We start from the raw sequence: 57137 nt of genomic DNA, 5'->3' as shown, positions 1-57137 counted from the left end.
TGGATGACATCACCACCGGCTCGCCCCAGCGCATCGACGTCGCAGCGACTACGGCTCGGGGCAGGCGTCCGCGACCGCGTGCGGCGAAACGCTCAACGTCGTCGCGCGCATAAAGATGCCGGTTCGTCCCCTGCGCGGGCGTGCTGCGAATCAGACCCCGGCTCACATAGGTGTAGAGCGTCGCGGTCTTGACGCCCAGCGTCGCCAGCGCCTCCTCGCGCGTCAGGAAATCCTTCTTCGATGTCATGGTCGATTTTCAGAATCAATCTTGTTCGCCCTGTGGCGATTTCCTAGTATCAGTGCCGGGATCGACAAATCGATGGATCGAGTATAGCCGCGCACTTCGCCCGCTGTGTCTCTGCGCAAACGAAGCGTTTCGGCGAGAACAAAATGGAGACAACCATGAACGCCGTGGCAAGCAAACTTTCCGGGGCGGCCAACAAGGCCACCACGACCGCCGAAGGAAAACCCGTCACCTGGCACGTCGACGACGCGCCCTGGATTCCCCTGACCGGCCTGTTCATCAACCGGTCTGGCTACAAGACGGTGACCGATGCTGCTTACACCGGTAACGCGTACAGCATCGAGTTGACGTCCGTCGGCGCGGGCGGGTCGTCGCCCATGCACGTCGAACCGCACGCGCATCTGTTTTACGTACTCTCAGGTCACGGTGAGGTGACCGTCGGGGAGGAGGTGACGGAAGTCCGCGCCGGTTCCGTTAGCCCGATTTCAGCGGGGATACCGCACTCGTTCCGCAATCTCGGCGACGACGCACTCGAAATGCTGGTCGTCTACCATCCGCCGCGCGTACGCAAACCCGTTACGGGTGAACAGCAGGATGCCGAACCGGCGGGCGAGAGCGCATCTGTCGAACCTATTGCCACGCATGAGGCACAGACCGAGCCGCCAACGGACTACGACGTCGAGCTACGACGCTCGGGCCGCACGCTTGCAGTGAAATCGTCGGAATCACTGTTGCAGACGCTGCTCGATGCGGGCGTCGATGTCTCATACGGATGCATGCAAGGCATGTGCGGCGAGTGCAAGACACGTGTGCTCGAAGGCGAACCCGATCACCGGGACTCCGTGCTCACGCCCGAAGAGCAGGCGAGCGGCGAAGTGATGACGATCTGTGTGTCGGGGTGCAAATCGGGAAAGCTGGTGCTTGACCTGTAGCCGCTGCTGTCACCGTTAGTCGGCGGCGTCGAGCAGGCGTGCCAGCGTCAGCACGCCTTTCGCGATGTTCTCCGTCGAGATGGCGGAAAAGCCCATCACGAAGCCGTTCGGTGCCCGGCGCTCCAACGCGTAGAACGATAGCGGCCGCAATTCGATACCGGCGTTTTTGGCGATGCGCGCGAAGCTCGTGCTGTTGATTTCGCTGGTCAGCAGCGCGGGCACGTCGAGACCGGTGGTGATGGACGGCAGTCGCATCAGACCGTCCAGACGCTTCGTCACCGCGGAACTCAGCGCATCGGCACGCTCGCCGTAAAGCCCGCGCATGCGCCGGATATGCCGCCCGAGATGTCCCTCGTCGATGAACCGGTGGAGGATGGTTTGCTGAAAGACGGAGGCATATCGATGCGTCAGCGAGAGACTCGCCGCGAACGGCTTGATCAGACACGCAGGCATCACGGCGTAGGCGATGCGGATGCCCGGTGCGAGCAGCTTGCTGAACGTGCCGCAGTAGATCACACGGTCGGCGTCGTCGAGGCTCTTCATCGCGGCTAGCGGGCGGCCCGAGAAACGGAACTCGCTGTCGTAGTCGTCCTCGACGATGAAGGCGTTGGCCGCCTTGGCCCATTCAAGAAGGCGCAGACGCCGATCCAGCGACAAGACAGAGCCGAGCGGCGCCTGATGCCCCGCCGTGACGTAGGCCATCTTCGCATTCGGCGCGAGCTGAATGCCTTTTGCGACATCGACACCCTCCGCATCGACCGGCAGAGAGATCAACGACGCTTGTGCCGCCTGGAACGCGCGGTGTGCGCCGGGGTACCCGGGGTCTTCCATCCAGACGGCATCGCCCGGATCGAGTAGCAGGCGAGCGGCGAGGTCGAGGATCTGTTGAACGCTGTTGAAGATCAGGATGTCATCGCCGGTGCAGTTCACGCCGCGTGCTGTGCGCAGGTGCTCCGCGATGACGTTGCGTAACGGCAGATAGCCGCGTGCCGAGCCGTCGCCCAGCATCGCGCCGCGCAGTTGTCGGATGGCGCTGCCGGAAATACGCGACCAGACGTTGAACGGAAACGCCTGCAAGTCCGCCTGACTCGCCTGAAAGGCAATGGGCGCGTTCGGACGTCCGTCCACATCGAACGGAGTACGGATCAGGAGCTGTCCGCGCGCCGACAACGTCACCGTCTGCCGAGGCTTGTCTCGTGTGGGCGCAGCGGTCGCCTTCTTATTTGCGGTCGCCATTCCCGGTTGCGCACCCATGTCGGCGACATAGGTGCCGCGTCCGACGGCGCTGGCGATGTACCCCTCCGCCTGCAACTGATCGAAAGCGTTCGTCACAGTGCCTCGCGACAGCTTGTAGCGCGTGGCCAGATCCCGCGATGCAGGCAACCGCTGGCCGGGCGCGAGCCTGCCGCTCAGAATGGCCTGCCGGATTTCTGCGTACAGCCATTGTTGTAGTGGCATGCCCGCAGGGCAGGGCTTCAGCACGAGGTCGATGTCTTGGGCGCGGCGCATGAGGAGCTAAGCGGTAAATGGACCAGTCAGATTGACGAAAATGGATCTCAAAAAAAACCAATTGTAGTTGTAGTCTCGATGCTTGCAACACGGAGCGACGTCGCCGATGGCAATCGGTGGCCAAGGTCGTTCCGGTCTGTCACCCAGTAGCACCGCCTGAGCGGAGATCGATGTAATGCAGAAACGAATCGTGGTGATCGGTGCAGGATTTGCCGGTATGTGGAGCGCGCTTGCCGCCGCCAGATTGCTGGACCAGCACGATGTGTCGTGCGATGAGATCGAGGTCGTGATGATCGCGCCGGAGCCGATGCTCGTCGTTCGTCCACGACTTTACGAAGACGTCCCCGGGAAAATGGCGGTGCCGCTGCTCGGCTTGCTCGACGCCACGGGCATCCGGTTCGTCGCAGGCACCGTCGACCGGATCGATACCGTGGCGCGCGAAGTCGGCATCGTCAGCCCCTCCGGCGAATCGCGCGTCACGCTGAGCTACGACGGTCTGGTGCTCGCGTCCGGCAGCCGACTGGTCCGCCCGGACATTCCCGGGTTGCTGGAGCACACCTTCAGCATTGATCAGATCGAGGAAGCCGTCGAGCTGGACGAGCATCTGCACGGCCTGGTGCAGCAGCAAAAAAGCGATACCCGCAACACGGTTGTCGTCGCAGGCGGTGGTTTTACCGGGATCGAAATTGCCGCCGAGCTGCCGTCGCGTCTGCGCAGAATTCTCGGTGCGGACGCGAACGTGCGCGTCATCGTCGTGGAGAAGGCAGCCGACATCGGCCCGGATCTCGGCCCCGGCCCGCGTCCGGTGATCGAGACCGCTTTGTCCGAACTCGGCGTCGAATGCCGTCTCGGCGTATCGGCGGCGCGCTTCGATGCACAGGGCGTTGTGCTGTCCAATGGCGAGCGCATCGATGCGCAGACCGTCGTGTGGACGGCGGGCGTGCGCGCCAGCAATCTGACGCAGCAGCTTCTCGCAGAACGCGACCGCCTCGGCCGTCTGCTGGTCGAGGACGACTTGCGGGTGCCAACGCTCGCAAATGTCTTCGCCACGGGCGATACGGCGTGTGCGGCCACCGACGACGAGGGCCACACCACGATGATGTCGTGCCAGCACGCGTTGGAGATGGGGCGATTTGCGGGCAACAACGTTGCCGCATCGCTATTGGGGCAACCGACGCTGCCCTATCGCCAGACGCGTTACGGCACCGGCCTCGATCTGGGGCCGTGGGGGGCGGTTCACACGGCGGGCTGGGACCGGCAAATCATCATGCAAGGGGCTGAGTCCAAAGCCCGAAAGCAATGGATCAACAGCATCTACATCTATCCGCCGCTCGCCGATCGGACCGCTGCGTTCGAAGCGGCCGATCCGTTGGGCAAGCGAGGAGGGAAGTAACGTGGCCATGTCCGAACATCCCTTTCGGGATAACACCGTGCTTGCACACGATGCGCAGACGCTTGACGGTGCGGCCCAGCCGACGACGCTGAGCATCGCCCCGCTCGTCTTTGTCGCGCCGCTGGCCGCCATCTGTTATCCATTTCTGCTGATGCTGTTTCACGCGGTGGTCGGTGCGCCCGGCGCGACGTTGGGGGCGGTCGACACCGCGGGGGCCACGTTCGTGTTGCTGCTCTCGTTCGCTGCGCCGGTACTTGGGATTGCAGTCGCGTGCCGCAAAGCGCTCCCGACGGCACTTCGTCGGCTGGCGTATTTCAGCGTCGTCGCACCGACACTGTATGTTTTCCTCGGCGTTGTCCAAACGCTTCTGGGGAGTCCCATTCCGGATCCGTGGGTGTGGTGCTTAATTTGGCTCGCTGCGATACTGATTGCGATGCGTGCCTCACGAACCGAACCGCGTCCACAAGCCGCCCCGAGTCTCGGCAAATGGCGAGTGGCGCACGGCGTGAGTGCCATGATTCTTTGTCTGTACGTATTCTTCCATCTTGGCAATCATCTGACGGGGCTCGTCGGTCCCAGCGCGCACGCAGCCGTCATGGATGTAGGTCAAACCGTCTATCGCGCCAGCGTCGTCGAACCGGTGCTCGTCGCAGCATTCCTGTTCCAGATCGTTAGCGGCCTCTATCTGACCTGGCGTTGGAGTGCGGCACGACAGGATTTCTTCCGCACGTTTCAGATCGCATCGGGTGCCTATCTGTCGCTGTTCATCCTCGGACACATGAACTCGGTGTTCATCTACGCCCGTTGGTATCTCGGTATTCCAACCGACTGGAATTTCGCGACAGGCGCACCCACGGGGCTGATTCACGACGCTTGGAACATTCGCCTGTTGCCGCACTATGCGCTCGGTGTGTTCTTCGTTCTGGGGCACTTGGTGGCGGGGCTGCGGGTCGTGCTGAACGCGCATGGTGCCGACCGGCGAGTCGTGACTCGCCTGTGGATGATTGGCGTGGTCGCAAGCGGACTAATCGCGGCGGCCATTCTCGCGGGTATGTCGGGCGTGCGCATTTGAGACGGCGCACGCCGACGAATTACGCTTCGGACGAGGGTACGACCGCAATCGCAATCTTTCCCCGCAGGCCGTTGTTGCGACGCTCAAGCAGAGCGTGAGCCACCGGAATGTCGGCAAGCGAGTAGACCGCACCGACATGTGGCCGCAGTTGGCCGCGCTCGACCAGCGCGCTCAGTTCGTCGAGCTTGCCTCGGTTCTGCCGTGTAAAGACGAAGTGATAGCTGGCGTTTTTGCCCCACGCCTGCACGAGGTTCTGCGGCTGCGCAATGTCCACGATCGTGACGACGCGGCCGAGTTGTGCGAGCACGTCGGGGCTGCGTGACAATGTGTCGCCGCCGATGGTGTCGAAAACGACATCGACACCGTAGCCGTTCGTCTCGCGCAGGATGACGTCGACGTAGTCCTCCTTCTCGTAATCGATCACAACGTCGGCCCCCATTTCCCGGACGAACGGTGCGTTTGCCTCACGTGCGGTCGTGAACACACGAGCGCCCATGGCTTTGGCGAGCTGAATCGCCACGTGTCCGACACCGCCCGCACCGCCGTGAACGAGAACGCTCTCGCCAACACGCAGTCCCGCACGTTCGACCAGCGCTTCCCACGCCGTACCGCCAACCAGAGGCAGGCTGGCCGCTTCGAGATGGGACAGGGAAGGGGGCTTCTTGCCGACAATGCGCTCGTTAGCGACGTGGTACTCGGCATAGCTGCCGGGACCGTCGAAGATCTGCGGGGTGTACCAGACCTCCTCGCCGACAGAGAAACCTGTGACGCCCGGCCCGACAGCCTCCACAACGCCGGAAACGTCATGCCCGGTAATCGCTGGCAAAGGAACGAGGTCCGGATAGTCCCCGCGTCGCACCTGATAATCCAGCGGATTGATGGATGTGGCATGGACCCTGACGAACACCTGTCCGGCGTGAGGGGCGGGCGTCGGCACTTCTTCGAACGCGAAAGATTCCGGACCGCCAAACGACTTCAGTACGACTGCTTTCATTGATAGCTCCTGATTCGATAAACCGGGATATCGGGATTTATCGATATTTGCGGATAAAAAAAACGGACGTCGATTACAGTTCCTTCCCGATCATGCGGGCAAGGGCACTGATGGTGGCTTCATTGCGCTTGTAGTAGGTCCACTGACCAATGCGTCGTACTTCGACGAGGCCAGCGCGTTGCAGCGTTGCCAGGTAGTCCGACACGGTCGACTGCGACAGGCCGACGCCTTCCTGAATGCTACTGACGCAAACACCCACCGTGTGAACGTCGCCTTCGTCCTGAGGCGGAAAGTTCTTCACGGGATCCTTGAGTCCTTTCAGGATCTCAAGGCGAGTGCGGTTCGAGAGCGCTTTGAAGATTTCGAGCAAATCCATGGGCGGGATTGTATCGAGATTTTCCGATATGTCAATGCGAGCTGCCGGGGCCGTCGGCGAATGCATCGTCGGCGGCTAGAATCCTGTGGGCCGGACATCGCTTTGGACCACCAACTTCGGGGAGTGACGCATGAAAGCACACCAGGCAGTGAGCCTCATAGAAGGCCTTTTCGACGTTCACGAGCAAACCAAGAGCGCCCACGTCAAAAATACAGCGGCAGATATGGTGATGACCTTGCGCGGGGCGCTGCCGGACATCATGGACGACGCGGACGAGGCTGCGGGTTTGCTCGCGTATTTCGCGAGAACCTCCATAGACAAGCAATTGCTAAAGGAAAAACTCGAACGGCAGATGAACGAGATCCCACGGCCAAGCAAGGCCACGTTCAAGATCTGAGGGGGCGGGGGTGAGCAACATCAACGTCGTCGACCAAAAAAAGCATGCAGTGCATGGCGAATTCGGCCATCGGGCTAGGGCGAGGCTGTTCGCGTGCGTGCATCGCAATGCCTTGCATGCCGTCGTTGCAGCAAGTCTGTCGCTAGGTGGAGCCTTGAAGGCGAACTGGTGCCTTACGATCCGGCTCGCGGTTATGCATGGATGACGCTGTCGCGTAACTCGCGCGAGAAGTACGGCGCAGATTACGAGGTGAAACAGGTACTGTCGGACGATGAGCGAGCGCGCGCGGAATACGCTGTCACGCATTGGCGCCGAGGTGAGGACATCAAGCTCCCGTTAGCCAACCCAATGCCGATGCCGCGTTGATCGCATTCGTCGGCCGGAGTATCGTGATCGACTGCACAAAACACCGGCGCCGATCCCCCTTCGGACGCCGTCAGGATCAGGAGACACGCAGTGCGCAAGACAAAAATTGCCGGACTAGGACTTTGCCTTATGACGATGCTTGGTACACAGGCCATGGCGCAAACCTCAACGGATACGGTCGCCGTAGCGCCTCAGCGAGACGCCTTCTTTTGGCTAGGCGAGATCAACAAGGCGTCGTTGGTCATCAACACCCATCAAGGGTTGCTGGACGCGAAGCTGGCGCCGCACATCGCTCAGGGACTCGACACGGTGCTGCGCGCGGGCGATCAGCCAGGTGGCGCGCGCCCGGATCTGGTGATCACGTTCGAGCCGTTGCTGATCAAGGCGGCGGGCGTCGAAGCGACATTGCTGCATGCCGGACGCTCCAGTCAGGACATGCTCGCGACCGTGCGCGCTGCGATGTATCGCGATCGGTTGCTCGTCCTCGCCGCGCAATTACGCACGACGACGGCGACGCTTCGTCGACTCGCGCAACAGTACGAATCGACCGTCGTGCCTAACTACACGAATGGCGTCGCAGCGCAGCCGAATAGCTACGGGCATTATTTGCTGGGTCATGTGGCCGGATTGCAGCGGGACGCTCAACGTCTGCATGAGCTGTATGCACGGGTGGATCTGTCGCCGATGGGAACCACCGTGCTCAACGGCACCAGTTGGCCGCTCGATCGCGACAAGATGGCGCACGCGCTCGGCTTCGCCGACAAGGTCGACAACGCGTACGATGCGGCCCAAATCGCGGCGACGGACCTGCCGGTGGAGATTGGCGCACTGGCGACGAGCATTGCGCTGCATACGTCCGCGTTTGTGCAGGATGTGATGGTGCAGTATGCGCAGCCGCGTCCGTGGATCTTGCTTCGCGAAGGCGGTGGCAACACTTACGTCTCAAGCGCCATGCCGCAAAAGCGTAACCCCGGGCTGCTCAACGACACCCGCACGGCGGCATCGATGGTCGTAACGCTCGGCGTCGGGCGTGCGATCACCGCGCACAACATCCCGCCCGGGATGAGCGACGCAAAGCACATCGACGAAAACATGGCGGTGCTCGACAAGACGACGGCGCTGCTCAAGCGCTGGGATCGTGTGCTCAACGCACTGGTGATCGATCCGCAGCGCGCGCTCGATGAACTCGACAGCGACTGGACAGCATCGCAGGAAGTCGCCGACGTGCTGATGCGCGACTACGGACTGCCGTTCCGCGTGGGGCATCACTTTGCGTCGGAGATCGTCGATTACGCCAAGGCGCATGACCTGCGTCCGAGCCAGTTCCCGTATGCCGAAGCCCAGCGTATCTTCAAGCAGACGCTCACGGAGATGAAAGTTAGCGGAGGAGATCTGCCGATGAGCGAGGCGCAATTCCGCGCGACGCTCGATCCGGTCGCCATCGTCAAACATCGTGCAACGTCCGGCGGCCCGCAACCGGCCGAGATGAAGCGCATGCTGGCGCGCACCGATAGCGAACTGAGCGCCGACGGTAAGTGGATCGATACGCATCGTCAGACGATCGACCGGTCGCTCGCGTCGCTGGACGGGGATTTTCGGAAGTATCTGACGGCGAATTGAGGCACCGGGGGCGGATACCGCTATCACCAGCGAACCGTCTGCCCCCGGTAATCCCGATATTCCAGTCCCGGTCGTCCGCGCTTCGCCAGCAGCACGTCCACAACGCCGGGGACGCTTTCGTCAATCGACAGGCGTCCCTCAGGGCCACCCAGGTCGGTACGCACCCAGCCCGGTGCGATCAGCAGCATGGCGCGCTGAGTGGCCGTTGCCTGACGTGCCGCAAAGCTGCGCATAAACTGGTTCAGTGCAGCCTTAGTGCCGCGATAGAGTTCGCGCTGACCGGATTCGTTATCCGCGATGCTCCCTTGCCCCGACGACATGATGCCGATGAGGCCATCCGTGGGCACGAGATCACATAGGCTTTCTACCACCCGCATCGGACTGAGCGCATTGGTGATCATCAGGTCCACGAAGTCCTCGGTCGAGACTTCACCGATGGTTTGCGTCGGATCCGGGTTCGTCGTTCCCGCATTAACGAAGAGAATGTCGAATTTCCGGTGACCGAGCCGCTCGTGCAACGCCGCGATCTGCTCTGGACGCGTGATATCCAGCGTCTCGATATCGACTTGTTCCGGGTGTGCGGCGGCCAGATCGTGGAGTGGCGTGTCCTGGCTGCCAGCCCGTACGGTCCCTACAACGTGCCATCCGCGCTTTACGAATTCGGCGGCCATCGCATGCCCGAGGCCGCGCGATGCGCCAACGAGCAGAATGGTGGGTACAGGGTCGATGGATGTTTGCATGGTGTTTCCCTTTGACTGGTTGACCTGTTCAATTCTCCAGCCCACCGCCGGGTTGCACAAGACGCCTCGCCTGCAATCATGGCTTGCGTCTGACGCCATGCATCGTGGCTTTTGGATTATCCTGAGCGAATGTCACGAATCGACCTCAATCTTCTGACGGCGCTGGATGCCCTGCTGAGCGAACGTAGCGTTACCAAAGCTGCTGAGCGCATGAAAATCAGCGTGTCCGCCATGAGCCGGACGCTCACACGTCTGCGCGCGACGACCGGCGACCGTCTGCTGTTGCAGGCAGGCCGAACGCTCGTGCTGACGCCGTACGCGGAGCGTTTGAGTCAACGCATCCCGGCGCTGGCGAGAGAAGCCGAAGCGGTTCTGAGTCGGGCCGAATATCGATTTGATCCGGCGACGCTAGAGCAGCGCTTCACTTTGCGAGCGGGAGAAGGGTTCATCGACTTGCTTGGTGCGGCGTTGGTGGAACGGATTCATCGCGCGGCACCGGGCGTGCAATTGCGCTTCGCGCCTAAGTCGGACTGGAATGCCCAGCCGCTACGGGAAGGGTTGATCGATCTGGAGATTGGCGCCGTCAAAGTGTCGGCACCGGAGGTGCGCGCGCGTCGGCTCTTCCGCGACCGATATGTCGGCGTGTGCCGCAAAGGGCATCCGTTGCTGGGCAAGAAGCAGATCACCATCGAGCGATGGCTGGCGTATGGCCATGTGATGGTTTCGCGCACCGGCGATGCAGAAAATCCAGTCGACGCCGCATTGGAACTGGGCGAGCGGGGGAGGGCGCTGCCTATCGTCGTAGCGTCGTACACGAGTGCGATGCAACTGGTGCGCCAGTCGGACCTGCTCGCCGTCGTTCCCCAATCCTGTCTGGGCAATTCCCATTTGCCAAACTATGCGGCAGAACAGGGCCTGCAATCATTTGTCCTGCCAGTCGAGACACCGGAATTCAACGTCTCGGCCATCTGGCACCCACGCCTCGATCATGACCCCGCGCAGTGCTGGCTTCGCGCACAAGTCATGGCGGTGTGCGCTGCGCTTTATCCGGAGTGAGGCCGGGAAAGAAGGGGGAAATCGAGATTCTGGGCCGGTTCAAGTACTAAGGTCATGCGATCTGATATCTTTTCCGGATTCCAAATTATCTAAATGGCCCCGGACAATCTGTGACCGACTTTGATGAATCCATCCCCCCGTCGCGACGCCTCTTTCGTCGTCGCTTCAGCGCGTCGCGAATTGCCGAGATTGCATTTGGTTGGCTAGCCAAAAGCACGATGATTGTGGTGGCGATTGCCGTAGTCGTGCTGTCAGTGTGGTCCGGTGAATCCGGAATAACGGACTTGCCATCGACACGACGTCAGTGGCGGAACCTGGCACTCATCATTGTCTTGTTGATTGCCGGTGTCGTTATCTATTACCACTTCTTCCCAGCGTCGCCTGCATCACGGTAGTTCGCCGAACTAGACCAGCGTCGCATTGCCACCGTCATTCCACCGCTTCGCTACAAGAATCGCGATAACCGAAACCGTGCCGATGACCGACACCGCAGCGATAAAGATTCCGGGCGCGGCGTGGTCGCGCGTGAGGCCGGTCAGCAATGAAGTCACCAGCGGCGTGAATCCGCCAAGCAGCGCAGCAGCAGCGTTGTAGGCAATGGCGAGTCCACTGAACCGCAGATTCGTCGGAAACAGGTCGGCGGCGAGTGAGCCAAACGTCCCGGCAATCAGCGACACGATCAGTGCCGCCACGCCAAACAGCAGATAGGGACTGACGGCACCGTTCGCTACCGTCCCATAAAACGGATAGCCGCCCGCCGAAATCATCACGGCCCCGATCAGGTAGAGCGTCGGTTTGCCGAGGAAATCGCTGAGATACCCCACGATCACGATGAAGATCGACAAGATGGCGATGGAGAACATCACAAGTTTGCTTGCCACGTCAGCCGAATACATCGCGACTTGCGTCAGATACGGGACCATCGCGACGCTCAGCAGCGCAATGAGTGCCTGATTCAGCCCGACGATACCAATGGTAGCGATGACCTGAAACCAGTGACGCTGCAAGACCTCGACTGCCGGAAGCTTCGTGCGCTTGTGCTGTCTGATCGACAGGAAGAGTGCCGTCTCCTTGAGCCCGCTACGCATCAGCGCACCCGCAGCCCCAAGTCCACCGCCCACGAGGAATGCCGCCCGCCAACCGTAAGCCAGCATCTCCGCATCCGTCAGCCACGCATGCAACCCGATGCTGACAATCGCAGCCAGCAGGCTCCCCGAGTTCACACAAGCAAACATGACGCCGCATGCCAAGCCGCTTCTCTTTGGAGCCGACTCAACGACATAGGCAATCCCGCCGGGCAACTCGCCGCCAATACACGCGCCCTGTAGAAAGCGTAACGACACGAACGCGATGCTCGCCGTCACGCCAATCGACTGATAGGACGGCATGAGTGCCATGCCTGCCGTGGTCACGGTCATCAGCACGAGCGAGAACTGGAACGCCAGCCGACGTCCCAACTTGTCTCCAATGTGACCCAGAATGACCCCACCAAGCGGGCGCGCAAGATAGCCCACGGCAAAGGCGGCAAACGTGGCAATCATCGACGTCGCACCATTGCCCGTCGGGAAAAAGGCTTTCGCCACATAGGGCGCAAAAATCCCGTACACGATGAAGTCGTAGAACTCTAGTCCTCCGCCGACGCTGGCCAGGAGAATCGTTCGCCAGTCGACCCGCTTTTCGGATACATCGTCCGTGCCGTGCGGCAACGCTTGATTGTGTAACACCATGTCGCTTGCTTTCATTTGACGCTTCCTGTCTGCCGTGTCGTATGCGCTTCGATGCGCTTATCGTTGTCAGCCATCAAATCCTGCCTGGCGGTTATGCGAACCCGGCCGCTTTCGATGCACTTAGCACGGCCTGCAATCGGCGTTCCCGACGCGCCGTGGTGGACGCCTTCAGTCGCTCGACAACGGCGGCAGGGGCTGTCTCGGGGACGCCCGCCTGAAACGGCGGCTCCGGGTCGTATTCGATGAGAAGCTGAATGCCCTGTGCAACCTCAACGCCCGCCAGTTCACCGACGACTTTGAGCGCCATGTCGATCCCGGCAGTCACGCCGCCAGAGGTAAAGAAACGACCGTCGATCGTCATTCGATCCCGGCTCGGAATCACACCGAAGTACGTCAGGAATTCGACGGCTTGCCAATGACAGCTGGCGCGACGGCCGGTGAGGCATCCGGCAGCGGCGAGGAGCAGGGAGCCGGTACAGATGCCGAACACGTAACTACTGTGGGCGGCTTGCGTCCGCACGAACGTGACAATGGCCGGGTCAAGCATGGCATCGTCCACGCCGGGGCCGCCGGGCACGACAAGCAGGTCGTACTGGGGCGCGCTCTCGAAGTCGACAGTCGGCGTGAAAGCAAACCCTTTGCCGCAAAGCACCGGCGACATCGTCGGGGCGACGAGATCCACCGTCCAGCCGGGCACGGCGCTCAGGACTTCCAAAGGCCCCGTCATATCGAGCTGGGTCATGCCCGCAAACATCACCACACCCACACGGAGTTGCGCATTCGTCATAACATCGGTCTCTCGTCGAAAGTGAACGATCCGATTCTAGGTAGCGAGGAATGGAAAAAAACTCAAAAACCCCGCCTTTTCCGTCACCGCCGCCGCGCAACGTCGTTTTTCTTGTCTATGACGGGTATCAGCCCCTCGATCTGGTCGGACCGATGCAGGTCTTCGCGCTGGCGAACCGGGACGTTCTCCATCCGCCGTATGTGCTGACGACGATCACGGCGAGACCCGGCCGGGTGCATGCCAGTGCAGGGCCGGACATTCTGGTGGAGGAAGGGCTGGGGCGTCTCGCGCAAGCGGATACGGTCATCGTTCCGGGCGGTCCCGGCGTCGACAAAGCCTGCACCGACATCGCCATCACCGACGCGATTTCCCTCGCGCAACCCACCGTCCGGCGGCTCTGCTCCGTTTGCACTGGTGCCTTTCTGCTAGCGGCCGCTGGCGTGCTGGATGGTCGCCGCGCAACGACCCACTGGGGGCGCTGTGATGCACTTCAAGCCGCCTATCCAAACATCGACGTTCAAACAACGCCGATCTTCGTCAACGACGGCAACGTCTGGACGTCGGCTGGGGTCACGGCGGGCATCGATCTTGCCCTCGCGCTTGTCGAAAGCGACTGCGGCTACGGCGTTGCCGCTTCGATTGCAAAGAAGTTGGTGGTTTATCTGAGACGGCCGGGAGGGCAAGCGCAGTTCAGTGAAACACTGCTGATGCAGGAAAGCGCGGGTGCACAGGAATTCTCGGCGCTGATGAACAAAGTGTCCGTTAGCCCGAATAAGCGGTGGAGTGTGGAAGAATTGGCTGCGGAAATGGGCCAGACGCCGCAAACGTTTCAGCGACGCTTTAAGCTGGCCATGGGATGTTCACCGTACGCTGCCGTACAGGACGTACGGCTTTCGCGAGCCAGGCTGATGCTCGAGACGACAACCAGCGGCATTTCACTGATCGCTGACCGATGTGGATTCACATCGGAAGAGCAAATGCGCCGGGCCTTCCAGCGGAAATTCGGATTGCCGCCTGCGGCGTTTCGAAGCCATTTTGGGATTGAGGGGTGAGTCATGCGACTTTCATTACACTTCGTGCTTGCGACGACTTTGACGACAATTGTCACAAGCAGTTTTGCCGTTCTCCCACCCAAATATCTTGGGATCAAGGATTTCGACAAATGCCTTACGGATAGGCAAATCGACACATACCGGGCGTTGTGCATACCTGCCAGGAAGCCCAAAGACTGTCCGAAATCGAGCTGGAAGCAATTGCGCTCGTTGAGCGGCCAGGATCGCATCCCCCGATGTTCGGAAAAGTGATGACTAAATTTTTGAATAGGAAAGCACCATGGCAAAGAAGAGCGATGGCGAAGTACAAGCTGAAATCAACGCGTTGACGGAGTTGCTGTCGCAACTTCCACAACGCGCACAGCAGGCGGTCGAAGCGGCCATCGACGTTCTGCGGGACGATCTGTCGAACGACGCGATCCACGAGAAGTTCGAGGAGGGCACCGAGGAGTTTGAGGACGCATTGACGGCATGCATGTGGCGCAACGGCGTCGCGGGTAGCGACGCGCTTTCAGCGTGGTATCGCGAACTAATGTGACGGGACACACGACACTCAGCTAAATTCGCGATTAGGGCAATCTGCCCAGTGTCGCTCACGGATACAGGCATGGCGATATAGGAACTTGGGGCAACCGTATTGCCCATTGGTGCAATTTGGGGCAACTGGCTTTTCATGTGGATGGCATCTGGTTAGATTGCTAGCGACTAGCGTCCGCTCGTCACGCGTTGACCTTCCATTTCACGGGGTATCCAAATGCGCCAATTCGCTATGCGTCGCGCCGCCTTCGCATCGGTCGCGTTGTTCACATCATTGCTCGCCCACGCACAGACGCCTGACTCTCACTATCAGACACTGGCAACCTCGGCCTTTAAAAAGGATTACCCCACGGCGGGCACATCGCAGGCGATGCGCAATGAATTGATCTTTCAGCGCGCTACACAGGTCTATCTGTGGGCATTGCCCGCAGTGAACATGTGGGCGATGAAGGAAGGCTCGGAGAAAACCTTCGGCGCGGGCTACAACGTATTACCTGTGTGGAAGGAGCGGATCAAGGCGACGACGCAAGTCACCACGCCCAATTCGGATGTGGTCTATGCGATGGGATATCTCGATTTGCACAAGGATGGCCCACTGGTCGTGGAAGTCCCTGCAGGCGTGCAAGGCATCTTCGACGACTTCTTCCAGCGTCCGCTCATCGGGCCGAAGAATGGCGATCGCACCTGGATTGGCGACGTCGGCTTCGCCGGTCCTGACAAGGGAAAAGGGGGCACCTACGTGCTGCTGCCGCCAGACTTCAAGGGCGAACCCAAAGGCATCCCGAAAGGCGCTTTCGTCTATCGCTCCCGGACGAATAACGTCTTCCTGTTCTGGCGTGCCTTCTTCAGCGACCCGAAAGATCTTTCCAAGCCGAATGCGCAGATCGAGGCGACTCGCATCTATCCCGTCGGGCAGAAATCTGCCGCAAAGCCGATGCAGTTTCCGAACGCCAATGAGAAGCCAGCCAATCTGCTCTTCCCAAGAGACGTGACCTACTTCGAAATGCTGTCACGCATGGTGGAGAGCGAAGCGGTCGACCCGAGCGATCTCGACATGCGAGGCTTCCTGCATACGATTGGCATCGAGAAGGGCAAGCCCTTTAACCCGTCGAAGGACGATAGGGCACTCCTCGATCAGGCAGCCCAGACCGGATTCAAGATGAGCAAGATCGTCATGGTGGATCTCGCGCAAAAAGAACCGGGCAGTCAATACTATCCAGACAGGCAATGGATCAACGTGTTCGCTGGCGAGAATACGTCGTTCCAGGCCGGTGGCACATTTACGAATCTCGAGCAACGCACAGGGTTCTTCACCGCAGCCTATTCCGCGAGTCCGGGTATGGTGGTGAATCTTGTTGATGCCGGGGCCAAGTATCCGGTCACGTTCCGCGACAAGGACGGCAACTTCCTTGACGGCGGCAACAACTACTCGCTGCATCTGCCGCCCAACATTCCGGCGAAGAACTTCTGGTCGGCGACGGTGTACGACGCCACCACGGCATCGGGCCTGGCCAACGGTCAGCCTTTCCCGTCGTTGAATCAGATGGACAAGCCTGTGCAGAATGCGGACGGGTCTCTCGACCTCTATTTCGGTCCGTCGGCCCCTGCCGGGAAGGAGAAGAACTGGCTTCAGACAGTTCCGGGCAAGGGCTATTTCGTCATCTTCCGACTCTACTCACCGCAGCAGGCCTTTTTCGATCAGACCTGGAAACCTAACGACATCGTGAAAACCCGGTGACGGAAAGGCAACGCGGCATTCACGCTGGACGCAGCGCGATCCGGACGTGAATGCCGCAATCAAGAAGCGCCCGCCACCCCAGCTTACGCAATGGGCGCGGGCGCGTCGCCCTTAGATATCCAGCCGCGTGATCTTGGTCCCGGAAAGCGAGAGATCGCCCATCAGGCCGCTATTGGTCATCACGAACACTTCAACCGGATGCGTGGTCGTCGTCGTGTCGACCTGACCGTTCGCCCCGAGTTTGACGACTGCCACTGAAGCATCCGCACCCACCGACCAGCCGCTGGCGTTGCGGAATTTGTCGAACGCCTCCTGCGTCATGAACAGATAGACCATCGACTTGGACTGCATTCCGAGTTGTGCGCCCACCGAGGCAGACGAAATGCTGTAATAGCCCGACGAGGTTGTCCCGACACGCAGGACACCGTCGCCATGCTGCCCGCCCACGATCACCCCAGCCTGAATGACCGAAGGGAATACCAGCACGCCACGCGCTTTACCCACGAGCTCGCGCGAACCGGGCACGGTGGAGAACAGTCGCGAGAGCGTGCCTTCGGCGGCCGCGTCGATGGACTGCTTACGTGACGCATTGGCTTCGGGCGTGGCCGGCGCGCTGCCGGTCGTCGAGCATCCCGACAAAGCCACGACCAGGGCGGCCGCAACGACGGAAGCGCCTACGAAGTGACGACGTGTTTGCATGACTGTCTCCGCAAAGTGGAATAAATCGTTCACCGCCAGGTGGACATACGACGCCCGTCTTCCATGTCGGTATATGCCACCGCAGGCGTCTGCGTTGCAGTGTCAGTTCTGTGACACGACATCGCCATTGGTATTTCGGGCAGCCTCGATTGCCCCGAAGGGCAGTTCGGCGACGGGAATTGCCCGTCAGACCTCGGTACCGTTCGTCTTGCCCGAGTCCGACGCAGGTTTTGCGGGGGACGGTGTCCAGCCGTCCGGCGGGATAATCACCGGCGCTTCCGGCTGCTCCTCGAAATGGGGCGACATGATCTGCACGCCGAATTCATTGAAGACGTCGACGATCTGGCTATGCAGCTCACTCAGCATCAAGAGACGTTGTGCCGGATTGACGGGCGCGACATGCAGGTCGTATTCGATGTAAAAGTCCGACAGCGAACGCTGCAACACGAACGGCTGCGGCGACTGCGCAATGCTGTGGCTCCGCGCCGCCGCCAGACACAGCATGGCGTGTACCTGTCGCCACGGCGTGTCGTATCCGATCGTCACAGAGGTGACCACCAGCGCGGGCGCTTTTCCGTCGCGACTCGAAAAGTTATGCACGATGGCCCCCACGACGACGGCGTTGGGGATCGTGACCTCTTCCTGTCTGACATTCGTCAATTTCACCGACAAGGTGTCCACGCTTACCACGACGCCTGCCGTGTCGCCGATCTGCACCATATCGCCCGCCTGAAATGCCCGGCTGTACGTGACGACAATGCCACTCATCAGTTGATTGACGATGCCCGCCGACCCCAGCGACACCATCAGACCGAGCAACACGCTCAGCCCCTTGAACACATCGCTCTGCGCGCCCGGAAAATACGGGTACGCGAAGGTCAGTGCCAAAGCCCACACGACGATGGCCACAATGCGGCGCGAGGCGTCCGCTGTGTCGGGATGTAAGCCCGGCACGTTGAGATGACGTTGCTGGATCGCTGCAAAAACGTTGTTGATGAGATTGTGCAGGGCACGCGTCAGCAGGAATATCACGGCAATCGCGATGAGCCCCGGAATCGCGTTGACGATACCCAGTGCAAAGGTATTAAGCAGGTTCCAGAGGAAATCGCTCAGACGCTCGCCCATGGGTTCTGAAACCGGAAAGCGTTCCAGCACATAGATGAGATAGACGTAAATGAGCGCAGCTACGAAGAACAGGAAAAGCAACTGAACGATTTGCCGCACCAGATGGAACGCAGAACCCGTCCAGTCGAACGTCTTGGAAGTGCGACGAAGCAAATGCGCCTCGACGGCGTACTGAAGGCGCGTTTGCAGACGGCTTTGCAGTCGTCCCGCCGTCCACACCAGTATCGTCAGCACGACCGTCGCGAGCAGCGACATTAGTATGCCGCGAATAATGTTGGGCCAATGCAGTTGCGCCTGCCGGGCTGCCAGCGCGGCGTCCAGCCGCGTCTGGGTCTCGCTTGCGATGACGTCGAACGGTCGGTTGTCTGCCTCGTCGACGTCGCCCTCTAGCAAGGCGAAGAGAATGCGGTCACCGCGACGGAAGACCACGCCGCGATTCGGTCCCAGCGAACCCTGAACCGCCTGCGTCGGTAAGCGCAGAATGCTCTCCGGCAGCGCATCCAGCGCGGCATAGGAGCGCTCGGCGCGCTGCTGCGGTGTGGCCCCGGTGAGCGATGCGCGAAACGTCGTGATCGGGCGATCCATGTAGCGAAGGTCGGCGGCGGGTGCGTCGGGTGCCGCAGCGGGGTGTGAGGTCTGTGCGAACGCGGTCGGCACGACAGAGAGCAGCGTCAGACACACGATGAGCGACACCCATAGGCCTGCGAGCTGGATGGCCGTTTTGCAGGGTGACCGGGGCATCACATCGTTTCGCTCGTTGCCCGCGGAATTTGCGTGTGTAGCCGCACAGATCGTCATGGACGCTCCTGATATGAATTGCCACAGCAGACCTGAGGCGATTCTCCCGCGAAGCGTGATGCCCCGGGGGGCAAATTGGTTGCCCGAAACCCCGATGGCGCGGGCGCGCGTTCGGCGAAAGACTACGAGCCTGTCCACGTGTGCCTGCAAGCGCGGCAAGGAGACACTCATGGAGAACGTCGTTCGTCCCGCGGCCCCGAGCCCCTCCGAATCTTCGGATCTGCCAGAGGTGGATTTGTCGTTGGTGCGAGGCGATCTGGGGTTTCATCTCCAGCGCAGGATCTTCCTCATCCCTGCCGCAGGCATGGGGATCGTGCGACGCGCGCTGATCTTCGCCGCTGTGACCTGGCTACCGCTGGCGCTATGGGCAGTCCTGACGGGTCGGGCCTTTAACAGCACCGGCGACGACACACTCGTGGCGCATTTCGGTATCCATGTGCGCTGTCTGATCACCATTCCGCTGATGGTCATTGCCGAAGGCGTGGCCCAGAATCTGATGCCACCGCTCCTGAAATACTTCGTCGACTCCGGTCTCATCACCGACGAGACGCTCCCCGACTTTCGACGGCAGCTCACACGTATGTCGCTGCTTCGCGACCGCGCGTTGCCGTGGGTGATCATGGTTGGCGCAACGCTCGCATGGTCGACGACCCGCGCCCTGTGGGGCGACGTGGAAGATGTGGTCTGGATGAACCACGGCACGCACATCGCCGATATCAGTTTCGGCGGCTGGTGGTTCGTGCTCGTCATCCGGCCGCTCTTCGTTGTGATGCTGCTCGCCTGGCTCTGGCGCGCGTGCCTGCTGTTCATTCTGCTCTTTCGGATTGGCAAGCTACCGCTCGCGCTGGTGCCTTCGCACCCTGACCGAGTGGGCGGTTTGAGCTTCGTGGAGCGCATGGCCTTCATCTTCAGCCCGGTGGCGTTTGCCGTTTCGGCCGTCATCGCCGCATCGTTCGCGCACGAGGTGGTCTACCACGGCGCGAGCGCCATGCAGATGAAGACGCTGCTGATCGCCACTGCCGCGTTGATCTCGGTCGTGTTCCTCTTGCCATTGTTGCCGCTCGCCATGCCTTTGGGCAGGCTCAAGCGACGCGCGATCTTCGAATACGGGAGTCTTGTCGCGCATCATGATCGCCTTGTCCACGAGCGCTGGATTCTGCATCGCGACATCGGCAAACCGGAGATTCTCGACGCCCCCGAGCTGGGCCCCGTCGCGGACATTCACACCATCTACGACGCCGTGGCGCACATGCGGTCTGTGCCATTGAGCAAAATGTCCATCGTGGCGATCGTGGTGCCCGCCGCGGTGCCGATGCTTTACGTCGCAGCCTTGCAACTCCCCCTCACCGCCGTACTCGGCAAGGTCGCCAAAGCGCTGATCTGACGCTTAGGGCAGGGCGATGGCCGCTCAAAAGCTCATGGCGAAGCCGAACGAGACGCCTTGCACGTTGTGGCCGAAGACATAGCGAGCCATCAAACGCGTGCGTGTGACGACCACCGGATACTTACTGCTGTCGAGTTCCAGCCCCACACCCAGCGACGTCAGATTGTTGAAGCCCAGCACCCCGGCACTGTCCCCGAAGTATTGGGAATAGGCCGCCTCAAGTACGTAGCGCACCGGCCGGTCGAGCGCGCGCAGGCCGGTTGGTGCGCGCCAACGCGACCAGAGGCTGAATTGCTGGGCGTTGGCGCTGCCTTGCACGCCAGCGGACGAGCTGCCGAAACTGCGCAGATGGATGTTCGTCAGACGCAGTTCGACGTCGATTTCGTAGGTCTCGCGATAGTGCTCGAAGTCGAGCATCAGCGAACCGCCGAGGCCATAAGCGTTCAGCGCGCCATTCTTGAGGAATTGCGTATCGAGATCGGTCGCGCGATTCAGCAGCGTTTCGCCGACTCGGAGATCGCTGGCGACGCGTCCCAGACTGCCGTTCAGAATCGGCCGAAGCACCAGTTCGTCGGCCAGACGAATGTCCCATCCCACACCGATCGTCGTGCTGAGCGTGTCCCAGCGGACCGGCAGTGCGCGCGATTCCGAACCGTCCGAAGCGACGAACGTCGGGTCGTACCGGCTATAGGCGAGGGTGCCTTCGAGGTAAAGCGGGAACGAGCGACTGAGCGTGAAGCCACCGCCCAGCTGCGTCTGCCAGAAGCCGGGATTACCGGTCGATCCGTTGTTGATCGACAGCGAACTCGTCGTGACGTCGGGCACCGTCGTGTAGCTCATGATGGCCAGCACGCTGTTCGCATGACTGCGGACATCGGTGCCGACACGCAGCGGTGCCGATTGGGCGAACGCGGCCGGGGCGACCATCGTCAGGCAGGACAGGCTCGCGAGCGAGGTGAGCCACGTGGCGAGCGGCCGACGAAACCTGCGTCGTGCCGCATGCCCGCCACTGCGCCTGCTCGTGTGTGGTATTGCCGTCATGCTCCACTCGCGTCGTTGATGTTGCGGCGCAATCGCCATCGTGCGTCATTGTCGCGGCTGCCCTGCCAGCAGACCATCCGTGCCGAGGGCAACCACGTTGCCCCGACGGGCAAATGGCTTGCCCCCATTCCCGATAGCCCGGTGCGGCGATTACGAAAAGAATGGGAGCGCGTTGGTCATGGTGCGCAAGGGAACATGAATTCACCCGACACTTCACATCCTCCATCACAGAAAGCCGGTCGCTGGTTCGGTGCGCTCGGCCTGACGGTCCTTGCAGCGATCATTGCCGTGGCCATCGTGATCGGCGTGCGCGCGACGCTGCTCTATGAGGGCCGTTTAGCGGTTCGGGACGACGCGCGCGATGCGAACCTGCGCGTGGCGATGCTCGCTGCACGCACGGTGGGCGATGACGTCGCTGCCTGTGCGCGCGCACTCGACGCACTCGGTGCAGCAGGTCATGGCGATCCGAGCGCACAGCTTTCGAACTGTATGGCGCAGTTTGGCGATCCAGCGAACGCGGCATCGCAGACCGACGCGCAGGCCGTGATCATGAGTGAGGCAGGGGAGGTCGTTTATGAGGCACTACCGTCGACCGGCTGCCTCGATCTTCGCTTCGCTCAGCGCATCGTCAATGCACACCGGCAAAGCAACAGCGATGCACTTTCGATCTCGACATCGGCGGCGTTATGCCCGGCGAGCGCGGGTAGCGGTCTGCTGATGACGCACAGCATCCGGCGCGATGACGGGGAGTTCGCCGGGGTTGGCATCGTCACGCTCGACGCCCGCTACTTCTCACGCCAATTCGCGGGACTCGCACCAGGGGCAAAAGGTGTCGTCTCGTTAATGCGCAACGACGGCGTGGTGCTTGTCGCGTCGACGGCCACCGGGACCACCGTCGCAAGCGATGTACCGCCCATAGCCTTCACCGCCCAAACCCCAGCCCCTGACGTTTCGGGCGCAGACGGCGAGTTTCTCTACGTCCGGCAACCCCTTCCGGCTTTGCGGATGCTGATCGAGATTCGCGCGCCGAGAAGCGAGATTTACGCGGCGTGGCGAGAAAGGGCAATGTGGGTGGGCGGGCTGACTGCGACGCTCGGTGCGGGGTGTCTGATCCTCGCCTTCCTGCTCAGGAAGCAGCGCCAGCGACGTTATGTCGCCGAGGCTGAGTTGCACCGAATGGCGAGCACCGACCCGTTGACGGGGCTGGCCAACCGACGCACGCTCGATGAGACCTACGACAGGGAATGGCGTCGCTCGGTGCGTGAGCAGGCCCCCCTCGCGCTGCTCTTTATCGACGTCGACCATTTCAAGACGTTCAACGACCAGTACGGTCATCCGGCGGGGGACGATGCGCTGGTCGCCGTGAGCCACGCCATCGGACGTACGATCCGGCGGCCGGGCGATTTCGCGGGGCGCTACGGTGGGGAGGAGTTCATGGTGGTGCTGCCCAACACCGACGCTATCGGCGCACGCGACGTCGCCGAGCGCGTGCGCACGGCGGTGCGCTCATTGGCCATTGCCCACGAGGGCACGCCGCACGGCCATGTGACAGTGAGTATCGGCGTCGCCGCCACGGGGGTGATACCGAACGGCACGCCCGAAGCGCTGCTGCAAGCGGCGGACGAAGCCCTATACGCCGCCAAGAGCAGCGGCCGTGACCGCGTCTGCATTCACGCAACCTCAGGAGGTGCCCCATGCCCGGCGATTTGACGCTTGACCAACGCAAGGCCGCTGGAAAGCTGGCGCGTGAGCGCGCGCCCCGTTCGAAGCAATCGGACATCGGCAATGTCGATCGCGATCCCGTGACGCTGCTACGCCAGAACAGCGCGGGCCGCGTCGACGCACTGGTGCCGCTGCGATACGGCCGCATGTCCGTCTCGCCCTTCACGTTTTATCGCGGCAGCGCCGTCCTTCAGGCGCACGATCTGGCGCGAACGACCACCACGGGGTTCACATTCCCCATCTGCGGCGACGCCCACCTCATGAACTTCGGCGGCTTCGCCACGCCGGAGCGCCAATTGGTATTCGATCTGAACGACTTCGACGAGGTTGCGCCGGGACCGTGGGAGTGGGATCTGAAGCGCCTTGCCGCGAGCTTTGCCATCGCTGGCGAGCACATGAGCGTCGATCGCGGCACGATTCGCGACATCGTGGCATCGGCCGTGATCGAGTATGGAAAGCGGATGCAGGAGTATGCGGGCTACAGCGCGCTCGACCTCTGGCACGAAATCGTGACGTTCGATCGCATGGCAGAAGCGGCTGTCACGGGTGAAGGGCGACGTCTGATCCGCAAAACCGCAGAAAAAGCGGCTGGACGGTCGCACGAAGCCATGCTCGAGAAGATTGCGGTATTTGAGGACGGCCGCTGGGCGATTCAGGACGCGCCGCCTGCGCTGTTCCATCCGGCCGGTCCGAACTCGCTGCTGGGCAACGCGCATGCGTGGTCGAACACAGAAGCCTGGAAGGGCAAGCTGGCACAGGCGTTCAACGAATACGTCGGCACCCTCCCGGTCGACCGGCGTGCGCTGATCGATCAGTTCCAGCTCCAGGACATCGCCTTCAAGGTCGTCGGTGTGGGCAGCGTCGGGACCTTCTGTCTCGTGATGTTGTTTGTCGACGCACACGGCAAGCCGTTGTTTCTGCAAGTGAAGGAAGCCCGCGAATCGGTCATTGCCCGCTACTTTCCTACGGGCAAGGTGCACCATCAGGGGCTCCGTGTGGTTGCCGGGCAGCGCTTGCTTCAGGCCGCCAGCGACGCATTTCTGGGTTGGACAACTGGCCCGAACGGACGCCACTTCTACTTCCGTCAGTTGCGAGACATGAAGGTCTCTGCGGAAGTCGAACGCATGAACGATACGATTCTTCAGGGTTATGCGCGAATCTGCGGATGGGCGCTGGCCCGGGCGCACGCCAAATCCGGCGGGCTGGCCGTGGAAATATCTTCGTATATTGGCGACGGGAAGCGCCTCGCCGACGCGATGACCGACTACGCGCTCGCGTATGCAACGCAGAACCAGAAAGACTACGAGACCTTCATCAAGGCATGCCGCTCGGGAAAGCTCGTTGCACGTAGCGACGAGGACATGGCTGCCGACTTCCGCGTGTAGCGAGTCACACAGTTGGCGAAGGTAGCGTGAACCGACACGTCCAACCTCCGTGCGCGCGGCGCTTGAGGCTCACGGCTGCGAGCCCACAGCGCGTTCGATGGCGGATAGCAGGTCGTTGCCAAGGAACGGTTTGGTCAGCAGTTCCCGGCCGCCAGAGTGCCGAATCTCCGCGCGCGCCGCTTCGTTGTCGTACGCCGTGACGAACACGACCGGCGGGCGAGGGGAGGGCAACGCCCGGTAGAACGCCGGTCCCGAGAGTCCTGGAAGGTTCACGTCCGCAACCACGCAGTAGGCCGTGCGAATGCAGTCGGCAACGCCGTCTTCCCCCGCGCTCGTGAAGGCTCGCGTACGGTATCCGGAGATCGTCAGCAGGCGCTCGACAGCGCGACGCATGCCTGTGTCGTCCTCCAGAATCGCGATGAGCTTCCTTGGTGTGGTCATGAGGCGGCGTGTCCATATAACGGCATTTTTCTTTGGAATACGATACAACCGCCATTGGTACTTGGGGCAACGGCAATTCCCCATCGGGCAATTTGGGGCAATCGCCTTTGCTTCGCCGGGTCTGCGCGCTACATTGATTCGAAAGCGTCTGCCGAGCATCTTCGCATTGGCATGCGCCAACCTTCGCGCATTTCCCCGTCACCGTATCTCCCCTAACCGAGGCATGACGATGAGACGACAGGCGTTGGCAATCCTGATGCTGCTCACGACAGGTGCAGCATCGACGGTCACCGTGACATGGGCGCAGCAGGCGGCCCCCGCAAGCGCGCCGTCCGCGTCGGAGAACAGTGTCGACCCCGACGCGGTTCAGGCGCTGCACACCATGGGCACCTATCTGCAATCGCTCCAGCGCTTTCGCGTGTTTACGGATCTGACCGGGGAACGTGTACTGGCGGACGGGCAAAAGCTCCAGCACGGCGCGAACGCCACCCTCGAAGTCGATCGGCCGCATCGGCTGCGCGCGGTCATGAAGAGCGCGCGTACGGAGCGCGAGATCATTTACGACGGGAAGCAGGCAACGTTGTACTCGCCGAAGCAGAAGTACTACGCATCGGTGCCGTTCGACGGAACGCTGGCCCAACTGGTCGAGGCACTGCGCGCACGATACGGCGTGGAACTCCCGCTCGCCGACCTCTTTTCGTGGGGGACGCCCGACGCCCAGCATCAGAAATTCGATTCGGCGATGTTCGCGGGACAGGACTATGTCGGTAACGATCTCTGCGACCACTACGCGTTCCGGCAGGCCGGGATCGACTGGCAGATATGGATCACCAGCGGTAGCAAGCCGTTGCCACGCAAGGTCGTGGTGACGCGTACGGACGACGAAGCACGTCCCCAGTCCGTTTCGATCCTGTCCTGGCAACCCGGCTTCTCCATCAAGCCGTCGACCTTCGAATTCCGGCCGCCAGCGGGTGCCAAGCGGATCGAAGCCGTTCAATTACCTGCCAACAAGGGGTGACCTCATGACAACACGACGCTCCCCCTTCGTTCGCCTGTGTGTCGTCGCAACCGCACTGACCGCCATTCTTGCACCACTAACGCCCTCGGAAGCTGCGGGCCGTGGCGGCGGTGAGGGACATGCGCGTGAGCGCGCCGGTGGAGGCGGAGGCAAGGTTGGTCAGAACGCTGCACAACGCCCGAATGCGGGCAATGCAGGCAATCGGCAGCCCGACGCCCGCACTCGCAACGTTCGCAACACCAGCGTGAACAACGTCAATAACAATAACGTCAACGTCAATCGCAATGTGAACGTAAACGTCAACAACCAAGGCGGTGGCTACTATCACGGCGGATGGGACGACGATTACCATCCTGTCGCAACAGCCGCCGCCGTCACGGCCGCGGTAGGCGTGACGGCGGCAGTCGTCGGATCGATAGTGCATTCGGTCCCGGCGAACTGTGTGCCCGTGAACTACCGCGGCATGATCTATCAACAGTGCGGTAACACGTGGTACCAACCGCAGGGCACCCAGTTCATCGTCGTCAACGCACCTTATTGATGCGCGGCAGGTATCGCAAGTGGCAACCAGAGGACGAACTCGGCCCCGCCGCCAGTGCGGGAACGGGCGGAAATGCTGCCGCGATGTGCGTCGGCGATCGAGCGCACGATAGAGAGGCCCAACCCCGTGCCACGCTCTTTGGTTGTATAGAACGCTTCGAACAATGGCTCGACGTCTCCCTCCGCGATGCCGACGCCACGGTCGGCAACGACAAGTTCTACGCCTTCGTCGAGGAGACGTGTTGCGACGGATAATTCGCGATCCTTCTGCTCCGCGTTCTCCATGGCATCCATGGCGTTGATGCAGAGGTTGAGCAAGACCTGCTGCAACTGCACCTGGTCGGCAAGCACCCGGGCCTCGCGGGTGGCAAAGACCGTGTGCAGCACAATGCCGCGGCGACGCGCCTCCGGATGCACAAGGGATGTCGCGCGCTCCAATACGGCGTCGAAGGCGACGGGGGCATACGTAATCGCCTGCTTTTGCAGTAGCGCACGCAATCGCACGATCACGTCGTGTGCACGCAGGGCATCGCGCCTCACGTCGCTCAGAATTTCCCGAATTTCGGCGTCGCTCGGGTCGCCGCTTTGCATCATGAGATCGGCGGCGTCTACGTTGCTCAGGATGGCCCCTAGCGGCTGTCCGACTTCGTGAGCGATGGACGCGCTCAACTCGCCCACGGTCGCGATACGCGAGGCACGAGTGAGGTCGGCACGACGTTTGGCGGCGTCGAGTTCGGCACGACGACGCGCGCGGCGCTGCTGAAGCAAGGCCAGGATCGTGACGGTCTGCGCGCCAATCACGAAAATCACTACAGCGACTTCCTGCCAATACTCGCGAAGCAGCGCTACCTTCGGCGGCTCTGCGCTTAGCGCGTCTTGAACGACGAAGCTGCATAGAACGACGACCGCCAGCGACACCACACCCCGGGCGGCTCCCACTACTGCGCCGCTCACGACATTTGGACGGAGGGCAGGGCGGCTTCGGCCCCGGTGCGTTTGCCAGCGTTTCTGAGCAGTTCAGCGAGGGAGTTTGCGCTGAATTTACGCATCAGTTCAGCGCGACACGTTTTGACGGTTCGCTCGCACAGCCCCAGCTCGGCCGCAATTTGCTTGTTTCGAAGGCCTTTGACAACCCCCTGAAGCACGATCTCTTCACGGTCGCTGAGTACGGATTTCGCCTCATGTGCAGGTGCAGCACCGGGGCGACGCACAAGGCTGATCGCCGTCTCCACAGCACCGAGAAGGGCGTCTCGACCGAAGGGCTTAATGAGAAAGTCGACTGCGCCAGCCTTCATCGCTTCGACCGACCGGGCCACATCGCCGTAACCACTCATGAAGACGACCGGCAACGCCGATGCCTGGCGGCGCAGCGTGCGCTGCAAGTCGAGCCCGCTTGGCCCGCCCAACTCAAGGTCGATGAGAACGCATCCCGGACGTTCATCCGGCTCGCTCACTAGAAATTCCCCCGCAGATGCGTACTCCCTTGCCTCATAGCCCGAAGCGCACAGCAGCCGGGCCAGCGCAGCCCGCATAGAAGCGTCGTCGTCGACGATATGCACTACTGATTCACGATCAGCATTCATGGATTCTCCGCCTCGCATACGAAAACTGCATTTCCCCGGCGTTGACTGGCCTCGACGTGTTTTACGAATAATTCTTACGCGAGTAATTGCAATTACCAAATTAATTATCAAAATAAGGAATTTAAATTATCTTCCGTGAATTTCATTGAAATTTCCTAGAAATTTCAGCCTTTACCAATTGATAGCATCTCTTAATAAATTCGTAAAGCCCCAATCGATTTACAGACAAACAAAACCATACTTTCCCCGTAATTTCAAATGCTTACACCCTTCCCGAATGCAGCTCGCGCCTTTTCAGACTGCCCAAAAGGGACGGCACTTTTTCCCCAAACACCTATGGCTCCGTCAATCAAGGACGCTGAGAATGATTTCCGTGGCTTTTACCCGATGTCGCAGCGCTCACTCAATGTTTCGGGGAGGACTTCATGAACCACCAGTCAATTGTTGCTTTGATTGCGCTTGTCGCCGGAACCCTGATCGGGACTACGGCGCAAGCGCAGTCGTCGCCTCCACAGCCCGCAGATGCAACAGCTGCGACGCGAGACGCAAACCAGAAGTTGCTCAATTTCCTGCCATTCGCAAACAAGCAGGATTTCGAAGACATTCAGCGCGGATTCATCGCTGATCTATCGAATCCGGTCATCAAAGGCGCGGCGGGCAATACCGTCATCGACCTTACGCAGTACGACTTTCTAAAGAAGAACATGGCAGGCGAGGCGCCGCCGACGGTCAATCCGAGTTTGTGGCGGCAATCGCAATTGCTCTCGGCGCACGGTCTGTTCAAGGTGGTGGACGGCATCTATCAAGTCCGTAACGTCGATCTGGCCAACATTACGTTTGTGCGTGGCAAGACGGGCTGGATCGTGATCGACCCGCTGACTTCCGTCGAGACAGCCAAGGCGTCGCTCGATCTGATCAACAGCAAGGTAGAGAAGCTGCCGGTCACTGGCGTGATCTTCACGCATAGCCACGTCGATCACTTCGCGGGCGTGCGCGGCGTCGTCGATGAGAAGGACGTACGCTCCGGCAAGGTGCCGCTCGTGGCACCGGAAGGGTTCATGGAAGAGGCGGTAAGCGAGAATGTATTTGCGGGCACCGTCATGAGCCGCCGCGCATCGTATATGTACGGCAACCTGTTGCCAAAGGATCCGAAGGGGAACGTCGGCGGTGGCCTCGGTCTGACGACGGCGGCAGGCACGATTACCTTGTTCGAGCCGAGCAAACTCATCAAGAAGACCGGCGAGACGTTGAATATCGACGGCGTCGATATCGTCTTCCAGATGGCGCCCGGTACAGAGGCCCCTGCGGAAATGCTGTTCTATTTCCCGCAGTTCAAGGCCATCGATCTCGCCGAGGACGCCACGCACACGTTGCACAACATTCTCACGTTGCGTGGGGCGAAGGTACGCAGCGCGCAGAAGTGGGCGCACTACCTCGATGAGACGATTCGTCTCTGGGGGAAGGACGCGGTGGTCTCGTTCAGCAGCCACCATTGGCCGCAATGGGGTAACGACCGTGTCGTCGAGCACCTGGAGAAACAGCGCGATCTGTATCGCTACATCAACGATCAGACGCTGCGTATGGCCAACCAGGGCATGACGATGCACGAGATTGCCGACAAGTTCGTGCTGCCCGACTCAATCGCCAAGGAGTTCTATAGCCGCGGCTATTACGGCAATCTGAAGCACAACGTGCGCGCCACCTACCAGCTCTATCTCGGGTGGTGGGACGGCAACCCTGCGAACTTCGATCCGTATCCGCCGACCGACGAAGCGAAGCGCTACGTCGAGCTGATCGGCGTGGACAAGATGCTCAAGGGCGCCAAGGCGGCGTTCGACAAGGGCGACTACCGGTGGGCAGCGGAACTCACGAACAAGGTGGTCTTTGCGCAGCCGACCAATCAGGCGGCCCGCAACCTTGAAGCCGCAGCGCTTGAGCAGTTGGGGTATCAGGCAGAGTCCGGATCGGCGCGCAACTTCTATCTGAGCGGCGCACAGGAACTGCGGGGTGGGGTGCACAAAGTGGCGACGCCCAACACGTCGTCCCCAGACATCATTCGGGGTATGACAACAGAGATGTTCCTCGACTTCCTGGCGATCCACCTGAATGGGCCGAAAGCAGCTGACAAGTCCTATGCGTTCAATGTGACGTTCCCCGACACAAAGGAGAAATACGCGCTATCGGTGAAGAACGGCGTCATGAACTACAGCAAGGACACCGTGCTGCAGAAGGCAGACGCCAATATCTCGCTGAATCGTTCGACACTGGACGATATCGCGCTGGGTAAGCTCCAGCTCGGCAATCTCGCGGACAGCGGTCAGGTGCAGTTCGACGGAGACCGCGCGAAGTTCAAGGAAATGCTCGGGCTATATGACAAGTTCGACTTCTGGTTCACGATCGCTGAGCCCTGATCTGTCGAATAGCATGTTGTCGCTGAGGCCTGCTTACTGCTCCGTGGACTCAGCGACAGTGTGAAATGCAAATGCCCCATCGCGTTCGGTGACGCGTCCAATGCCGGGAAAGTCCAGATGGGCCCCGGCCACATAAAGATTCGGTTGCGTTTGACGCTGGAGCAGCGATGTCCGCGATGCTACCGCCTTGGTCGGGTCGTCATCGTATTCCCAGGCGATGTCCGGATGAAAAAATTGGACGGACGGCACGTGAATGAGATCGCCCCAAGCCAGCAATCGGCCCGCACTGCTTGTCGCTTCATAGGCGGTATGGCCGGGGGAATGGCCGACTGCACGGACTGCCGAAATGCGATCCGTAATACGCGCGCCATCTTCAACGACGCTCACGCGGCTGCGTAGCGGCGCAAGCCGTCCGGTGAAGACGGATGTCTCCTCCTTGGCGACGAACACCTGTTTGAGCATCGGAAAGGCTTCCGAGCCGTCGGGTGCGACGAGTCCATTGACGTGGTCTTCATGGGTGTGGGTCAACGCCACGTACGACACAGCGCTTCGATCCACACCTGCCTCCTTCAGACCGTCCAGAAGCGTGCCCATCGTGTCGTGCCAAGTGTTCGATGCGCCGGTGTCCACGAGGACCGAGACGTCTTTGTCGATGATCAGAAATGCGTTGACCGACAAGCGCAGTTGTCCGTCGACCAGCTTCAGGCTAATGGGGGACTTGCGGAGAAGGGCACCCGAGGCAGTGCGCAGACGCGTCGGCGGCATGTCGACATATCCGTCACGCAGCGCGATGACTTGCAGCTCACCGAAATCGAACGACGCGTAGTTCTTTCCCTGAGATCTCAGTTTCATTGGTTTCGTCTGCACGCAAGAGGAGGAGGGCGTCCCAATTATTGCCTCGCGCCCGCCGTCATGCAAACCTGAATTGTGTCGGTCGAATTTACTGAAATTGTCCCTGTCAGGTCGATTTCGTACGCGCTAGGATGATTGTTCAATCTTGCCAAAAGCAAGCGCGTCGCAAAACCCATACCGGACATCAGGTGCATATGCATACGGCTCATGACAGCGTTATGGGCCGACGCTCTCGACGCGCGGAAAAGTGGTGTATAGATGTCGATCCGAATTCGGCAGACAGACAACTACCTATGAAGCGCATATCGACGTACGGCTTGTTGCTATGGTTTTCGACCGTTATGTTATCGACAGCTCGCGCCGAACCTGTGACAGATATCGATCCTGCAGCGTTGACCTCGACAGTCTGGCAAACCACAGCGGTGTATGAAGAAGAAGATCCATCTCGCAACGTGATGGAACGTTATCCGGGCGTCGTGGGTATTTCGATCTGGGATGCGAGCAGCAACCGATTTGAATACTTTGATCCAGCGACAGGGCTATCGAGGCGAATGCAAGGCGGCGAGGGCTACTTTCTCATCACTGGCGACCGACGCCACCAGATCAACGCCTTCGACGCTGGGGGCAAGCCACTGGTGCGTCGTTTGGAAGTGCTGAACAAGCGCGAGTTTACCTATTCCAGAGTCGTACCACGGAACATGGTCGACGGGAATCCGAATGTCACGATTCGCGTCGTCCATACCCCGTATGGCGGCCCGTTTAGCATCCACTTCAGTGAACGTGAGTCCACGTCCACGCCTTGATGAGTGCCATCACGCATCATTCAAAGCTTAGTCGCGCGTCCTTCAGCACATCGACATCTCCCCATTTGAACGAGCAGACCCGAGCGACTTCTACGCCGATCATTTTCCCGCCGAAGGGCTTCTTTTCACTCACAGGTACGCAACCGCCGGTGATACGAACAACCGTCCCGGCAGCGCGGCTGGCCGAAGCCGGAAATTCAATGGCGGCCTCTTCCGGGACACGGTGGGTCAGGACAATGTCTTCAACATAATCGTCGGGAAGCGTGAACAGAACGTTCTTGTCTACGACGAGCGTGTAGTAATCGTGCGAGAACTTACCTGAATTCACGCAGATATTGGTGCTATGACCGTTGAGGTCCTGCGTCTCGCACTTGACCGAGGCCATTGCGGGGGCGGCGACACAGCACAGAAGCATGAGCAAATGTTTGCGCATCGAAAATCTCTGAAAGATAAGGGGGGATTAGTGCTCCGCATCCGGTCCGGTCTTGACCGCTTCCACCACCTTGCTGGGGGTGCACTTGGGTGCGCGACTTGCAACGACGGGAATGTCATGACCGCGGGCATCGATTTCGCGGATTTCGATCCAGCATCCCCCGCCACCGCCTTCTTCGAATGCCTCATAGTCCTTGCCGGGTTGCGGCGTGAACCGGGTGGGGGGAGGTGTGCACCTCTGGGCCTGCCTTGAGTCGCTGTAGCGGATGGACCGATTGTCACTGAGAAACACGATTGTGGGCGCGTCTGCCGGGACGACATACTCCATGATGTAGTCCTTGAACTTGAGTCCATCGGCACGCATCCAGGTTCGAGGGCTCTCCGGCATGCCGATCAGCACGCTCGTCGACGAATACTTGTACGCGGTAAAGAAACCGGGACCTTGTCCGAGAACCGTCTTCCCGTCGTCCTCGTATGCGGGGCGGTAGCAAGCTTGCCCGAGACGCAATGCTACGCGCCCTCCGGCATTGGAGCCCTGTACCCGAAGCCGCGCCGATGTGGCCGGATCATATGTGGGGTTTTGCGTGAGGATATGGCGAGTCGGTTCGAGTGCCGAACATGCGCTAAGAATGCTCGCTGATGCTGACAGCGTGACAATGCGTCTGATCGATTTATTCATGTAGCGTGGCTTGATGTAGTTGTCGATTCTTGAGCCGTATATCGGAGTCCACAGTATTGATACGTCAGAATCCGGTAGTCTTAACCATTCAATGGTAAATAGATATCGGCAAGCGACGACATTGTCTTTAACTATTCCTGAAGAAACAAGTCTGCTATCAGCCCCCCCCCCAGAAGATCTGTACGTTGCAAACTAGGGGACAGCATCTCGAAGTAGATATTCGTGAAGACGTTAAGAAATTGCGTATATGCTGACGGATTGTGAGGGGTACGAACCAGATCGTTTCGATCTCAGCCTAAGGACCTACCCAGCATGACCGTGCCGACCGGACGTCGGCGAATTTCCTAATGAGGATGGACATGCGTTTGCTGCTTGCTTTGATTCTTCCCTGGCTGCAATTTTTCACGATCGGACGACCGATTGCCGGGATCATCTGCTTGCTGCTTCAACTTACCGTAATCGGGTGGATTCCAGCCGCGATCTGGTCGGTGTACGCGTTGAGCCAGTACAAGACCGACAAGAAGATCGAGCGAGCGCTCTCGAATCGCGGCTGACCGATGCTTGCGAGTCTGGCCTACAACGCGGTTGTGCGTCTGCTTGGCGGAGTCTCGTACACCTGCGTGGAGTGAGTGAAATGAGCTTTGAGGTGCTCGCCTACCTAGGGCGATATCAACTGGATCTTGATCGACGTGTGCTGAATCGACTTGCGGAGCACGGATACAAAATCGAGCTTCCTCCGGGCCGTAGTCTGCGTTCGACTTCGGACGATGGCGGTATTTGGCTGGCAGTATGCGACACGCCGCCAGACATTCCAAGAATAGAGCGCCATTCCGCGTTCCAGGTTGGTTTCGGTTACGCGTTTTCCGCCCGGACCGCCAACGATTTGGCATTTGCACCGCGAGGGCTCCGAAAGTTCGAACACGTTGTGTATTCACGCACCAGTGCGGGTGCATCAACAGGCGCCCGCTGTCTGCAACACCTGATGTTGGCAGCCATGGCGGCGGAGTCGAGCGGCCACTGCATGGTCGATAGCGACGAGGCGGCCTTAACCGGCATCGCTGCTTTTGAGAGGGCACACGGGGAGATCAAAGCGACTCATGGTTTGCTGGATCTGAATACTCCGCGCTTTCGGGGGTGGTCCGCTGACGGGGGACCAGTGGACGCTACAGACATCATTCGTCCGCCGGAAATGCCTGAGTTTCAGTCTCCGACACTGAAAAGAAAATGGTGGCAGTTCTGGTGACCGGCTTCCAAGGGCGGACATCGTCGCAGCGGTGAATTTCTAATTGGCGAGGCCGAGCTTGGTCCACGCCGCCCAGCCATTCACGATTTCATCGAGACCACGCTCGAAGAAGCTGAGCATGAGATCGACTATAAAAAACCGGAGGGAGACATCGGCTTGCTCGATGGTTTCTTGAAGCGTGTGGTGCTGAGGTGAGCGCAGCGCAGCTCAGTGGATGCGATGGCCGCTACCATGGAAGCTTTTGCAGAGATTTCGTTCGCAACGTCCTTGTTACGACGGCATCAGCGATTGAATCTTGCCGACGACGTATTCAACCCATTGGCGGTACTGTCCGGGGCCGGGATGATACTTGTCCCGCGCCATGTCCTGCGGTTTCGCCGCCCATGCCAGCGATACGTAACGGGCTGCGGGATCTTTTTCGATCCAATCGATCAGGAGCGCGTCAAGGCGCTTCGCGTAACGGCCGAGGTACCAGCGCAGCGGATGGGGAGCCGCAGGCAGAATGTGCAGCGGCGGCAGCCCGGTCACCACCAATCCGGCAGCCCCGGTGCGCTTGCGCAGCGTGTCCACCAGCGCAATGTAATCAGCAAGGAATTGTGACGGTTTGCGTTGCGACGTCACATCGTTCGTCCCCAGCGCCGTCACCAGATAATCGGCGCGCGGCAATTCGCGATTGGCCAGCATCGCCAGGGCTTCACTCGTGTTCATTCCGGATTTCGCCACCAATTGCCACGCCACGCGTCGCCCCGTACGGGCGGCTAACAGCTTGGCGACCGGCTGGGCGAGTGCATCGGCTTGCGCGTCGACACCAACCCCGGCGGCGGACGAATCGCCCACCACGAGGATACGCAACGGTTCCCCCGAATGAAGCGGGTCTCCCTCGACACCTTCGCGCGGCCCCGCAGCCTCGGGCAGACGCAGAGCAGTACGCCTCAGCCATCGGGCCTGCGCCAGGAGAATCGGACCAAGCGTGATCTTGTACAGGTTCAGCATCAAACAGTGTGGTGAGAAACCGGGACGCCGATCTTAACCGATCTCCCATGTTTTCACGGTGCACACTATGTCGTTGCGCGACTGAAGCAAAGTATGTCACGTCACATCAACGCTAAGTAATTGAATTGATTTGCAAAACCTCACCCGTCAGCCCGTCAATCATCGCAGTCTCTGACGATGTCACCTACGCGCTCAATCGAACGTCCCTGAAATGCAATCTACGGCACGTACCCCACGGGTGAGCAACCCTAGTCACTTGTCTCACGAATCGCTGGGCTTGAAATTCTCTACTTAACTTGTCCAAGTTTTCACGCACATCTCCGCGGGGCAACATTTGATGCAAATGAGCGCCACGTGCCTACTTAACGGCCGCAGGCACGTGTTCGGCCATGAAGTCGACAAACGCTCGAATCTTGAATGGGGCGCGGATATCTAACCATTCCAAGTTTTGCTGATTTCTGGTTTTTTGGCGCATACGCACAATACGATGGCTGGCTCGATCTATCGGTGCCGACCTCGGTAGTTTTAGATTCCCTATTCCGAAAATGGAAATGAGAGTCATTTATGTTTGTGCGAAAGACGCTGGATAGCGAATCGATTCGACGCACGCCTGTCGCGAGTGCGTTGGCTTTAGTGGTATGGGCGTTGGCGTGTGCTTCGGCACGATCTGCGCCCCCGGATTCGCCACCGACCGTGCCGGCCCCGCACGGCAGCGATTCAGTAGGTGTCGGTAGCGCGGCGTTACCCGAAATCACTGTGACGGCACGCAAGTCGAAAGAAGCACTGCGCGATGTGCCGGTCAGCGCCACCGTGCTCGATGAGGCGGACATCAAAGAAGCGCCCTTGGATCCACAGGTCGCCATTACGCAAAAGTCGCCCAATGTCGTGTGGAACAACTTCGGTGCGACGCAAGGCTTCTACGCGATACGGGGGATCAGTTCGCTAGGGGCACCGGTGAACAACTGGGACGGCACCGTCGGCTTCTCCGTCGACGGCGTGCCAACCAGCATGTTGGGACTCTCGACCGCGCTGGTCGACATCGATCGCGTAGAAGTGCTGCGCGGGCCGCAAGGTACGCTCTGGGGCGCCAATGCGTTGGGCGGGGCAATTAACGTAACGACCCATCAACCCGATGGCGAGCGCGATTTTCACGTTTCCACGGAAGTGGGTTCACACGGCTACGCGACAACCGAGGCGGTCGCGGGCGGTAATCTCGTGCCCGATACTCTGGACGCGCGCGTCGCCGTCAAGCTCAGCAACTACGACGGCGATATCAACAGTCTGCACACCGATACGCTCGGGCAACGTGGCGTCGAGGCGTTTCGCGGTGGCTTGCGCTGGCGAGGCGGCGCTACGACGGCGACGCTGACGGCCAACTATTCCCGGGATCAAAGCAATGCGCCGTTCTTCCTGCTGGGCGGGGGCGCGAACTTTCCCACCAGCGGGGCGTTGACGGCCCCCGAGCAGACGACATTCCGTTCGGGTGTCACGCTCAATCTGGAGCACCGCTTCGATGACGCCGTACTGACGTCGTTGACCGGTTTTCAGAACAATCGTGTCAACTCGTATGTGGACTCCACCGACACGCTTGTCTACGGCCGACTCGGCATCCCCGCCGCGTTTTTGGTGAGTCTGCCGGGCATCACGAACGACAGCGAGAAGATCTACAGCCAAGAGGTTCGTCTGAATTCGCGAGACGGGGCCACCGTGCGGTGGGTCGCCGGGGTGAGTGCCGTCTACTCCGATGCGCGTCGCCAATGGACGAGCGCAAGTAATCCCGCGAACGAGGGGCGTCAACGCACCACCAATCTCGGCCTGTTCGGTGACGCGACGGTCCCACTGTCATCGCGTTGGTCGTGGTCGCTGGGGGCTCGTGTCAACTACGACAATACCGACGTCGATGTGCACAACGAGGCAGGGGCACCGGGGACCTCAGGCAGTAACCACACGTCGCAGGCCTATCCGACCGGACGTACGGCGCTTAGCTTCGCGTGGACGCCAAAAATCACAAGCTATGCCGCTGTTAGCCGTGGCCACGCGTCGCGTGTGTATTCCCTTTACGGCGTGCCGGTGGGTGGCCAGCTTGCCGATGCGTATCCCGCCGCCACGGACTGGACTTACGAGTTCGGCACGAAGCTGGCGCTGCTCGACAATCGTCTGCAAATCGATGCGAGCGTATTTCACAACGACGTGAAGAATGGTGTTCTCACTTATCTCGACCCGGTGTCGGCGCGCTTTCTCACGACTTACCAGAACTACCAGACGCGAGGTTTCGAGATGCAGGGCAAGGCGTTGCTCACGCGTGGTCTCGTGGTGACGGCAGGCCTCGGGTACACGCACGCCGTGCTGACGGCCGATGGATTTGCGAGCAACCGCGTGCCGAACATTCCCAGTTGGACGGCCAACGTCGGGGTCCGGTATGCGCTCCCAGAGAACTTGCTTCCCGTGCCCGGCCGCTTTTCCGTATCCGCCGACTATCGCTACGTCAGCTCACGCGTGGTCGACGTCGACAATTCGTTTGCGCTGCGCCCGTACGGGTTGGTCAACGTGGCGCTCGGCTGGTCGCATCCGGCTGGATGGCTCGACATTTCGGTGTTCGCGAGAAACCTCACCGACAAGCGATATGAGACCTATGGCGCGAGCTTCAACGGCGTGCCGGTGGTGTCGGTCGGGCAAGGGCGAGTGATTGGCGTTGGCGCGACGGCTTACTTCTGACCTACGCCTGATCGACTGTGTCGGTAGCACAACACTGTCCCGCGCGCATACCGAAGCGCGCGGGACTCTCGCCGAGCGCTTTCCTGAACATCGATATGAAGGCGCTCGCATGCGTATAACCGAGTTGATCCGCGATGTCGGCCACGCGTCGGCCTGCCGACAAATGCTGCAACGCGAGCGAGGCTCGCATTGCGCGCAACCATTCACCGAACGACAAGCCTGTCTCCAGGCGAAAGCGCCTGGCCAGATGCCGATCGCTGATGCCGAACTCCCGGCCCCATTGCGTAAGCGAGCGCCTTTCCGACGGTCTGGCCAGACAAGCTTGCGCCAGGCGCTGGAGACGCCGGTCGGTCGGCATCGGTATCGGTGCCTGAAACCGAGCGCAAGTGAGTAGCTCGTCAAGCAGAACACGGGCGAAGCGCCTACGAACGGCATCGTCGCCCCGCAGGTCGCGCGCGCTTTTTTCCGGTAGCGACAGAATCATTTCACGCAGCAGTTTGTGCGCAACAAGCAACCTGCATGCGTCACCCGTCCATGGGACTTCAGACGCATTCATGGTCAGGCACGCGACGGATGTCTCATCCCCGTATTGCAGACAGTGAGACACGTGCGGCGCAATCCACAGCGCCGCGCATGGCGGCACCACGTAAGCCCGTTGTGCGACACGCATGATGACCGGGGAATGCACTGGCATCAGCACTTGCGCGTGATCGTGCATATGCGGCACGCAATGTTGTGCGATAGACGGGGACGCGATGATGCATCGCATCCCCGTGTCGCACTCGCGCTCGGGTTTGGTGGCGTAGCAGCCAGTCTCAATGCCCTGACAGCAAGCGTCGCGCCGCATCGTCGATTTCCGTCTGAAGTGCGATGCGCACCGGGAAGCCGAAGGCTTTGGCGAGGGCGTGTACCGCCGGGCCGAGCAGACGCATGAACGATGCATCGTCGGCCACGAGAATCGCACCGGCGCACCACGCCTTCAATTCGGACCGGTTGCGCTTGAGCCAGAGGGCGAAGCGCCGCTTTTCATCGCCCGGCGGCGCGTCGTCGTGCTCGGTGGGCGACTGCCGTGAAATCAGCACAAATCGCTCCTGTCTGGTGAGCAGCGCATCGAGTCCACTCTCCCAATTCATGTCGTATGGCTGCCGGGAAAGGTGGACAAAGGGGAACTGCGAAGTATCGATCTGCATGGGCATTTTCTCGTTGACAACTAACACTGTTAGATTAACACTAACGCTGTTAGGTTGGTCAATTACTTGAGGATGAGTGCCATGTCAGAGAAGGTATGGTTTATCACTGGGGCGTCACGCGGATTCGGACGTGTTTGGGCAGAGGCGGCGTTGCGGCGTGGGGACAAAGTGGCGGCGACCGCCCGGTCGCTGGCCGATATAGAGGATCTGGGAATTTATGGCGACGCGGTCCTTCTGTTGCCGCTGGACGTCACGGACGGCGACGCCGTGTTTGAGACGATTCAGCGGGCGCACGCCCATTTCGGCCGGCTCGACGTGATCGTCAATAACGCTGGATACGGTCTGTTCGGCATGCTCGAAGAGACCACGGAGGCGCAGGCGCGTGCGCAGATGGAGACGAATTTCTTCGGCGCGCTCTGGGTGATTCAGGCGGCGTTGCCGATCTTGCGCGCGCAGGGGCACGGCCACATTCTCGCCGTGTCGAGTTTCGCGGGCGTGGTGACGTTTCCCAGTGCGGCAGTCTATGTCGCTTCCAAATGGGCGCTGGATGGCCTATGCGACGCGCTCTCGAAGGAGGTGGCCGGGTTCGGCATCAAGGTCACGCTTATTGAGCCCGGCGGGTACGACACCGATTGGCGCGGCAGTTCTGCCCAGCATGTCGCGAAGCTCGACGCCTATGCTGACCTGCGTGCGCAACTCGGGGCGGCAATGAGTGGGCGTAAGCTGGGGGATCCCAACGCAACGGCGAACGCGATTCTCGCGGTCGTCGATGCCAAAGAGCCGCCGCTTCGGTTGTTATTGGGCGCTGGCACCGTGGAGATCGCCGCGCGCACTTGCGAGGAGCGCATCGGTGTCTGGAAGCAATGGGCCGACGTGTCGACGGCAGCGCAGGGGTAACTCGTTTATGCGGCGCAAGGGGAGGGAGCCGCCTATCGGTTGTCTGCCGCGCGATGTTAAGCTAACGCCGTTAGTTTTTATGAGAATCACAATGGCGATTCAACGAGACGACGTTGTCAAGACGGCGTTAGCTTTACTCGATGGCGACGGCATGGAAGGTGTGACGTTGCGCAAGGTCGCGCAGGCGCTTGATATTCAGGCGCCCTCGCTTTACTGGCATTTCGCGAACAAGCAGGCGCTGCTCGATGCTATGGCGGATGCGATGTTGGCAGATGTCGCACGCAATCTCTCACCTGACTTGGATTGGCGTGTCGCGCTGAAAACAACCGCCCTTGATATCCGCCGTGCACTCAGCGCGCACCGCGATGGCGCACGCGTGTTCGCGGGGACCTACGAGACGACCGAGAACGTATTGCGTACCGGCGAGGCGATGATCACAGCGGTTGTGCGCGCAGGTGCGGACATCGAATTGGCGACGACATCGGCGTTCAGCGTGCTTTATTACGTGGTCGGTTTCGTTATCGAAGCGCAAGCGTTCGAGGCCGAAGCCGCCAGCGAGAATGCAAAGGAAAGTGTGGCGCGCAAAACGGCGTTTCTCGAGGCGGCTAAGTATGCTTATCCGCTCAGTTGGCAAGCCCGTCGACATTTGTTTACGCCCAATTTCGACAGGCGGTTCGCAGTGGGGATTGAGCTATTGCTTGACGGGATTTGGCAAAAACTGGCCGCAACCAAATCCGTGTCCGGTTACTAACGGGCGCCCGAACAACCGAAGTGCGGGGCACACATGGGTTTTCGAAGAACCGCACACACCCATCATTTAACATAATGTACATTATGCGATCTATGCTACCAATCTTGGGTGTTGCGTTATCGCTGCTCCCCACTAGAGAAACGAGTAACACTTGTGTGGTCTGCCATGTCGCTGGTTCATCTGGCAGAGTCGACACGAATTTCTAAACTTCGTTAGCTCGAAGCGTTTTACACACACGCACACCGTCTGCCTGGCCAAGGCGCGTTATCGCGGCAAGACTATGCTGTGCTTGCTGAGACCCTCGAGTCCTGGTTCAAATCGATTCGAAATCGAGCGGCTGGTACTCGCTCAGGTGAGCGCCGCTGGATCTCGGTGTCCACGTAACCGGCAGCAGCCCAAATCGCTTTGGGGGGGGCGGACGAACCCCATTCCTAATACGCCCCCTACCCCCCGCGGGGTTTTTACCGCACCAGGAATCCCGCCCCGACCGGATCGTTGCGATCGATCACCCAGCGCGCGGTGCCCAGTACGCTGGCGGTGCCTTTCACCGTCGGTCGCACGGCACGCACGCCGTTCAGGTCGACTTCACCCAGCAGACACCCTTCAAACGTGCCACTGCCAAGCAGGCCTTCCGTCAGAATCGGCTGGTGCATTTTCAACTTTCCACGCGCTTCGAACATGGCCATCATTGCGCTGGTGCCCGTGCCGCCCGGCGAGCGATCGAGCTGTCCCGCGCTGAACACGTGCACGTTCTTGTAGAACGCGCCTTCAATCGTCGGGGAATGCCAGAACGTCACGTAGTTCAGATTGTTGACGTGTGCCTGCGTCGGATGCTGGATGCGCATTTTCGCGTTGATCTGGTCACGTACGAGCAAGCCCAGACGCGACAGCTCGGTGCCGTTCTCCGGCGAAATCCGCAAGTTGCACGGGGTCAGATCGACAATGCCGAAATAGTTGCCGCCCCAGACGATATCGGCCTTGAGCTCGCCATAACCCGGCAGGTGGACCGGCACGTCCTGCGCAGCGACATAGGCCGGCACGTTCTCGAAGCGCGTCCACAGCACCTCGTTGCCCTCGGTGGCGACTTCCGCCACGACGAGCCCGGCCGTGGTTTCAAAACGAATACGCGTGATGCCATTGGGGCCGCGCGGCACGAAGCCGTGAGCGACCATAGCCATCGCCACCGCAATTGTGCCGTGGCCGCACATGTGCGAATACTCGGTGCCGTCGATGTAGATCAGCCCGGCATCGAATTCCGTGCTCGACGGCGGTGTGAGGAACACGCCGAACATGTCGCGATGGCCGCGCGGTTCACGCATGAGCGCCAGACGCAACCAGTCATAGTTCGCTTCGAGAAAGGCGCGCTTCTGCAGAATGGTGGACCCGGCCGGATAAGGGATGCCGCTGTGAATGATGCAAAGCGGCTCACCTTCGGTGTGGGTGTAGATGACGTCGAACGCGTCTTGCTTACGCATAACGATTGCTCCAGAAAGGTCGGTAGGGAGTTAGCTGCGGTCCGACAACATGTCGAGACCAACGGTGAGATCCAGAATCACGATCGCCACGACAGCTACAAGGATCGTCGCGCCGGACACCGCGGCGATCGTCGGGTCGATCGTGTACTGCACGTAATTGAACAACTTGACCGGAATGGTGTTGAGGTCCGCCGTCGTGTTGAAGATCGACAGTTCGACGTTGATCCACGACGAGATGAACGCGAAGATCGATCCCGTCACGATGCCCGGCCGAATGCGCGGCAGGATGACCAGAAAGAAAGTCGTCCACGGATTCGCACCCAGATCGCTGGACGCCTCTTCCAGCGCGCGCTGCTCCGGGGTCATCATCGAGAGCACTGAGCGCAGCACAAAGGGCGCCACGATAATCGTGTGGCCGATCAGCAGCGACAGGAAGCTTCGCGTCAGACCGAAGTACCCGCCGAATTGCAGCAGCGCAGCGCCAAGCACGATATGCGGCAGCGTGAGGGGTGCCATCAGGATCGCGCTCAGCACCCCCTTGCCGCGAAATTCGTAGCGGGCCAGCACCAGCGATGCGGGTACCGTGAGCAAGAGCGACAACACCGTAGCGGCCAACGCCAACATCGTGCTGGTGGAAAATGCCGCCAGGTAGCTCTGGTCGTGCAGCATCTGCTGGTACCAGCGCAAGGTCAGGCCCTGCGGCGGAAACGCCAGAAATTCGGTGCTGGTCAGCGAGCTGCCGAGAATCACGATGAGCGGCAACATCAGGTACGCCAAGACGGACCACGCCACGATGCGAACGCTGAGACGAGCGATCATCGGACACCTCCGCGCACCGCGCCAACGCGGCCGGCCAACGCCACCATGACCAGCGTGAACACGAGCAAAACGATGCTGAGCGCCCCCCCGTAATGGACGTCGAACGTCGAGCTGTATTGCTGGAAGATCAGCATCGACAGTACGGTGACTCGACCGCCCGACAACAGCGCCGGTGTGACATACGCCGAGACCGCCAGCGTGAAGACCATGATGGCACCGGCCATGATCCCGGGCAGCGTCAAAGGCAGCGTCACGTGAATGAAGGTTTCGAAGGGCTTCGCGCCGAGGTCGGCGGAGGCTTGTTCGAGCGACGCATCCACACGGGCCAGCGAATTGCCGACGGCAAGCACGACGAACGGCAACAGCACGTACACCATGCCGATGAGAATCCCGGTTTCCGTCCCGAGAAAACGAATGGGACGTTCGATCTGCCCCGTCGCCAGCAACGCTTCGTTCACCAGGCCGTTGCGCCCGAGCAGCACCATCCAGCCGAACGAGCGCACGATATTGCTGGTGAGCATCGGCACCACAAGCAGGATCACGCATGCGCGCCGCCACGGCTGCCAGCGGACGATTCGCACGAGATACCACGCGAGCGGATAACCGAGCAGCACGCAAAACACCGTCGTCAGACAAGCGATGCGAAATGTGACGAGCGTGACTTCCCAGTGGTAATGGTCGGCCAAGATCCTCGCGTAGTTGCCAACCGTGAGCGCGAGAAGCCCAGTGCCGTGACCGTCGGTGAAACTCGCGAGCAGCACGACAGCTAGCGGCACAAGAAAGAACGCCGCGAAGAACAGCAACGGCAGTCCGATCATCCACACCGGCGCCAGCTTCCATGGGCGTGCGCCCTCGCCGCGAGCCGGCAGCGCCAGGACCGGGTTCATGCCGCTTCCCCGATCAGATGTACGTCCGCCGGATCGAAGCCCAGATCCACGGCCTTGCCGGTGCGCAACGTCGCTGCAATGCCGCTCGTGGTGCGCACCACGATGCGGTGTGCGCCAACGTCGGCATAAACGAGCGCATGGCTGCCGATATCGACGACATCGGCCAACGCACCACGCATTCGACAAGTCGCGGCTTCATGCGCGGCATTTCCGGATTCAAAGACCACGTGCAATTGCTCCGGACGCAGCACGGCAACGCCACGTGCAGGCACGCTGGATGGCACAGGCCACCGCGCCGGGGACACCATATCGAGATGCAGTTCGCCGTTGCGCACGTCGAACGCGATCATGTTGGCGTCGCCGATGAACTCTGTGACGAAGCGCGTCGATGGCCGACGGTAGATTTCGATACCGGTGCCGACTTGCTCGATGCTCCCCGCATTCATGACCACGATGCGGTCCGCCATCGTCATGGCCTCTTCCTGATCGTGGGTTACGAAAACAAAAGCGATGCCAAGACGCTCCTGTAAGTGTTTCAGTTCGAGTTGCATGCGTTTACGCAACTTCATGTCGAGCGCCGAAAGCGGCTCGTCGAGCAACAGCAACTTCGGGCGATTGACGATGGCACGCGCCAGCGCGACACGTTGTTGTTGCCCGCCGGACAGCTCGCGGGGATAGCGCTCGCCGAATGACTCCAGCCCGACCATCGACAGTGCCTCTTTCGAGCGCGCTGCGGCCTCCTCGCGGGATGCGCCCTGACGACGTGGTCCGTAAGCGACGTTCTCCAGCACCCGCATGTGGGGGAAGAGCGCGTATTGCTGGAACACGGTGTTCAACGGGCGACGATGGGGTGGCAGTTGTGTGACGTCCATACCGTCGATGGCGATGCGCCCGCTGTCTGGCGTCTGGAAGCCGGCAATGGCGCGCAGCAGCGTCGTCTTGCCGCAGCCACTCGGGCCGAGCAGCGCGATGAACTCGCCCTGCCGCACGTCGAGACTGATGCGGTCAAGCGCCTGATAGCTACCGAAGCGCTTGGATACCGACTGGAGAGATAGCAATGCTGTCATGGCGCAATCCGTCCTTACTTCTTCGCAGACACCTGACGATTCCAGGCCGACGTGATCTCGGCGCGACGCGCGTTGATCATGCTCCAGTCGAACAACTTCAGGTCATCGACCGATCCGTTCGCGCCCCACGGCAGTTTGCGGGCAACGTCAGGCGACACCTTCACGCCGGCGACGGCAGGGCCGAGGTACAGCTTCGAGGCAAGGCACGATGCCGCCTCCGGGGTGAGCGCCGTGTTGATGAATTTCTCCGCGGCGGCCTTGTTGCGCGAGCCCTTGACCAGATGCAGACGCGCATCGGTCGCCCACACGCCCTCCTTCGGCACCACGAAGGCAATCGGCACGCCCTTGTCGATCAGGTCCCAGGCGCCGACGTTGAAGTGCGCACCGATGATGGCTTCGCCGCTCTGAAAGGCGTTGGTCGCAGCGCCCGAGCTGTCGTAGAAAAGCGAGGCATCGAGCGAGGCCAGTTTGGTGTATACCGGGCCGAGATTCGACGGGTCCACGCCCCAAACATGTGCGAGGAAGACGACGAACGGAACGCCCGCCGAGTTCGACGGCGACGGCACGGTGACCGCGCCCGCATACTCGGGCTTCCACAGGTCCTTCCAGCTCGTGGGCGGCGTTTTTACCGATTTGGTGCTGTAGGTCAGCCCCAGCGAGTAGTAGCCTGAACTCACCGCGTATGTGGTGTTGCCGTTTCGGTAGATACCCTTGGCGTTGACGTTCTTCAGATTGGGAATACCCGCCGGATCGAGGTTGTCGACGACGCCTGCATCGAACGCCATCTCGCTGATGCCACCGTCAAGCCAGGCCACGTCGATGGTTGGGGAATTCTTTTGCTGTTGCAGTTTGGCAAGCGTCGTGGTGGACGTGCCGATCTCGGGCGTGACGGCGATACCGGTTGCCTTGGTGAACGGCTCGGCGACACACGCCTTGAAGGCATCGCCCCAATTACCGCCATACATGGCGACCGTAATGCGCGAAGACTGCGCGGTCGCCCCGAAAGAAAGCAAAGACGCGGTTGTCGCAATCGCCATGGCGATTGCCGACTTCCGGACAGTGTTGCCGCTGCAGACGTTCATGTCATCCCCCGAGGAAGGTGTAGCCAATCATTCCGAGTCGTTCAAGCATGACAGGTATCGTAGCGAGCAAGGGTTCTCGCCAACTTGCAAGCTGCGGTCGAAAACTTGTATAAACGCGACATGCAAAGCCGTCATCCAAACGGCAAGACGACAGGACGGGAAACGGCAAAAACCATCAAGCGCGATACATTGGGCCCCAATTTACTTGTGGCCGATATTTCAGCACTTGACGACGGCATTTGCGGCGCGGCGCATGGCGCTGCCGATGCCGTCGCGAAGCCCAAACTCTCAATCGGTCTGGTCTTGCTTCACCAATTCACGCTGGCCGCGTTCGCGGGCCTCGTCGATGTGCTGCGCTTGGCCACCGATCATGGCGGACGCAGTCGCCAGATCGAGGTGCACTGGCGTGTGATGAGCATGGACGGCTTGCCGCGCCAGTCGAGCGCCGGCATTACGCTCAACGTCGAAGGGCCGATAGCGGACGATCCCTCCTGCTTCGACTACATCGCCGTGTGTGGAGGCAACGATTATCCGAATACCTTTCTGCCGCATCAGTTGGGCGATTGGCTACGGCGCGCGAGTGCTCAACGTGTGCGCATGCTCGGGATTTGTACCGGTACGTTCACGCTGGCGCAGGCGGGGCTCGTGGGGACTCGCACGGTCTGTGTGCATTGGAACGTGCTGGATGCGTTTCGCTCCCAGTTCGCGCAGACCCGGGCCGTTGTCGATCATCTTTTCGTTGACGAAGGCGATCTGATCACCTGCGCGGGATCGACGGCCGCGATTGATCTGGGGCTTTATCTCGTGGCCCGCCATTGCGGTCAGGCCAAGGCGCACCAGGTGGTGCGCCACATGATGCTGCAGGGCATCCGGCCGGCGAAACTGCCGCAGGCGCATTTCTATGCGGATCTGTCGCACATTGTGGATATCCGGGTGCGGCAGGCCGCGCACTTTATCGAGCAGCGGATCGACAATCCACCGACGCTCGACGCCATCGCGCGTTACGTGAACGTTGGGCGGCGGCAACTTGAGCGGGCGTTCCACGAAGCGCTCGGCGTTTCGCCGATGTCGTTTCTTCGCAGCATGCGGCTCGATTACGGGCGATGGCAGTTGCGTCACGACACGCGCAGTATCACGGACATTGCGCTCGAATGCGGCTTCTCCGACGGCGCCCATTTCTCTCGGGATTTTCGTGCACGCTTCGGGGTGTCGCCGCGCGAGTTCCGGCAGGAATCGCATGCTTGAGCGCCGGGGTGTTACCCCCCAATAACTTCAAATAGTTGCGCATCGCAACACACAGACTTGGCACCAAGTTTGCGCGTTAGTCGTACCCGTTCACAGCACGGGTTTGCGCCCGCCGTGGAGACTCAGCATCCATAAGCGCCACAACTCGAGGACCAACGTTGTACCGATATAAAGCATGACGGCCAAGACCGCCACGTCCTCGGGTGGGCGGACTTTCGAGGCACCGACGATCATGGAACCGGGTATGGACCACATCACGAAGATGAATATCCAATGCGTCAGATAACCCGTGAAGAACAGACTGAGTTGCACATTGACAAACGCACACCAGAGCCAGAAACCGATGAGCAGCCAGATTGGCATTCCGCCATCCGTCGCAGGACTTAACTTCCACCCCGCAATGCCTACCCCGAGGGCGGATACCAACGTCCAGAACTGCGCCGGTTGGTATACATCACGCATCCATTCACGCAACACAGGCTGAATCCGCAGCGTCCCGAACGAGAGCACGGCGCAGTTAAGAAATCCCATTCGGTCCAGATCGCCGGTCAGGCCGAACCACGTCAGGCTCGTCGCCAGCATGTAGAACGGCATCGCTTCCAGTAGCGTCGGCAGATTCCGCAAGATGAACGGAAGGTTCACCAATATTGCCCAAGCCGCACCAGCCAGAGACAACGCGGTCGCAACGTGCGTCATACCAGTCCCGGCCCCCGCGATTGCAACTGCCCCAGCCAGCGACGACACTCCGTACCAACCGTAGGTCACTAGTTTCCGATGCCCTAGCCTTGCCTCCCACTCGCCAGAGAAATTCCGAACGACTCCGGCCACCTCGGGCCCCAACAGATAAACGCCAGCAAGCGTGAGCCCGCAGATGGCCACGATAGAACCCAAACCGCCAACGACCAAGAGCAACCCAATGGCTTCATGGTCGCGGAAAAAGGCTAGCGCGAGACTGTTTCGATCGCGGGAGACAACTAGAGCGCCGACAGCCATCACGGCGACAAGGAGCGTTGCGATGCAGGCGATGTTCCCTTGCGTGACCCGTGGGCGAAGCACCGCTTTACGCCACGCATTGAGCAACTCGGGATCGAACACCCTGTCGCTTAACGAGCTTAGCTCGCCGTCCAGACGCTTGAGCGTGTTGCGCATGTCTTCGAGCAAATCGGACGCGATGGGCTTCCACAGTGCCGCCGGCCATTTGCCATCGAGAAGCACTGACGTAGCGGGCGAGCCACGGCGACCGCTGACGAACCAGGCAAGCTGAAGGTCGGCGGACACACGCCAAAGTGCTTCATGCGCCAGTTGAGAACCGAATCGACTCGCGGCTCGAATGTCGTGGTCCCACTCGTATACCTCGGCCAGCGCCAGACGTATCGTCGGCAACCCATCCGGCAGGGCTGTGTAGCGAAGCGCACAATATTCGAACGCATCTGCAAGTTCGAGACTCACGAACGTCGCCGACATTCGCATCGTCGTCAGCGAATCGATAATTCGCGGATCGCTGCCTGAAGCCAGTTCTCCCATCGATTCAACCCGGTATTCGTCGATATCCTCCGGCAGATTCTCCAGCCAAGCATCGAATGCCTTCGATGCCTGCAAACCGATATCGACCGAGCCGCCAGTTTCCTGCCCTGCTGCCGCCCTGCCCCGCGCTAGCCGTTCATCAGCGGCCATTCGAGATGCCATTTCGGCCTCGGCACTTCCATCGGTCGTCGGATCGGCAACCAGGGGCTGCTCTGCATGCTCAGCCTGAGCAGACGCAGTTGATACAAAATGCGACGCTTCCGTCTCACTCGCCCACGCCATAGCCGACTCGTAGGCCGTGCGGAGGCGCTGAAATGCCTCGGGATCGTCCTCCGGACGCGTTTTCTTTAGCAGAGCGGCATAGGTCCGTCGAATCTGCGTAACGTCGTCCGTCTGCGCAATCTGCAACACCTGCCACCACTCTGAGAAGGCGATTGGTCGATTCATGTCGTTAAAGGGTGTCGACCAGAAGTGCAGCGAGCTTCTTGATCCATTCTATTTTTAGATTCTTCGGACTGCAGACTTGCATGAGTATGCCATAGCGGTATTGAAAGCCATGGCAAGCCCAGACCATTCAAGTGCTACCAGCACGCGCTTGCAACGCTTGATGTAGCACATTTGCGCTACAGCCAACCGAGGCCCGGATCCCTACAATTTGGCCCACTGCGGCCAGCACACCGACGGTCTGGTGACTCGCCGTGCAGTTCTGAACAGATAAGTCACGAGAAGCCGATCAAGGCCATAGAACAATGAACCACGCATACCGTGTCGTCTGGAATGCCAGTCAGGGGATCTGGCAAGCGGTCTCGGAACTCGCTCGTGCCTCGGGGGGCAAGAGCGGCCGAAGCGGCAAAGCTGCCCGCCGGGCCCACGTCCTGCTTAGCGCCCTGCTCCCGTTGGGTATTGCCCTACCCGCCTGGGCGCAGTCGGTCACCATCACAGGGGACGTTCAAAACGACTGGATCGGATCGGCTGGCCCCGGCTCAGTCACTGTCGATGGTATTGGCGCATCGTGGGGATTGCCCAGTAGTTACATCGAAGTCGGTCAGTCTGCCAACGGCGCCCTCACTATCAGGAATGGCGGCTCTGTCACCAGCTATTTCGGCTTCATCGGATATCTTGGCACCGGTATCGCGACCGTGGACGGCGCAGGGTCAACCTGGACAAATAGCAGTTCTCTCTTTGTTGGCGCTAACGGCAACGGCACCCTGAACATTACGAATGGCGGCTCTGTCACCAGTGGAAATGCCAATATCGGCGCCTATGCAAACGGCCCCGGCACTGTAACGGTCGATGGTGCCGGATCATCCTGGTCGACGTCCGGTGGCGAACTTCATGTTGGCCAGAACGCCCAAGGCATCCTGAACATCACGAATGGCGGTCATGTCTCCAGCGGGTCGGGCGTTATCGGACTCAACCCAGCGGGCACCGGCATCAGCACGGTGACGGTCGACGGCACAGGGTCCACCTGGACGACGAACAACACGAACCTCCTGGTTGGCCAGACATCCGCCGCCATCCTGAACATCCAGAATGGCGGATCGGTCTCCAGTGGAACTGGCTATATCGGATTGAACGGTGCCGGCACGGTGACCGTTGATGGCACGGCATCCTCCTGGACGACAAGCAACAACAGTCTCTATGTTGGCTACGCTGACTCCGGCACCCTGAACATCACGAATGGTGGCGCTGTCTCCGACAAGGATGGCTACATCGGAAATTCCAGCCCAGGCACTGTGACGGTCGACGGTGCAGGATCCTCCTTGACGAACAGCCGCTATCTCTTTGTTGGCTCAACTTCCTCCGGTAGTCTGAGCATCACTGGCGGTGGCACTGTCTACAGCGGCGCGGGCCAGATTGGAACCGATCCGGCCGCCCCCGGGCACCGTGATAGTCGATGGCACGGGATCCTCCTGGGTGAACACCGCTTTCATATCTGTTGGCAATGGAGGCACCGGCATCCTGAACATCACGCGTGGCGGTGCCGTCTCCAGTGGCGTTGTCTCCATCGGCGCCGGCGGCAATGGCACCGTGACAGTCGACGGGACAGGATCATCGTTGACGACGGCCGGTAGTCTCATCGTAGGCAATTCATCCACCGGCATTCTGAATGTCACAAACGGCGGCACCGTCTCCAACGGGGCAATTTCTATCGGGACTGGCGGCAACGGCACCGTGACGGTCGATGGCGCAGGATCATCGATGTCGACGTCGACGCCGAACGGAGATGTCGTGGTTGGCGGCGGATCCACCGGCATTCTGCAAATCACGAATGGCGGCCTGGTCTCCGGTGGGAAAGGCTATATTGGCGCTTCCGGCGGCACCGGCACGGTAACTGTCGACGGCTCAGGGTCGTCCTGGACGACGAACGGCAATGAACTCCATGTTGGCGACACGTCAACCGGCATCCTGAACATTTCGAATGCCGGTAACGTGAGCGCTGCCGATGTGGTTTTGGGAAACGCCACCACCGCTGCCGGATCCCTCAATCTCAAGACCGGTGGCGTGCTGCAAACCGGCTACGTACAGAAAGGTCCCGGTTCCGCGGCATTCACCATCGACGGCGGCGTCCTGCGCCCGACGGGAAATCAGGCCAACTTCCTGCAAAACTTCTCCGCAGGCGACGTCTCTATCGCCAGCGGTGGCGCGACCATCGATACGCAAGGCTTCACTGTCGGCGTCAGCGCCGCGATGGGGGGCACAGGCGGGCTGATCAAGACGGGTACCGGCACGCTCACGCTCGCCGGCGCGAACACTTACAGCGGCGGGACTACCATCACGGGCGGCACGGTAGCGATCTCGGCCGCCAATAACCTTGGCACCGGGCAGATCACCCTCTACGGCAGCACCGTGCAGAATATGGCCGCGGTTACGCTGGCCAATCCCGTGACGCTGGGTTCTGGCGGCACTTTCCAGACCGATGCCGACTTGACGCTTTCCGGCGCCGTGAACGGCGCGGGTTCCCTGACCAAGCAAGGCTCCGGCACGCTGACGCTCGCTGGCGCGAACACATACAGCGGCGGGACTACCATCACAGGCGGCACGGTAGCGATCTCGGCCGCCAACAACCTTGGCACTGGGCAGGTCACACTCGACGGCAGCACTTTGCGGAATACGGCCGCGGTTACGCTGGCCAATCCCGTGACGCTGGGTTCTGGCAGCACTTTCCAGACCGACGCCGACTTGACGCTTTCCGGCGCCGTGAACGGCGCGGGTTCCCTGACCAAGCAAGGCTCCGGCACGCTGACGCTCGCTGGCGCGAACACATACAGCGGCGGGACTACCATCACAGGCGGCACGGTAGCGATCTCGGCCGCCAACAACCTTGGCACCGGGCAGGTCACACTCTACGGCAGCACGTTGCAGAATACGGCCGCGGTTACGCTTACCAATCCCGTGACGCTGGGTTCTGGCGGCACTTTCCAGACCGATGCCGACTTGACGCTTTCCAACGCCGTGAACGGCGTGGGCTCCCTGACCAAGCAAGGCCCCGGCACGCTGACAATTGCGGGCGGAAACGGCTGGTCTGGCGATACCACCCTCTCGGGTGGCACCCTGACGCTGGATAGTTATACGCAAAACAGCAACCAGACGCTGAACATCAACGCGGCAAGCACCTCAGACGTCGGCAAGCTCAAGGTCAATGGCACCGCCACCTTCAACGCCGGGGCCAATCTCGTCGTGAACGTCGCCAACCTTAAAACCGTTGCCGTCGGCCAGTTCTTCACCGGGGTGATCAGTGCAGGCACCCTTTCCGCTTCGACTTTCAACGTGACCGCCAACTCGGCACTGTTCAATTTCAAAGCGCTACTCAGCGGCAATACCGTCAATCTGGCTGTCGTGAACGCCAGTCCGACTGCGGTCTACGATGCCGTCAATGCCTACGGCCTGCGGCAAGCCCGGGGCGCAGCGCAGACACTCGACGCGCAACTGCAAACCACGCCCACCGGAGACATGGTCAATGTCGTCACCGCATTGGGAAAGTTGTCTGACCAACGGGACGTGGCCCGCGCTGCGGCCCAGACACTACCGATGAGCACCGGCTCTCAGGCCCTCATGAACACCCTGTCCTCGTTCAACCGCATCGTCTCGGATCGGACGGCCGCAGGCGGAACGGGCCTCTCGACCGGCGATGCTAGGGCCGACAAGCGAGTCTGGATCAAGCCCTTCGGCTCACACGCCTGGCAAAACGATGAGAACGGCACCGCCGGATTCTCGGCCAACACCTGGGGAATGGCCCTCGGCGCGGAGACCGAATGGGATACAACGCGCCTGGGGCTGGCCTATGCCTATGCGAACACTCGGGTAAGCGGAAATAATGCGCTATCAGGGACAAGCAGCGACGCGACGGTCAATTCCAATGTGCTTGCGCTCTACGGTAGTCGGCAGGTGCATGGGTTTGACCTCGGATTTCAGGTCGATACCGGCTGGAACCACAGCAGCAGCCAGCGCGCGATAAGTATTTCCAGCCTTAATCGCACCGCCAACGGGAGCTACGACACCTGGAGCGCGCACGTAGGCACAGGCGTGTCCAGGCCCCTGCCCTTGCCGTCTGACATGACGTTCATTCCTGAAGTCCGGGTCGACTACACCCGGCTGCAGAGTCAGTCCTATACCGAGAGCGGCGCGGACGCCCTAAACCTGAACGTCAATGCCAATACCGTGCAGGCGCTGGTGTTCGGCGTCGATGGCCGCCTGGTCAAGGATCTGGGGAGCTACGGCAAGATCAACGCCCACCTGGGCGTGGGGTACGACACGATCAACGACCCGGGCAACATCGTCGCTGCCTATGCTGGCGTGCCCGGGCAGAGTTTCCTCACTACAGGTCTGACCCACTCCCCCTGGCTGATGACCGCAGGCCTTGGCTATGACTATCGCACCGCTGGAGGCACCAACATTGCGCTGCGCTACGACGTGCAGGCGCGCAGCGGCTTCGTCAACCAATCTGCCTCGCTCAAAGTGTCCTGGCGGTTCTGAACTTACGCGCGGCGCAGCGGAAGCGTAAGTGTGAAGCGCGTGCCACCGGGTCCGGAGTGCCAGGCCACTGCGCCGTCGAGCGTACGCGCGCGGCGCTGCAGGTTGTGCAGGCCGCGTCCGACAGTCGAGCGCAGCACCCGCTCGACGTCGAACCCCTCGCCGTTGTCTTCGATACTGACCTGCACGTTGTTATCGTCCACTGCCGTACTCACCCGAATAGCGTTAGCGCGGGTGTGGTGAAGCACGTTCGCGATGCTTTCCTGCACGATGCGCAGGATATGGAGCGCACTGCTGGGATCGAGCCAGACAAGCGCCGGGACCTCCTTGACTTCCCATAGCAACGCGACCCCGGTGCCTTCCAGTCGAGGTTCCAGACGAAAACGCAGCGTCGCCAGCAACAACAGCAGATCCGCCTCCACGGGCTCCATCGAGTCGATGGTCAGCTTGAGGTCGTCGAGGCAGCTTTTGAGAATGTGCGATACATCGATGTCGCGCTCGCCGCCGCGCTCGACGGCGCGAATCGCACTGATCAGCGACGAACCCAGTCCATCGTGCATATCCTGCATCAGGCGTCGTCGCTCGTCGCTGATGGTTTGCCGCAACGCTGCCTCGCGTAGCAAACGGTGACTGACTTCAAGCTCGGCTTCGCGCGCTTCCAGGCGCTGCGCAAGATTCGCGTTCATCTGCTCGACTTCGCTGATCGCGTTGACGTAACGTCGAACCATCAGCAGACCGAACGCGCAGAACGTCACGGCATTCATGTAGGCACCGAGAAACCATCCCTCCGGACTCAGAACGTTGTTGTGCATCATCCAGTCGACGACGCCCAGCAACGTGCAGATGCCAACGCACGCCGCGACCAGACGCGCTTCGCGTGACCGGCGCCACGCACTGACGATACCCACCAGGCAGACCACCGTCGCCATGATCGCGGAAATCGCGTAAATCAGCGGAATGATGACGGGCGTACTGGGGAGCACCGGTAATACCGCGACGACGGGCAGCGTGAGCACGGTGATCAGAAGCGTGACGCCTGTGATGGCCCAGGTCAGTACTTTGAGGGGGCGGCCGTGCATCTGGCACAGAAAGAAATGCACGACGAGGATCAGCCAGAAGATGGCATTGATCGTGAGCCACGCGAACCAGTCGCTGGTTATCGGCAGGCTCACGTAGTAATGCAGATGCCCGACAAAGGAGGTGATCGCAAGGCTGAAGAAGAGTAGATAGCCCGTTTCATGGCGACGCTTCGTCCACACGAACAGCGCAAATATACCCACGGCCAGAAACGACGCGCTGAGCATCGCCGGAAGCTCACGTTGCAACCACGTGCGCAGGTAATAACGCCCGCGCAAAGCCTCCTCAGTCCCAGCCCATACCGAGGCGACGGCCACCGGATTCCCGGACGTATGCTCGATGCGGACGAGAACCTCCCTGACCGGCACGTCGACGGCGGCGCCGGGGTCGTGCGCGAGCGTGATCCACAACGGCATGAACAGGCTATTCCAGAGCGGGCCATCCTGTTGCGCCCGATGGACCAGCTTGCCATTGACGTATACCGCGATCGTCCCGTCGGTCTTGATGCGGCTGATGTACAGCGCCAGCGGACCTTGCGCGCTGCGCAATTCAGGCACGGACAGTCTGACCCATGTCGTTCGGATATCCTTGACCAACGGCGAAGCAAGCGACGAGTCCGAAGGCAAAGCGGTGGGGAGTGTCGCGCTGCGCCACGCGTTGTCCGGCAGCGTATAGAAGTCGAATGTCGCGGGCGGCGCGGTGAAATCCGGCGCGTCCGTGCTTTGCCACTCAGCCTGTGTAAGACGGACCGCGTCACCGCTCGAACCGCTCGGATGGGGGCGATCCGACCCGAGGTGCCAGACAGCGGCGACGATCAGCAACGCGGCCGAAAACGCCAATACCGCAATGGCGACAAAACGCGCTCGATAACGAGTCACTGGCTCACCTTTCCGACAATCCCAGCATCCTGGCCTCATAGATCGCCTCCGCCTTGGACTTGACCTTTAGCTTGCCGTAGATGCGCCGTACGAAAGTCCGTACCGTGAAAGGCGACAACTGCATCAGGTTGGCGATTTCCGGTGTCGTGAAGCCCTTTGTGATCAGGTCCAACACCTCCTTCTCGCGAACCGACAGCAACGGTGAGTCACCCGCGTCTGGTACTTCGTTCCGGGGGGTGTCGATGCTGACGCTTTCACTCGCGCCACCTGGCCGCAGGCGCGCGAGAATCTGCCGGGCGATGATCGGACTTATCGGGCTCCCGCCACTGGCGAGACTGCGGATTTCATCGACGATTCGCTCAGGCGAACTGTCCTTGAGCAGATAACCCGTGGCACCCGCTTCGATGGAGTGCATCACGTGCGTTACGTCGGTAAAGGTGGTGCTGACCATGATGTTGCAGTTGACCCAGCGTCGGGTGGTGGCGTGGATCACATCGATACCCGATCCATCAGGTAAACCGAGGTCAACGAGAAACACGTCTGCGGGGGGGCCTTCGAGCAGCGTCATGGCTTCGGCCAAGCTGGCGGCGGTCCCACTCAGATGCATGTCTGGCGCCGCGCGGATTGCCCGGCTCAACATGTCAAGAAGACCTGGGTCGTCCTCGACGATCGCGACGTGGATGGACGGCGAAGCCCGATCACCGGGAGAATGTTGCGAGGCGGCAGCATGCTGTGAGGGCATGTTTAAACTCTTCGATGCAATGATAGGAACGCGATAACGCGCCGACATCCCGGCCGCTGAGGGATGTCGCGCCTTCCGCTACGGTTCCGATTGCGTTCTGTCTCGACGCTATCCCCCGATGCGTC

The 57137-nt window shown here is 60.6% G+C and carries 50 protein-coding genes and 1 pseudogene (1 of these 51 running past the window's edge); 24 read left to right on the top strand and 27 right to left on the bottom strand.

Translation table 11 applies throughout. The annotated features are described in order from the left end of the window. Positions 1-247: the 5' portion of a citrate synthase gene (locus ACIQWO_RS04975; protein WP_402819953.1), read on the bottom strand. The gene continues 1007 nt to the left of window position 1, outside the view; only the first 247 of its 1254 coding nucleotides appear in the window; its start codon is at positions 245-247; the stop codon falls past the left edge of the window. A 155-nt stretch (positions 248-402) separates the two neighbouring features. On the opposite strand from ACIQWO_RS04975, the gene ACIQWO_RS04970 reads away from it, so the two are divergent. Beyond that, entirely contained in the window at positions 403-1176 is a 774-nt protein-coding gene (locus tag ACIQWO_RS04970) for a cupin domain-containing protein (protein ID WP_402819950.1), read from the top strand. A 15-nt stretch (positions 1177-1191) separates the two neighbouring features. Here the strand turns inward: ACIQWO_RS04970 and ACIQWO_RS04965 are convergent, their stop codons facing one another. Then, on the bottom strand, positions 1192-2685 hold the full coding sequence (locus tag ACIQWO_RS04965; RefSeq protein ID WP_402819947.1) for a PLP-dependent aminotransferase family protein: 1494 nt from the start codon (positions 2683-2685) through the stop codon (positions 1192-1194). Between the two features lie 175 nt (positions 2686-2860). Between ACIQWO_RS04965 and ACIQWO_RS04960 the strand changes: the two genes are divergently transcribed. Next, positions 2861-4078: an NAD(P)/FAD-dependent oxidoreductase gene (locus tag ACIQWO_RS04960; protein WP_402819944.1), complete on the top strand. Its 1218-nt coding sequence runs from the start codon at positions 2861-2863 to the stop codon at positions 4076-4078. Positions 4079-4085: 7 nt separating this feature from the next. After that, the gene (locus ACIQWO_RS04955) at positions 4086-5150 is read left to right on the top strand and encodes a hypothetical protein (RefSeq protein WP_402819941.1); all 1065 of its coding nucleotides are present in this window, start codon (positions 4086-4088) and stop codon (positions 5148-5150) included. Between the two features lie 19 nt (positions 5151-5169). Here the strand turns inward: ACIQWO_RS04955 and ACIQWO_RS04950 are convergent, their stop codons facing one another. Next, a complete protein-coding gene (locus tag ACIQWO_RS04950; protein WP_402819938.1) occupies positions 5170-6144 on the bottom strand; it encodes a zinc-dependent alcohol dehydrogenase family protein in 975 nt (324 codons plus the stop codon). Between the two features lie 73 nt (positions 6145-6217). Continuing rightward, the gene (locus ACIQWO_RS04945; protein WP_150662659.1) at positions 6218-6520 is read right to left on the bottom strand and encodes a helix-turn-helix transcriptional regulator; all 303 of its coding nucleotides are present in this window, start codon (positions 6518-6520) and stop codon (positions 6218-6220) included. 130 nt (positions 6521-6650) lie between these two features. Between ACIQWO_RS04945 and ACIQWO_RS04940 the strand changes: the two genes are divergently transcribed. Beyond that, on the top strand, positions 6651-6917 hold the full coding sequence (locus ACIQWO_RS04940) for a hypothetical protein (RefSeq protein WP_402819933.1): 267 nt from the start codon (positions 6651-6653) through the stop codon (positions 6915-6917). A 495-nt stretch (positions 6918-7412) separates the two neighbouring features. Further along, a complete protein-coding gene (locus tag ACIQWO_RS04935) occupies positions 7413-8903 on the top strand; it encodes a lyase family protein (RefSeq protein WP_402819930.1) in 1491 nt (496 codons plus the stop codon). A gap of 23 nt (positions 8904-8926) precedes the next feature. Here the strand turns inward: ACIQWO_RS04935 and ACIQWO_RS04930 are convergent, their stop codons facing one another. Continuing rightward, the gene (locus ACIQWO_RS04930; RefSeq protein ID WP_402819927.1) at positions 8927-9643 is read right to left on the bottom strand and encodes an SDR family oxidoreductase; all 717 of its coding nucleotides are present in this window, start codon (positions 9641-9643) and stop codon (positions 8927-8929) included. Between the two features lie 129 nt (positions 9644-9772). On the opposite strand from ACIQWO_RS04930, the gene ACIQWO_RS04925 reads away from it, so the two are divergent. Then, positions 9773-10699, top strand: a complete 927-nt coding sequence (locus ACIQWO_RS04925) for a LysR family transcriptional regulator (protein ID WP_402819924.1) — start codon at positions 9773-9775, stop codon at positions 10697-10699. A 404-nt stretch (positions 10700-11103) separates the two neighbouring features. Here ACIQWO_RS04925 and ACIQWO_RS04920 read toward each other — a convergent pair whose 3' ends face one another. Together ACIQWO_RS04920 and ACIQWO_RS04915 are read right to left on the bottom strand one after the other, a co-directional pair. Next, positions 11104-12441 carry an MFS transporter gene (locus tag ACIQWO_RS04920; RefSeq protein ID WP_402819921.1) on the bottom strand — a complete coding sequence of 446 codons (1338 nt, stop codon included), beginning with the start codon at positions 12439-12441 and terminating at the stop codon, positions 11104-11106. Positions 12442-12517: 76 nt separating this feature from the next. Next, positions 12518-13213, bottom strand: coding sequence for a DJ-1/PfpI family protein (locus ACIQWO_RS04915; RefSeq protein ID WP_402819918.1), 696 nt, complete (start codon positions 13211-13213; stop codon positions 12518-12520). A 50-nt stretch (positions 13214-13263) separates the two neighbouring features. Between ACIQWO_RS04915 and ACIQWO_RS04910 the strand changes: the two genes are divergently transcribed. From ACIQWO_RS04910 to ACIQWO_RS04900, 3 genes are all read left to right on the top strand, one after another. Continuing rightward, on the top strand, positions 13264-14265 hold the full coding sequence (locus ACIQWO_RS04910; RefSeq protein WP_402819915.1) for a GlxA family transcriptional regulator: 1002 nt from the start codon (positions 13264-13266) through the stop codon (positions 14263-14265). A 280-nt stretch (positions 14266-14545) separates the two neighbouring features. Next, positions 14546-14803: a hypothetical protein gene (locus ACIQWO_RS04905; RefSeq protein WP_402819912.1), complete on the top strand. Its 258-nt coding sequence runs from the start codon at positions 14546-14548 to the stop codon at positions 14801-14803. A gap of 216 nt (positions 14804-15019) precedes the next feature. Continuing rightward, positions 15020-16540 (top strand): DUF1254 domain-containing protein, encoded by a 1521-nt coding sequence (locus tag ACIQWO_RS04900; protein WP_402819909.1) that lies wholly within the window; start codon positions 15020-15022, stop codon positions 16538-16540. Between the two features lie 111 nt (positions 16541-16651). On the opposite strand, the gene ACIQWO_RS04895 is transcribed toward ACIQWO_RS04900, so the two are convergent. Beyond that, positions 16652-17239, bottom strand: a complete 588-nt coding sequence (locus ACIQWO_RS04895) for a YSC84-related protein (RefSeq protein WP_402819906.1) — start codon at positions 17237-17239, stop codon at positions 16652-16654. 186 nt (positions 17240-17425) lie between these two features. After that, positions 17426-19105 carry a mechanosensitive ion channel family protein gene (locus tag ACIQWO_RS04890; protein WP_402819903.1) on the bottom strand — a complete coding sequence of 560 codons (1680 nt, stop codon included), beginning with the start codon at positions 19103-19105 and terminating at the stop codon, positions 17426-17428. A 226-nt stretch (positions 19106-19331) separates the two neighbouring features. On the opposite strand from ACIQWO_RS04890, the gene ACIQWO_RS04885 reads away from it, so the two are divergent. Then, complete coding sequence (locus ACIQWO_RS04885; protein ID WP_402819900.1) at positions 19332-20546, top strand: hypothetical protein; 1215 nt, start codon at positions 19332-19334, stop codon at positions 20544-20546. Between the two features lie 24 nt (positions 20547-20570). Here ACIQWO_RS04885 and ACIQWO_RS04880 read toward each other — a convergent pair whose 3' ends face one another. Further along, positions 20571-21473 (bottom strand): hypothetical protein, encoded by a 903-nt coding sequence (locus ACIQWO_RS04880; RefSeq protein ID WP_402821830.1) that lies wholly within the window; start codon positions 21471-21473, stop codon positions 20571-20573. Positions 21474-21782: 309 nt separating this feature from the next. On the opposite strand from ACIQWO_RS04880, the gene ACIQWO_RS04875 reads away from it, so the two are divergent. Together ACIQWO_RS04875 and ACIQWO_RS04870 are read left to right on the top strand one after the other, a co-directional pair. After that, positions 21783-23297 carry a diguanylate cyclase gene (locus ACIQWO_RS04875; protein WP_402819897.1) on the top strand — a complete coding sequence of 505 codons (1515 nt, stop codon included), beginning with the start codon at positions 21783-21785 and terminating at the stop codon, positions 23295-23297. Beyond that, positions 23282-24694 (top strand): DUF2252 domain-containing protein, encoded by a 1413-nt coding sequence (locus ACIQWO_RS04870; protein ID WP_402819894.1) that lies wholly within the window; start codon positions 23282-23284, stop codon positions 24692-24694. The genes ACIQWO_RS04875 and ACIQWO_RS04870 overlap by 16 nt, the downstream gene beginning before the upstream one ends. Before the next feature lie 69 nt (positions 24695-24763). Here ACIQWO_RS04870 and ACIQWO_RS04865 read toward each other — a convergent pair whose 3' ends face one another. Further along, entirely contained in the window at positions 24764-25135 is a 372-nt protein-coding gene (locus tag ACIQWO_RS04865; RefSeq protein ID WP_402819891.1) for a response regulator, read from the bottom strand. Between the two features lie 223 nt (positions 25136-25358). On the opposite strand from ACIQWO_RS04865, the gene ACIQWO_RS04860 reads away from it, so the two are divergent. Further along, positions 25359-26153 carry a DUF2092 domain-containing protein gene (locus tag ACIQWO_RS04860; protein WP_402819888.1) on the top strand — a complete coding sequence of 265 codons (795 nt, stop codon included), beginning with the start codon at positions 25359-25361 and terminating at the stop codon, positions 26151-26153. Between the two features lie 4 nt (positions 26154-26157). Then, complete coding sequence (locus ACIQWO_RS04855) at positions 26158-26694, top strand: hypothetical protein (RefSeq protein ID WP_402819885.1); 537 nt, start codon at positions 26158-26160, stop codon at positions 26692-26694. On the opposite strand, the gene ACIQWO_RS04850 is transcribed toward ACIQWO_RS04855, so the two are convergent. Beyond that, entirely contained in the window at positions 26688-27647 is a 960-nt protein-coding gene (locus tag ACIQWO_RS04850; protein WP_402819882.1) for a sensor histidine kinase, read from the bottom strand. The genes ACIQWO_RS04855 and ACIQWO_RS04850 overlap by 7 nt on opposite strands. Further along, positions 27644-28276 carry a response regulator transcription factor gene (locus ACIQWO_RS04845; protein WP_402819879.1) on the bottom strand — a complete coding sequence of 211 codons (633 nt, stop codon included), beginning with the start codon at positions 28274-28276 and terminating at the stop codon, positions 27644-27646. Before ACIQWO_RS04845 ends, ACIQWO_RS04850 begins: the two co-directional genes overlap by 4 nt. A gap of 425 nt (positions 28277-28701) precedes the next feature. On the opposite strand from ACIQWO_RS04845, the gene ACIQWO_RS04840 reads away from it, so the two are divergent. After that, the gene (locus tag ACIQWO_RS04840; RefSeq protein ID WP_402819876.1) at positions 28702-30687 is read left to right on the top strand and encodes an alkyl/aryl-sulfatase; all 1986 of its coding nucleotides are present in this window, start codon (positions 28702-28704) and stop codon (positions 30685-30687) included. A 33-nt stretch (positions 30688-30720) separates the two neighbouring features. Here the strand turns inward: ACIQWO_RS04840 and ACIQWO_RS04835 are convergent, their stop codons facing one another. Then, positions 30721-31539 (bottom strand): MBL fold metallo-hydrolase, encoded by an 819-nt coding sequence (locus tag ACIQWO_RS04835; RefSeq protein ID WP_402819873.1) that lies wholly within the window; start codon positions 31537-31539, stop codon positions 30721-30723. 293 nt (positions 31540-31832) lie between these two features. On the opposite strand from ACIQWO_RS04835, the gene ACIQWO_RS04830 reads away from it, so the two are divergent. Next, positions 31833-32342 carry a DUF4822 domain-containing protein gene (locus ACIQWO_RS04830; protein ID WP_402819872.1) on the top strand — a complete coding sequence of 170 codons (510 nt, stop codon included), beginning with the start codon at positions 31833-31835 and terminating at the stop codon, positions 32340-32342. A gap of 16 nt (positions 32343-32358) precedes the next feature. On the opposite strand, the gene ACIQWO_RS04825 is transcribed toward ACIQWO_RS04830, so the two are convergent. Together ACIQWO_RS04825 and ACIQWO_RS04820 are read right to left on the bottom strand one after the other, a co-directional pair. Next, entirely contained in the window at positions 32359-32775 is a 417-nt protein-coding gene (locus ACIQWO_RS04825) for a hypothetical protein (protein ID WP_402819869.1), read from the bottom strand. Positions 32776-32802: 27 nt separating this feature from the next. After that, positions 32803-33453, bottom strand: coding sequence for a hypothetical protein (locus ACIQWO_RS04820; RefSeq protein ID WP_402819866.1), 651 nt, complete (start codon positions 33451-33453; stop codon positions 32803-32805). A 359-nt stretch (positions 33454-33812) separates the two neighbouring features. Here ACIQWO_RS04820 and ACIQWO_RS04815 point away from each other — a divergent pair, with 359 nt between their 5' ends. Together ACIQWO_RS04815 and ACIQWO_RS04810 are read left to right on the top strand one after the other, a co-directional pair. Beyond that, positions 33813-34007 (top strand): YqaE/Pmp3 family membrane protein, encoded by a 195-nt coding sequence (locus tag ACIQWO_RS04815; protein WP_402819863.1) that lies wholly within the window; start codon positions 33813-33815, stop codon positions 34005-34007. 80 nt (positions 34008-34087) lie between these two features. Further along, on the top strand, positions 34088-34696 hold the full coding sequence (locus tag ACIQWO_RS04810; protein WP_402819860.1) for a hypothetical protein: 609 nt from the start codon (positions 34088-34090) through the stop codon (positions 34694-34696). A 270-nt stretch (positions 34697-34966) separates the two neighbouring features. On the opposite strand, the gene ACIQWO_RS04805 is transcribed toward ACIQWO_RS04810, so the two are convergent. Then, positions 34967-35689: an SGNH/GDSL hydrolase family protein gene (locus ACIQWO_RS04805; RefSeq protein ID WP_402819857.1), complete on the bottom strand. Its 723-nt coding sequence runs from the start codon at positions 35687-35689 to the stop codon at positions 34967-34969. Between the two features lie 756 nt (positions 35690-36445). Between ACIQWO_RS04805 and ACIQWO_RS04800 the strand changes: the two genes are divergently transcribed. Continuing rightward, entirely contained in the window at positions 36446-38404 is a 1959-nt protein-coding gene (locus ACIQWO_RS04800; protein ID WP_402819854.1) for a TonB-dependent receptor, read from the top strand. Position 38405: 1 nt separating this feature from the next. Here the strand turns inward: ACIQWO_RS04800 and ACIQWO_RS04795 are convergent, their stop codons facing one another. Both ACIQWO_RS04795 and ACIQWO_RS04790 read right to left on the bottom strand, forming a co-directional pair. Then, positions 38406-38762 carry a helix-turn-helix transcriptional regulator gene (locus ACIQWO_RS04795; protein WP_402819851.1) on the bottom strand — a complete coding sequence of 119 codons (357 nt, stop codon included), beginning with the start codon at positions 38760-38762 and terminating at the stop codon, positions 38406-38408. 457 nt (positions 38763-39219) lie between these two features. Next, positions 39220-39594, bottom strand: coding sequence for a hypothetical protein (locus ACIQWO_RS04790; protein ID WP_402819848.1), 375 nt, complete (start codon positions 39592-39594; stop codon positions 39220-39222). Positions 39595-39675: 81 nt separating this feature from the next. On the opposite strand from ACIQWO_RS04790, the gene ACIQWO_RS04785 reads away from it, so the two are divergent. Both ACIQWO_RS04785 and ACIQWO_RS04780 read left to right on the top strand, forming a co-directional pair. Then, complete coding sequence (locus tag ACIQWO_RS04785; protein WP_402819845.1) at positions 39676-40491, top strand: SDR family NAD(P)-dependent oxidoreductase; 816 nt, start codon at positions 39676-39678, stop codon at positions 40489-40491. A gap of 91 nt (positions 40492-40582) precedes the next feature. Further along, positions 40583-41242 carry a TetR/AcrR family transcriptional regulator C-terminal domain-containing protein gene (locus ACIQWO_RS04780; protein ID WP_402819842.1) on the top strand — a complete coding sequence of 220 codons (660 nt, stop codon included), beginning with the start codon at positions 40583-40585 and terminating at the stop codon, positions 41240-41242. 461 nt (positions 41243-41703) lie between these two features. On the opposite strand, the gene ACIQWO_RS04775 is transcribed toward ACIQWO_RS04780, so the two are convergent. The 5 genes from ACIQWO_RS04775 to ACIQWO_RS04755 are packed head-to-tail and all read right to left on the bottom strand — an operon-like array spanning position 41704 to position 46527. Continuing rightward, on the bottom strand, positions 41704-42717 hold the full coding sequence (locus ACIQWO_RS04775) for a proline racemase family protein (RefSeq protein ID WP_402819839.1): 1014 nt from the start codon (positions 42715-42717) through the stop codon (positions 41704-41706). A 30-nt stretch (positions 42718-42747) separates the two neighbouring features. After that, a complete protein-coding gene (locus ACIQWO_RS04770; RefSeq protein ID WP_402819836.1) occupies positions 42748-43536 on the bottom strand; it encodes an ABC transporter permease in 789 nt (262 codons plus the stop codon). Beyond that, positions 43533-44423 (bottom strand): ABC transporter permease, encoded by an 891-nt coding sequence (locus ACIQWO_RS04765; RefSeq protein ID WP_402819833.1) that lies wholly within the window; start codon positions 44421-44423, stop codon positions 43533-43535. The genes ACIQWO_RS04770 and ACIQWO_RS04765 overlap by 4 nt, the downstream gene beginning before the upstream one ends. Beyond that, a complete protein-coding gene (locus ACIQWO_RS04760; protein WP_402819830.1) occupies positions 44420-45490 on the bottom strand; it encodes an ABC transporter ATP-binding protein in 1071 nt (356 codons plus the stop codon). Before ACIQWO_RS04760 ends, ACIQWO_RS04765 begins: the two co-directional genes overlap by 4 nt. A 14-nt stretch (positions 45491-45504) precedes the next feature. Then, on the bottom strand, positions 45505-46527 hold the full coding sequence (locus ACIQWO_RS04755; protein WP_402819827.1) for an ABC transporter substrate-binding protein: 1023 nt from the start codon (positions 46525-46527) through the stop codon (positions 45505-45507). A gap of 129 nt (positions 46528-46656) precedes the next feature. On the opposite strand from ACIQWO_RS04755, the gene ACIQWO_RS04750 reads away from it, so the two are divergent. Then, a complete protein-coding gene (locus tag ACIQWO_RS04750) occupies positions 46657-47817 on the top strand; it encodes a GlxA family transcriptional regulator (RefSeq protein WP_402819824.1) in 1161 nt (386 codons plus the stop codon). Between the two features lie 90 nt (positions 47818-47907). On the opposite strand, the gene ACIQWO_RS04745 is transcribed toward ACIQWO_RS04750, so the two are convergent. Further along, positions 47908-49788, bottom strand: a complete 1881-nt coding sequence (locus ACIQWO_RS04745; RefSeq protein ID WP_402819821.1) for a hypothetical protein — start codon at positions 49786-49788, stop codon at positions 47908-47910. A 302-nt stretch (positions 49789-50090) separates the two neighbouring features. Here ACIQWO_RS04745 and ACIQWO_RS04740 point away from each other — a divergent pair. Next, a pseudogene (locus ACIQWO_RS04740) lies at positions 50091-51173 on the top strand (ESPR-type extended signal peptide-containing protein); the annotation flags it as partial. An 85-nt stretch (positions 51174-51258) separates the two neighbouring features. Then, a complete protein-coding gene (locus tag ACIQWO_RS04735) occupies positions 51259-54318 on the top strand; it encodes an autotransporter domain-containing protein (RefSeq protein ID WP_402819818.1) in 3060 nt (1019 codons plus the stop codon). Positions 54319-54320: 2 nt separating this feature from the next. Here the strand turns inward: ACIQWO_RS04735 and ACIQWO_RS04730 are convergent, their stop codons facing one another. Together ACIQWO_RS04730 and ACIQWO_RS04725 are read right to left on the bottom strand one after the other, a co-directional pair. Further along, entirely contained in the window at positions 54321-56309 is a 1989-nt protein-coding gene (locus tag ACIQWO_RS04730) for an ATP-binding protein (RefSeq protein WP_402819815.1), read from the bottom strand. After that, the gene (locus tag ACIQWO_RS04725) at positions 56275-57012 is read right to left on the bottom strand and encodes a response regulator (protein ID WP_402819812.1); all 738 of its coding nucleotides are present in this window, start codon (positions 57010-57012) and stop codon (positions 56275-56277) included. Before ACIQWO_RS04725 ends, ACIQWO_RS04730 begins: the two co-directional genes overlap by 35 nt. Between the last annotated feature and the right edge of the window lie 125 nt (positions 57013-57137).

The organism is Pandoraea sp. NPDC090278 (assembly GCF_044772185.1).
GTDB lineage: Bacteria > Pseudomonadota > Gammaproteobacteria > Burkholderiales > Burkholderiaceae > Pandoraea.
The sequence above is the reverse complement of the archived record's forward strand: the minus strand, read 5'-3'. Positions and strand labels throughout refer to the sequence as shown.

Bases quoted from the DNA above. Each gene is read 5' to 3' on its own strand.
- ACIQWO_RS04970 (WP_402819950.1), top strand. From the start codon at position 403: ATGAACGCCGTGGCAAGCAAACTTTCCGGGGCGGCCAACAAGGCCACC.
- ACIQWO_RS04965 (WP_402819947.1), bottom strand. From the start codon at position 2,685: ATGCGCCGCGCCCAAGACATCGACCTCGTGCTGAAGCCCTGCCCTGCG.
- ACIQWO_RS04960 (WP_402819944.1), top strand. From the start codon at position 2,861: ATGCAGAAACGAATCGTGGTGATCGGTGCAGGATTTGCCGGTATGTGG.
- ACIQWO_RS04955 (WP_402819941.1), top strand. From the start codon at position 4,086: ATGTCCGAACATCCCTTTCGGGATAACACCGTGCTTGCACACGATGCG.
- ACIQWO_RS04950 (WP_402819938.1), bottom strand. From the start codon at position 6,144: ATGAAAGCAGTCGTACTGAAGTCGTTTGGCGGTCCGGAATCTTTCGCG.
- ACIQWO_RS04945 (WP_150662659.1), bottom strand. From the start codon at position 6,520: ATGGATTTGCTCGAAATCTTCAAAGCGCTCTCGAACCGCACTCGCCTT.
- ACIQWO_RS04940 (WP_402819933.1), top strand. From the start codon at position 6,651: ATGAAAGCACACCAGGCAGTGAGCCTCATAGAAGGCCTTTTCGACGTT.
- ACIQWO_RS04935 (WP_402819930.1), top strand. From the start codon at position 7,413: ATGACGATGCTTGGTACACAGGCCATGGCGCAAACCTCAACGGATACG.
- ACIQWO_RS04930 (WP_402819927.1), bottom strand. From the start codon at position 9,643: ATGCAAACATCCATCGACCCTGTACCCACCATTCTGCTCGTTGGCGCA.
- ACIQWO_RS04925 (WP_402819924.1), top strand. From the start codon at position 9,773: ATGTCACGAATCGACCTCAATCTTCTGACGGCGCTGGATGCCCTGCTG.
- ACIQWO_RS04920 (WP_402819921.1), bottom strand. From the start codon at position 12,441: ATGAAAGCAAGCGACATGGTGTTACACAATCAAGCGTTGCCGCACGGC.
- ACIQWO_RS04915 (WP_402819918.1), bottom strand. From the start codon at position 13,213: ATGACGAATGCGCAACTCCGTGTGGGTGTGGTGATGTTTGCGGGCATG.
- ACIQWO_RS04910 (WP_402819915.1), top strand. From the start codon at position 13,264: ATGGAAAAAAACTCAAAAACCCCGCCTTTTCCGTCACCGCCGCCGCGC.
- ACIQWO_RS04905 (WP_402819912.1), top strand. From the start codon at position 14,546: ATGGCAAAGAAGAGCGATGGCGAAGTACAAGCTGAAATCAACGCGTTG.
- ACIQWO_RS04900 (WP_402819909.1), top strand. From the start codon at position 15,020: ATGCGCCAATTCGCTATGCGTCGCGCCGCCTTCGCATCGGTCGCGTTG.
- ACIQWO_RS04895 (WP_402819906.1), bottom strand. From the start codon at position 17,239: ATGCAAACACGTCGTCACTTCGTAGGCGCTTCCGTCGTTGCGGCCGCC.
- ACIQWO_RS04890 (WP_402819903.1), bottom strand. From the start codon at position 19,105: ATGCCCCGGTCACCCTGCAAAACGGCCATCCAGCTCGCAGGCCTATGG.
- ACIQWO_RS04885 (WP_402819900.1), top strand. From the start codon at position 19,332: ATGGAGAACGTCGTTCGTCCCGCGGCCCCGAGCCCCTCCGAATCTTCG.
- ACIQWO_RS04880 (WP_402821830.1), bottom strand. From the start codon at position 21,473: ATGGTCGCCCCGGCCGCGTTCGCCCAATCGGCACCGCTGCGTGTCGGC.
- ACIQWO_RS04875 (WP_402819897.1), top strand. From the start codon at position 21,783: ATGAATTCACCCGACACTTCACATCCTCCATCACAGAAAGCCGGTCGC.
- ACIQWO_RS04870 (WP_402819894.1), top strand. From the start codon at position 23,282: ATGCCCGGCGATTTGACGCTTGACCAACGCAAGGCCGCTGGAAAGCTG.
- ACIQWO_RS04865 (WP_402819891.1), bottom strand. From the start codon at position 25,135: ATGACCACACCAAGGAAGCTCATCGCGATTCTGGAGGACGACACAGGC.
- ACIQWO_RS04860 (WP_402819888.1), top strand. From the start codon at position 25,359: ATGACGATGAGACGACAGGCGTTGGCAATCCTGATGCTGCTCACGACA.
- ACIQWO_RS04855 (WP_402819885.1), top strand. From the start codon at position 26,158: ATGACAACACGACGCTCCCCCTTCGTTCGCCTGTGTGTCGTCGCAACC.
- ACIQWO_RS04845 (WP_402819879.1), bottom strand. From the start codon at position 28,276: ATGAATGCTGATCGTGAATCAGTAGTGCATATCGTCGACGACGACGCT.
- ACIQWO_RS04840 (WP_402819876.1), top strand. From the start codon at position 28,702: ATGAACCACCAGTCAATTGTTGCTTTGATTGCGCTTGTCGCCGGAACC.
- ACIQWO_RS04835 (WP_402819873.1), bottom strand. From the start codon at position 31,539: ATGAAACTGAGATCTCAGGGAAAGAACTACGCGTCGTTCGATTTCGGT.
- ACIQWO_RS04830 (WP_402819872.1), top strand. From the start codon at position 31,833: ATGAAGCGCATATCGACGTACGGCTTGTTGCTATGGTTTTCGACCGTT.
- ACIQWO_RS04825 (WP_402819869.1), bottom strand. From the start codon at position 32,775: ATGCGCAAACATTTGCTCATGCTTCTGTGCTGTGTCGCCGCCCCCGCA.
- ACIQWO_RS04820 (WP_402819866.1), bottom strand. From the start codon at position 33,453: ATGAATAAATCGATCAGACGCATTGTCACGCTGTCAGCATCAGCGAGC.
- ACIQWO_RS04815 (WP_402819863.1), top strand. From the start codon at position 33,813: ATGCGTTTGCTGCTTGCTTTGATTCTTCCCTGGCTGCAATTTTTCACG.
- ACIQWO_RS04810 (WP_402819860.1), top strand. From the start codon at position 34,088: ATGAGCTTTGAGGTGCTCGCCTACCTAGGGCGATATCAACTGGATCTT.
- ACIQWO_RS04805 (WP_402819857.1), bottom strand. From the start codon at position 35,689: ATGCTGAACCTGTACAAGATCACGCTTGGTCCGATTCTCCTGGCGCAG.
- ACIQWO_RS04795 (WP_402819851.1), bottom strand. From the start codon at position 38,762: ATGCCGACCGACCGGCGTCTCCAGCGCCTGGCGCAAGCTTGTCTGGCC.
- ACIQWO_RS04790 (WP_402819848.1), bottom strand. From the start codon at position 39,594: ATGCAGATCGATACTTCGCAGTTCCCCTTTGTCCACCTTTCCCGGCAG.
- ACIQWO_RS04785 (WP_402819845.1), top strand. From the start codon at position 39,676: ATGTCAGAGAAGGTATGGTTTATCACTGGGGCGTCACGCGGATTCGGA.
- ACIQWO_RS04780 (WP_402819842.1), top strand. From the start codon at position 40,583: ATGGCGATTCAACGAGACGACGTTGTCAAGACGGCGTTAGCTTTACTC.
- ACIQWO_RS04775 (WP_402819839.1), bottom strand. From the start codon at position 42,717: ATGCGTAAGCAAGACGCGTTCGACGTCATCTACACCCACACCGAAGGT.
- ACIQWO_RS04770 (WP_402819836.1), bottom strand. From the start codon at position 43,536: ATGATCGCTCGTCTCAGCGTTCGCATCGTGGCGTGGTCCGTCTTGGCG.
- ACIQWO_RS04765 (WP_402819833.1), bottom strand. From the start codon at position 44,423: ATGAACCCGGTCCTGGCGCTGCCGGCTCGCGGCGAGGGCGCACGCCCA.
- ACIQWO_RS04760 (WP_402819830.1), bottom strand. From the start codon at position 45,490: ATGACAGCATTGCTATCTCTCCAGTCGGTATCCAAGCGCTTCGGTAGC.
- ACIQWO_RS04755 (WP_402819827.1), bottom strand. From the start codon at position 46,527: ATGGCGATTGCGACAACCGCGTCTTTGCTTTCTTTCGGGGCGACCGCG.
- ACIQWO_RS04745 (WP_402819821.1), bottom strand. From the start codon at position 49,788: ATGAATCGACCAATCGCCTTCTCAGAGTGGTGGCAGGTGTTGCAGATT.
- ACIQWO_RS04730 (WP_402819815.1), bottom strand. From the start codon at position 56,309: ATGAGGCCAGGATGCTGGGATTGTCGGAAAGGTGAGCCAGTGACTCGT.
- ACIQWO_RS04725 (WP_402819812.1), bottom strand. From the start codon at position 57,012: ATGCCCTCACAGCATGCTGCCGCCTCGCAACATTCTCCCGGTGATCGG.